This is a genomic window from Pseudomonas fluorescens (assembly GCF_902497995.1).
GTDB classification, from domain to species: domain Bacteria; phylum Pseudomonadota; class Gammaproteobacteria; order Pseudomonadales; family Pseudomonadaceae; genus Aquipseudomonas; species Aquipseudomonas fluorescens_BK.
The window spans coordinates 230,687-288,357 of sequence record NZ_CABVII010000004.1; the positions used below are offsets into that span (position 1 = coordinate 230,687).

The following is a 57,671-nucleotide window of genomic DNA, read 5'->3' on the forward strand; positions in this document are numbered from 1 at the left end:
GTTGCTGAAGTGGTAGCTCAGGGCCTGGGAAATTTCCGAGTCGAGGAAGCTGAGCAACTGACCGCGGTTATCCACCAGTTCTACCAGTACCCCCAGGCCGCTGAAGATCGAGGCGTATTCGCAACCGATCACACCGGCGCCGTAAACGATGAGTTTGCGCGGGGTGTGGCCGAGGCTGAGGATGGTGTCGCTATCGTAGATGCGCGGGTGGTGGAAATCGATGTCCGCCGGGCGATAAGGACGCGAGCCCGTGGCGATGATGATGTGCTTGGCCACCAGTTTCTCGACCACGCCGTTGCCGCAGACCACTTCGACGGTTTGCTCGTCGGCGAAGCTGCCGGTGCCGAAGAACACGTCGACGCGGTTACGGGCGTAGTAGCCGGTGCGCGAAGCGACTTGTTTGGAAATGACTTTCTCGGCGCTTTTCAGCACGTCCGGAAACGAGAACCAGCGCGGCTCACCAATGGCCCGGAACATCGGGTTGGTGTTGAACTGCATGATCTGCCGGACCGAGTGACGCAGTGCCTTGGACGGGATGGTACCCAGGTGGGTGCAGTTGCCGCCGACCTGGCGACGGCTATCGACCATCGCCACCTTGCGCCCTGCCTTGGCGGCGTTCATTGCCGCGCCTTCTCCCGCCGGGCCGGAACCCAGTACCACCACGTCGTAGTTGTAGACAGCCATGCGTACTCCTCAGAACAGGCCGCGGCGCCCTCGGCACCTGCGGCTAAATCACGCCGATCTGCGGCGTGAACGAACAATTTGGGGCCAGTGCAGAACCCGGACACAGTCTATAGAAGCGTCAACGCCGCGCACATTAACCCTTGGTCGCGTCGTAGGCTACTTTTGCCTGCACTACAACGCCAGTTTTCAATGCGTGAATCGCCGTGATCACTCGGCCTTTGCACCGCTCAGGCGCTCAAAAGCCTGATTGGTGCGTATGACAAAACCCCTATCGGCACGAATCACAAAGCAGGCAGCGATAGCGTGTTTTTCCGCGTAGTCCCAGCCTCGCTCCGGGCCGAGAATCAGCAACAGGGTGGATAAGCCGTCGGCCATTAGCGCTGAAGGATCAATCACCGTGACGGACGCCAGCCGGTGTGAGACCGGTGCACCGGTGCGGGCGTCGAAGGTGTGGGAATAGCGTTTGCCGTCCTGCTCGAAATAATGTCGGTAATCACCGGAAGTGGACACGCCGTAGCCGTCGACCGCCAGGATTCGTTGCGCGACCTGCCGATCATCCCGCGGCTCCTCGAGGGCGATGCGCCAGGGTGAGCCATCGAGTTTCCTGCCGGACGCCTTGAGTTCGCCGGTGGCCTCGGCGAGGTAATTGTGGATACCCATGGCGTCGAGCCTGGCGGCGATGGTATCGACCGCGTAACCGGCGGCGATGCTGTTGAAGTCGACTTCGACCGCGGCGTCCTTGCACAGCTGATCGTTGTCGATGCGCAAATGCTGGTAACCGACCCGCTGCCGAACTTCGGCCAGCGCCTGGACCGAGGGGACTTTTTCCGCACGGGCCTGCGGACCGAACCCCCAGAGATTGAGCAGCGGCTCTACCGTCAGGTCGAAGGCGCCTTCACTCTGCTCGGACAGCTGCTCACCGACGCGGATCAATTCGAGGACCGGCGCGGGCATTTTCTGGCAGCGGTTGGCGGGCAGATCATTGAAGCGCTCGATGGCGGAGTCGCTGCGGTAGGTCGACATCTGTCGATCGACTTGCGCGAGGATCTTTTCCACCTCGACCCGGACGTCTGCCGGAGCCGCAAGCCCCTTCTGGCGCAGGTATTGGATTGAATAGGTGCTGCCCATGGTCGGGCCACCGAAGCTTTCCATGGAATCGCCGTTGCCGCAGCCGGACAACGCGCCAGTCAGCACCAGCATTGCAATCAGCCGCCCATTCAACAACACCTGCATCTCCTGAAAATTCCTGACACACCGCCAAGACCAACCATTATGCGACAGAACTTTAGGAGCTGGCCTGCCAGCGAAAGCGGTGTGTCAGGCAACATCACTATCAACTGACAGTCCCCCTTCGCTGGCAAGCCAGCTCCCACAGGGTTCGGCGGTGCCTGCACTATAGTGTGAACACCACCAATCCCAGTGGGAGCGGGCTTGCCCGCGAAGAGGCCGGACCAGACAACCCACCTGCCCCTGCCCAACCCCACAAACAAAAACGCCCCGACCAAAGTCGGGGCGTTTTCAGGTGCAGCTATTGCTTAGTTTGGAAATGCTGGCGGGTTCACACCGGCCATGTCTTCCATCACACGCACCACCTGGCAGCTGTAGCCGAACTCGTTGTCGTACCAAACGTACAGCACAACGCGGTTGTCCTGAACGATGGTCGCTTCAGCGTCCACCACGCCTGCGTGGCGCGAGCCAACGAAGTCGGTGGACACCACTTCCTGCGAATTGACGTAGTCGATTTGCTTGTGCAGATCGGAGTGCAGCGCCATGTAGCGCAGGTACTCGTTCATCTCTTCACGGGTGGCGGCTTTCTCAAGGTTCAGGTTGAGAATGGCCATCGACACGTTTGGCGTCGGAACGCGGATCGCGTTACCGGTCAGCTTGCCGGCCAGCTCAGGCAGGGCCTTGGCAGCGGCGGTGGCGGCACCGGTCTCGGTGATCACCATGTTCAGCGCGGCGCTACGGCCACGACGATCGCCTTTGTGGAAGTTGTCGATCAGGTTCTGGTCGTTGGTGTACGAGTGAACCGTTTCCACGTGACCGTTGATGATGCCGAACTTGTCATTCACAGCCTTCAGCACCGGCACGATGGCGTTGGTGGTGCAGGAAGCGGCGGACACGATCTTGTCGTCAGCAGTGATTTCACCGTGGTTGATGCCGTGAACGATATTCTTCAGCTTGCCTTTGCCAGGCGCAGTCAGAACGACGCGGTCGATACCCGGGCAAGCCAGGTGCTGGCCCAGGCCGTCGGCGTCACGCCATACACCGGTGTTGTCCACCAGCAGCGCGTCTTTGATGCCGTACTGGGTGTAGTCCACTTCAGTCGGGTTCTTCGCGTAGATAACCTGGATCAGGTTGCCGTTGGCGGTGATGGTGTTGTTGGCTTCATCAATGGTGATGGTGCCATCGAACGGACCATGCACCGAGTCACGGCGCAGCAGGCTGGCACGCTTGACCAGATCGTTCTCGGCGCCCTTGCGGACGACGATGGCGCGCAGGCGCAGGCCGTCGCCACCACCGGTTTTCTCGATCAGGATACGCGCCAGCAGACGGCCGATACGACCGAAGCCGTACAGGACAACGTCGGTACCGGTACGGCCGGAACCGTTTTGCTTGCCGACCACATCGGCCAGCTCGTCACGGACGAACGCTTCGGCGCTGCGGCCATTGCCTTCGGCCTTGAACTTGACGGCAAGCTTGCCCAGGTCGACCGAAGCGGCGCCCAGCTTGAGCTCGCTCATCGCCTTGAGCAGCGGGAATGTTTCGTGGACGGACAATTCGCTGTCATCGGACTGGCGATGACGGGCAAAGCGGTGAGCTTTGAGAATCGCGATGACTGAACGATTGATCAGGCTGCGGCCATAGATCGAGCTCACCACGTTGTTATTGCGGTAAAGCTGACCGATAAGCGGAATCATCGCTTCTGCGAGTGCTTCACGGTCGATCCATTCACCAAGACACTGGTCGGGCTTCTGAGTCACGGGAACCTTCCACATGTAGGGGCAGAAAAAAGGGGCTACATTATGCCGCCGAGTGGCTCCCGTAGCAATGCGCGCCTGTCGCGCAACCAGTAACAACTTTTCCTGCAAAAAAATCCAGCCGCGCTGGAACCCAGTGAAACCGGGGGCTGCAGCCGAGTCAATTTTTTGGAGACAGCGCTGCCTTGTCCGTAACCATCCGTAACACTGGTTAGGTTTGCCACTACATAATCCGCCATTTCCACTGAAAAACCGACCGATTTTGTCATTACCACTACATTTGTCCCGCCCGAGAGTAATAGACACAGTCTGCGACTGACAGGCGGCACCCGGGACCGTTACAATTACCGACTTTGTCGCAACGCTTGGAGCTCAACCTTCCGTGCCCGTTCTGCGTCTACCGCTTCTCCCTGCCGCGGCAGGTAAACAGCACTGGGGCAACCTGCCCGGTGCCGCCCTCAGCCTGGCCATCGCCGAGGCTGCCAGCGCTGCCAAGCGCTTTACCCTGCTGGTGACCGCCGACAGCCAAAGTGCCGAACGGCTGGAACAGGAGCTGGGTTTCTTCGCCCCGGATTTGCCCGTGCTGCATTTCCCGGACTGGGAAACGTTGCCCTACGATCTGTTTTCGCCGCACCAGGACATCATTTCCCAGCGCATCGCCGCCCTGTACCGGCTGCCGGAGCTGAGTCATGGCGTGTTGGTGGTGCCGATCACCACGGCCCTGCATCGCCTGGCGCCGACCAGGTTCCTGCTCGGCAGCAGCCTGGTGCTGGACATCGGCCAGAAACTCGACGTCGAGCAGATGCGCACCCGGCTCGAGGCCAGCGGCTATCGCTACGTCGATACGGTGTACGAGCACGGCGAATTCACCGTGCGCGGTTCGCTGATCGACCTGTTCCCGATGGGCAGCAAACTGCCTTATCGCATCGACCTGTTCGACGACGAAATCGAGACCCTGCGCACCTTCGACCCGGAAAACCAGCGCTCCATCGACAAGGTGGACACGGTTCGCCTGCTGCCGGCGCGAGAGTTTCCGCTGCAAAAGGATGCGGTCACGCGCTTCAAGGCGCGGTTCCGTGAGCGCTTCGATGTCGACTTCCGGCGCTGCCCGATCTTTCAGGACCTGAGCAGCGGGATCACCCCGGCCGGTATCGAGTACTACCTGCCGCTGTTCTTCGACGAAACCTCGACGCTGTTCGATTACCTGCCCCAGGACACGCAAGTGTTTTCCCTGCCGGGCATCGAACAGGCGGCGGAGAATTTCTGGAACGACGTGCGCAATCGTTATGAAGAGCGCCGCGTCGATCCGGCGCGTCCTTTATTGCCCCCCGCCGAGCTGTTCCTGCCGGTGGAAGATTGCTTTGCGCGCCTGAAGGCCTGGCCCCGCGTGGTCGCCAGCCAACAGGACGTGGAAACCGGCGTCGGCCGCGAACGCTTCCCCGCTCGCGAACTGCCGAACCTGGCCATCGAAGCCAAGGCCAGCCAACCGCTGGCGGCGCTGGCCGGGTTCCTCGACGAGTTCCCCGGTCGGGTGCTGTTTACCGCCGAGTCCGCGGGCCGTCGCGAAGTGCTGCTGGAATTGCTTGAACGCTTGAAGCTGCGACCGAAAACCGTCGACAGCTGGCCGGACTTTGTCGCGAGCAAGGAGCGCCTGGCGGTCACCATTGCCCCGCTCGACGAAGGCCTGGTGCTCGACGACCCGGCCCTGGCCCTGGTCGCCGAAAGCCCGTTGTTCGGCCAGCGCGTGATGCAGCGCCGGCGTCGCGAGAAACGCAGCGATGCCACCAACGATGCGGTGATCAAGAACCTCACCGAGCTGCGCGAAGGCGCGCCGGTGGTGCACATCGACCACGGTGTCGGGCGTTATCTGGGCCTGACCATTCTCGAGATCGACAGCCAGGCCGCGGAATTCCTGACCCTCGAATACGCCGAAAACGCCAAGCTGTACGTGCCGGTGGCCAACCTGCACCTGATCGCCCGCTACACCGGCAGCGACGATGCCCTGGCCCCGCTGCACCGCCTCGGTTCCGAGACCTGGCAGAAAGCCAAGCGCAAGGCCGCCGAACAGGTGCGCGACGTGGCCGCCGAATTGCTCGACATCTATGCTCGCCGCGCCGCTCGCGAAGGGTATGCCTTCGCCGACCCGAAGGCCGACTACGCGACCTTCAGCGCCGGTTTCCCGTTCGAAGAAACCCCGGACCAGCAAACCACCATCGAAGCGGTGCGCGAAGACATGCTGGCGCCCAAACCGATGGATCGCCTGGTCTGCGGCGACGTCGGTTTCGGCAAGACCGAAGTGGCGATGCGCGCGGCGTTCATCGCGGTGCACGGTGGTCGTCAGGTGGCGATTCTGGTGCCGACCACCCTGCTCGCCCAGCAACACTACAACAGCTTCCGCGATCGCTTCGCCGACTGGCCGGTGACCGTGGAAGTGATGAGCCGCTTCAAGTCGACCAAGGAAGTCAATGCCGCGGTCGCGGACCTGGCCGAAGGCAAGATCGACATCGTCATCGGCACGCACAAGCTGCTGCAGGACGACGTGAAGATCAAAAACCTCGGGCTGGTGATCATCGACGAAGAGCACCGCTTCGGTGTCCGCCAGAAGGAACAGCTCAAGGCCCTGCGCAGCGAAGTCGACATCCTCACCCTGACCGCCACGCCGATTCCGCGCACGCTGAACATGGCGGTGTCGGGCATGCGCGACCTGTCGATCATCGCCACGCCGCCGGCCCGTCGCCTGTCGGTACGGACCTTCGTCATGGAGCAGAACAAGAGCACGGTCAAGGAGGCCCTGCTCCGTGAGCTGTTGCGTGGCGGTCAGGTCTATTACCTGCACAACGACGTCAAGACCATCGAGAAGTGCGCCGCCGACCTCGCCGAACTGGTCCCGGAAGCGCGGATCGGCATCGGCCATGGGCAGATGCGCGAACGCGATCTCGAACAGGTGATGAGCGACTTCTACCACAAGCGCTTCAACGTGCTGATCGCCTCGACCATCATCGAGACCGGCATCGACGTGCCGAGCGCCAACACCATCATCATCGAGCGGGCCGACAAATTCGGCCTGGCACAGCTGCACCAACTGCGCGGCCGGGTCGGTCGCAGTCACCACCAGGCGTATGCTTACCTGCTGACCCCGCCGCGCCAGCAAATCACCCCCGACGCGGAAAAGCGCCTGGAAGCGATCGCCAATACCCAGGACCTCGGCGCGGGCTTCGTGCTCGCCACCAACGACCTGGAAATCCGTGGCGCCGGCGAATTGCTCGGCGACGGTCAGAGCGGGCAGATCCAGGCCGTCGGTTTCACCTTGTACATGGAAATGCTCGAGCGCGCGGTGAAGTCGATCCGCAAGGGCGAACAACCCAACCTCGATCAGCCGCTCGGCGGCGGTCCGGAAGTCAATCTGCGGGTACCGGCGTTGATTCCCGAAGACTATCTGCCGGACGTGCATGCGCGACTGATCCTGTACAAACGCATTGCCTCGGCCACCGATGAGGAAGGCCTCAAGGACCTGCAAGTGGAGATGATCGACCGTTTCGGCCTGTTGCCGGAGCCGACCAAGAACCTGATGCGCATCACCGCGCTGAAGTTGCAGGCCGAGTTGCTGGGCATCAAGAAAGTCGACGGCGGCCCGCAAGGCGGCCGGATCGAGTTCGCCACGCAAACGCCGGTCGACCCGCTGACGCTGATCAAACTGATCCAGAGCCAGCCCAAACGTTACAAATTCGAAGGCGCGACGATGTTTAAATTCCAGGTGCCGATGGAGCGCCCGGAAGAGCGCTTTAATACTGTAGAGGCGCTGTTCGAGCGCCTCATTCCGAAAACTGCTTGAAGGACGCCGCATGCGCCTGTTTCGCTCACTGACCTTGTTGATGACGGTTTTGATATCGCTGCTCGTCTCTACGGCATTTGCCGATGATCTGTATCAGGTCGAAATGATTCTGGTGCGGCAAAACGCGGTGCCTGCCATTGTCAGCAAAGCCGCGCCGGAAGACTGGGCCGCCGGCGCCCAAGGCATCAACCCCGACAGCTTTCGCACGCCGAGCCTCAATCCCGAAGTGGAAAAGCTCACCGCCAGCAACGAATACTCGGTGTTGCTGCACAAGGCGTGGCAGCAGAACCTTGGTGAAGAAGCCACCAAAGTCGCGATCAGCGACGGGCCGGAACAGTTCGGCCAGTTCCCGATCGAGGGCACGCTGAGCCTGAAACTGGGGCGCTTTACCGACGTCGACGCGGATTTCTGGGTCAACCAGATCGACGCCAACGGCATGGTCACTGCCAGCGAACGCCTGAAGCAGGAAAGCCACACCAAGAACGGCCAACTGAACTTCCTCGACAACGGCCACCTCGGCCTGCTGATCAAGATCACCTCGCTGACCGCCCCTGCGCCTCGGCCAGTCCCCGATGAAATTCCGGACTGATTGAAGTCCTTATGCCCCCGACAGCCCTGAGCAAACCCCTGGCACCTTCCTGGGTCAGCCGATTCAAGGAACAGAGCCTGGAGCGTGGCCGCCGCTACGCACTGGAAAATCGCGTCAGGATAGTCGAGGCCGGCGACGCCACCATCATCGCCGCTTGCGAAGGCTCTGGCGCTAACGTTTACCGTCAGACCATTCGCCTGCGTGAGTCGGCCAAAGGCACGTTGCTGATGATCGACGCCCATTGCTCGTGCCCGGTCCACAGCAACTGCAAACATTGCGCGGCGGTGCTGCTGCAAGTGCAGGAAACCCTCGCCTACCCGGCCGCCGCCAAAGACGCCGAGCTGCTGGAAAAACTCCAGGCGGTGCTGGAAAACCGCAGCCCGAAAGCGCCGCAAGTGCTGGTGGACAACGTGCAACCGGTGCCGCGCCTGTGGCTGGCGAGCGTCGAGTTCAGCGCCTTCGAACCGCGCAACGGCAAGATGCAGCGCTACATCCAGCATCGCGCCGCGCTGTCGTTCAGCTACCTGGATGAATACGTCAGCGGGCAGAAGAACGCCGACGTGCTGATTCGCCAGGAAACCCAGACACTGCGGATAAAACGTCACCCCCAGATCGAACAGTCCTACAGGGAACAGTTGCGAATCCTCGGCTTCAAGGTGGCCACCCGGCAAAGCAAGGCCTTGCCGGAAAGCGCCGGCGAGCTGTTCGAGATGGTCAACGACAGCGCCTGGCTGACCTTCACCCTCAATGAGCTGCCGAAGCTGCGCACCCAGGGCTGGGAGTTGCAGATCGACGAGGACTTCGGTTTCGACCTGACCGCGGTGGACGACTGGTACGCCACGGTCGAACAGGCCCCTGAACGCGACTGGTTCGACCTGGAACTGGGGATCATCGTCAACGGTGAGCGGCTGAGCCTGTTGCCGATCCTGTTGAACCTGATGCGTTCCCACACCGAGATCCTCAACCCGGAGCGCCTGGCACGACGCCGCGACGACGAGCTGATCCTGGTCAACATCCCCCATCGCCCCAATTCCGAGCATGGGCCCTTGCAAGTCGCCCTGCCCTTCGGCCGCTTGAAACCGGTGCTGGCGACCCTCGGCGAGTTCTATCTGCAAGAGCCCGGCGAGACCACCCTGCGCCTGAGCAAGGCCGACGCCACGCGCCTGAATCCCCTGGAAGACCTGCCACTGCTGTGGGAAGGTGGCGAACAGATCCGCACCTTTGCCCAGCGCCTGCGGGACATCAAGGATCACACCGCAACCGCTCCCGAAGACTTGAACGCCACCTTGCGTCCGTACCAGCTGGAAGGCCTGAGCTGGATGCAGTCGTTGCGCCAGCTGGAAGTCGGCGGGATTCTCGCGGACGACATGGGGCTGGGCAAGACCCTGCAGACCCTGGCGCACATTCTCAGCGAGAAGAACGCCGGGCGCCTGGATCGGCCCTGCATGGTGGTGATGCCCACCAGCCTGATCCCCAACTGGCTCGATGAAGCGGCGCACTTCACGCCGCAACTCAAGGTGCTGGCGCTGTACGGCGCCAGTCGCAAAAAGCATTTCGACCAGCTGGCCGATTACGACCTGATCCTCACCACCTATGCGCTGCTGCCCAAGGACGTCGAGCGGCTGGCGGCGCAGCCGTTGCACGTACTGGTGCTGGATGAGGCGCAGTACATCAAGAACCCCAACAGCAAGGCCGCCCAGGCCGCGCGCGAGCTCAATGCACGTCAGCGCCTGTGCCTGAGTGGCACGCCACTGGAAAACCACCTGGGCGAGCTGTGGTCACTGTTTCACTTCCTGTTGCCCGGCTGGCTCGGCGACGTGAAAAGCTTCAACCGCGATTACCGCGTGCCGATTGAAAAGCGCGGCAGTGAAGTCAGGCTGCAACACCTCAACGGGCGGATCAAACCCTTCCTGTTGCGCAGGACCAAGGAACAGGTGGCCACCGAGTTGCCGCCGAAAACCGAGATCATCCATTGGGTCGAACTCAACGAAGCCCAGCGCGACGTGTACGAAACCATGCGCCTGGCGATGGACAAAAAAGTCCGCGACGAGATCACCCGCAAGGGTGTGGCCCGCAGCCAGATCATCATCCTCGAGGCACTGCTCAAGCTGCGCCAGGTGTGCTGCGATTTGCGCCTGGTCAACGAAGCGACGCTGCCCGCTCGCGGCAGCACCTCGGGCAAGCTCGACAGCCTGATGGAAATGCTCGAGGAGTTGTTCGAGGAAGGACGGCGGGTGTTGCTGTTTTCGCAGTTCACTTCAATGCTGGCGCTGATCGAGGACGAGCTGACCAAACGCGGAGTCGCCTATGCCCTGCTGACCGGCCAGACCCGCGATCGGCGCACGCCGGTGAAGGACTTCCAGAGCGGCAAGCGTCAGATCTTTCTGATCAGCCTGAAGGCCGGTGGCGTTGGCTTGAACCTGACCGAAGCGGACACCGTGATCCACTACGATCCGTGGTGGAACCCGGCGACCGAAAACCAGGCGACTGACCGTGCGTATCGCATTGGTCAAGAGAAACCGGTATTCGTCTACAAGCTGATTGCCCGGGGCACGGTGGAAGAGAAGATCCAGCACCTGCAGAAAGAAAAATCCGACCTCGCGGCCGGCGTGCTGGATGGGCGCACGGCCGGGGACTGGAAGTTGCAGAGCGATGATATCGAAGCGTTGTTTGCGCCGTTGCCGGAGAAGCTGGAGAAGCGCTGAAATTTGTTGCGCCTGGTAGATCGCTTTCGCGAGCAAGCCCGCTCCCACAGGTTCTGTGCTGATCACAAATGTTGTGACCGACTCAAACCCTGTGGGAGAGTTGATCACAAATGTTGTGACCGACTCAAACCCTGTGGGAGCGGGCTTGCTCGCGAAGGGGTCAACCCGATCTAGAGCCAGTCTCAGCCCTTGAGTACCCGCGCCAACGTCGACGTCACCGTCCCCATCCCGTCCCGCAATGCCTGCTCGATCTCGGCCATGCTGATCACCGCCGTCGACTTGCCTGCCGCCGGGTTCACCACCAGCGCCAGGCAGGCGTAATCCAGCTCCAGCTCACGGGCCAATGCCGCTTCCGGCATCCCGGTCATGCCGACGATGTCGCAACCGTCGCGCTCCAGCCTCTCGATCTCGGCGGCGGTTTCCAGCCGTGGCCCCTGGGTGCAGGCGTACACACCCTGACTGGCAAAGCCAACGTTCTCGGCCACCAATGCCGCGATTAGCCGCTGACGCAGGGCTTCGCTGTAGGGAGAGCTGAAATCGATGTGGGTGACCTGTTCGAGATTATCGGCGAAATAGGTGTGCTCGCGACCGCTGGTGTAATCGATCAACTGATGCGGTACGCACAAAAACCCGGTGTCCATCATGGGGTGAATGCCGCCCACGGCAGTGACCGCGAGAATCGCCTCGGCACCGGCCTGCTTAAGCGCCCAGAGGTTAGCGCGGTAGTTCACCCGATGCGGCGGGATCCGGTGCGGATGACCGTGGCGCGCGAGAAACAGCACGTCCTTGCCGGCGTACTCACCGACCTGCACCTCGGCCGACGGCGCACCGTAAGGCGTATCCACCGCCAGTGACTGACGAATGTCCAGGCCTTCGAGCCGGGTCAGGCCGGTGCCACCGATGATCGCGTAAACCGTCATGGGCAAAGTCCTCAATCAATCAGTTGAGCTTCTCTGAGCGCGCCGACAGCGGCCAGCCAGCGCGGGTCCTGGCGATATTCGATGTTGGCGAAGGCCTGGCCGCGCATCCGCGCAATGCGTTGCGACGGTTTGACTTTCAGGCGCTGGGCGGCGCTCAGCGCGAGCTCGGCGGCGGCGCGGTCGTTGCACACCAGGCCCATGTCGCAACCGGCCGTCAGCGCCGCTTCGATACGACTGGCGGCATCGCCAACCACATGGGCACCCGCCATCGACAGGTCGTCACTGAAGATCACACCGTCGAACTGCAACTCGCCACGCAGTATGTCCTGCAACCAGCGACGGGAGAAACCGGCAGGCTGGGCATCGACCTGCGGGTAAATGACGTGGGCCGGCATGACGGCGGCCAGTTGCTTGCTCAAGCGGGCGAACGGCACCAGGTCGTTGGCGCGAATATCATCGAGGCTGCGCTCATCGTTGGGGATGGCCACGTGGGAGTCGGCCTCGGCCCAGCCGTGGCCGGGGAAGTGTTTGCCGGTGGCCGCCATGCCAGCGCTGTTCATGCCACGGATGAAGGCACCGGCCAGCAAGGCCGCGCGCTCCGGGTCACCTTCGAACGAACGCGTGCCGACCACGGCGCTGCGCTGGTGATCCAGGTCCAGCACCGGGGCGAAGCTCAGGTCGAGGCCGACCGCCAGCACTTCGGTGGCCATGATCCAGCCGCACTGCTCGGCCAGGTACTCGGCATTCGGGTTGTCGGCAATGGCACGCATGGCCGGCAGTCGCACGAAGCCCTGGCGCAAACGTTGCACCCGACCGCCTTCCTGGTCCACTGCCAGCAGCAGATCAGGCCGAATGGCGCGGATCGCGGCACTCAATTCACGCACCTGGCGCGGGTGTTCGATGTTGCGCGCAAAAATGATCAGGCCACCCACTTCGGGTTGACGCAACAATTGGCGATCTTCGGCCGTCAGCCAGGTACCGGCGACGTCCACCATCAACGAGCCTTGCAGGCCAGCAGTCATAGGGATTCCTTGATAACGATAAACCCGGCTCGCACGCATTGGTCACCCCGGGTGATAGCCCGGTTGGCGAAAACAATGGGGTGCAGGTTCGAAACGAGAGTCGGCATGGGCGCCCAGCTTAGCGGATGTCCGCTGCCGCGCCCACCCGTGTGCGGTCAAACCTTGGCGGCAAAGGGTGTCGATTTGCTACGCGGACGCAGCTGCGCGGTCGCCATGGCCGTGTCGGTCACGCCGGTTTCGGCACGCATGCCGGCCGCCAGAAACGGCACCATCAGCCGCATGACCTGCTCGATGGAGGTGTTGACGCCGAAGTCGGTCTCGGCAATCGCGCGCAAGGCCTTGATCCCCGACATGCTGAACGCCGCGGCACCGAGCATGAAGTGCACCCGCCAGAACAGTTCGATCGGTGGAATCCGCGGCGCGGCCTCGTTGACCAGCGTCATGTAGCGGCGAAACACCTTGCCGTACATGTCTTCCAGGTAACGCCGCAAATGGCCCTGGCTCTGACTGAAGGCCAGACCCAGCAAGCGCATGAAGATAGACAGATCGTTGCCGCTGCGTGGCTGCACCACCAGGGCCTGCTCGACGAGGATTTCCAGCAGCTCTTCAAGGGTCGGCTTGTTATCCGGCTTGGCCTGGCGCCGCTCCAGCTCTTTGTCGAGGCTGATGCAGAACGGCCCGAGAAAGCGCGAGAAGACCGCCTGGATCAGCGCCTTCTTCGAGCCGAAGTGATAATTCACCGCCGCCAGGTTGACCCCGGCCTTGCTGGTGATCAGACGCAACGAGGTTTCGGCGAAACCTTTCTCCGCGAACAATTGCTCGGCAGCATCGAGAATGCGTTCAACGGTTTCCGACTGGGCCATGGCTACTCCGCCTGACAAACACTTGTTTGAAACATACGTTTCAGTCCCAGCCTTGTCAAGTCTGGCGGTTCGTTTCGGGAATGGTCGGTCAGCTATTTAACCATACATCGGTGAAGCTTTAATCAGCCGGTTGATCGACCGCCTGGCGGCCAGCAAAAAAAGGGGCATTGCCAAGGTCGTTCCACTGTATATAATCCCAGTCACTGTATAAAAAGACAGAGCGATCAATATGCTAAAGCTGACGCCACGCCAAGCAGAGATTCTGGCCTTCATCAAACGCTGCCTAGATGACAACGGCTACCCGCCGACCCGCGCGGAAATCGCTCAGGAACTGGGTTTCAAGTCGCCCAACGCGGCCGAAGAACACCTCAAGGCACTGGCCCGCAAGGGCGCTATCGAGATGACCCCGGGGGCCTCCCGCGGCATCCGCATCCCCGGTTTCGAAGCCAAGGCCGACGAATCCACCCTGCCGATCATTGGCCGTGTGGCGGCCGGCGCGCCCATCCTCGCCCAGCAGCACATCGAGGAATCCTGCAACATCAACCCGACCTTCTTCCATCCGCGCGCCGACTATCTGCTGCGGGTCCATGGCATGAGCATGAAGGACGTGGGTATTTTCGACGGCGACCTGCTGGCCGTCCACACCACCCGTGAAGCCCGCAACGGCCAGATCGTGGTCGCGCGGATCGGCGACGAAGTGACCGTCAAGCGCTTCAAGCGCGACGGCAGCAAAGTCTGGCTACTGGCCGAAAACCCTGAATTCGCCCCAATCGAAGTGAACCTGAAAGATCAGGACCTGGTGATCGAAGGCTTGAGTGTCGGCGTGATTCGCCGCTAAAGGAGGCTTTATGCAGTTCCCACATACACCACAGCAAGCCCAGTTGCCGTTGTTCGAGGCGTTCTTGATGCAGCCGTTGGCGCCGATCCTGAAAGAGGTCGAGTCGCCTTGGAATGCCGAACCGGACGTCTTCAGCGAGCTGTCACTGCGTGGTGCGACCGGGAACTGCCTGAACCTTCTGGCACCGATCCTCAGGGAATTGAGCGAGGACCAGGACGCTCGCTGGCTGACCCTGATCGCCCCGCCCGCCAGCCTGACCCAGGCCTGGTTGCGCGATGCCGGCCTGAATCGCGAACGCATCCTGCTGCTGCACCCCCGTGGCACCCAGAGCGTTCATCGACTGACCTGCGAAGCCCTGCGCCTGGGCCGTAGCCATACGGTGGTCAGCTGGCTCAACCCGCTGAGCACAGCCTCACGGCAACAGTTGATCAGCGCCGCCCGGACCGGGGATGCGCAGAGCCTGAATATTCGACTGGGTTAGCTGATAAACGGGGTACGCGCGCAGAAGCGCGGGGCTTCTCCAGGGATAGAGAAGCCGATCTGCAGAGGTATCCGCAATAAAACGACGGACGGGATCAATGAAGAATCCGCGACCCCTGATCCGGTTCAAATTCACCTTCAACCAGGCGTCCGGCCATCTGAACGCCGACGCTCAACATCGCCTTGGCGACTTCCACGTGCTGGCCTTGCAGGAACGCCTTGGCATCCTCAGAGAAATCCAAAGTAACCAGGGAACCCTCGTCCTCGGCCCTGCGCAGTTCGATACGGCCGTCTGGTAACTCGACAATTTCTAAAAAGGACGTTGGCATAAAGATGAGTTCTCCAAGAAAGGCGGGGATTATATAGGCATCTTCCCGGCTTCGCTCGGGATCTTCACCAGATGTCATCACTCAGAGAAATTTCCCACAACACGCTTCCCTGAGCGAAACACTGGTCAGATACTCAGTGTTTCAGCACTCGTTCAACCCTTCGCGAAACCGGATCGCCAGGCCCTTGAGGTTCTGACGCCAGCGCTCCAGCTCTTCCCGACTCAATTCCTGAGGCGCCTGTTCTTCATCCAGGTTAACAGCCAGGATCAGCGGCTGGGTTACATCGCCTTTAGGTTTGTGCGGGGCCCGTGGCGGCTGAAACAGCGCCGCATGGGCGGCCAGCAGCCGGGCCAGCCAGGTTTCCGGGTTCTGCGCCAGTTCGACCATCTCGGCCATTTCAGGGATGGCGATGGCTTCCAGCACTTCCCGGGTCAGCAGCATCTCCGCCCGGGGCGCATTGGCCTGGGGCAAGCGATAGAAGCCGGCGATTTCATGACATAACCCCAGCAACGCGCCATACAGGTGAAACAACGCCGATTCGCGCCCGGCCTGAATCAGCGCCAGCGAGTTCATCGCCCGCCCCTCTTCGGCGCTGGCAAGCGCTTCCAGTGACAGGCCGGCGAAATAAATCTTCTGGTTGGTACGGGTATAGAGTTCGTGGGCCATGACGGCAGCCTCCACAACGAAATAATTGCTTCACGCAGGTCAGACAGTGTCGTGGATCACCTGCGCCTCCCGCAAGCACAAAACAAAAAGCCGCATGAACACCCGAAGGTGGTCATGCGGCCTCGAGTGCCGAGAGCGCTCGCTCCGCTCGCTGTAGGAGCCAGGCTTGCCGGCGAAGAACGATAACGCGGTATTACAGTTACACCGCGGCGCCTGGTTCGCTGTAGGAGCCAGGCTTGCCGGCGAAGAACGATGACGCGGTATTACAGTTACACCGCGGCGCCTGGTTCGCTGTAGGAGCCAGGCTTGCCGGCGAAGAACGATGACGCGGTATTACAGTTACACCGCGGCGCCTGGTTCGCCGGCAAGCCTGGCTCCTACAGGTTCAAGCCTTGGCGGCTTTTGCCGGGCGTTTGTCTTCTACCGTCCACTTGCCGCCGTCGTAGTACGCCTTCCAGCCAGTCGGCTTACCCTCGACTTCAGTCTGCACGTACTGCTCCTTGGTCTTGCGGCTGTAACGGATCACAGTTGGCAGGCCGTCCGGATCTTTCTTCGGTGCTTCGCACAGGAAGTGGTACTTCGGATCGATCTCATCCTTGTGCGGCACGATTTCCAGCACCAGCGGCGCACGGGTCTCGCGGTTTTTCGGGAACTGGCTGGCCGCCAGGAACAGCCCGGAAGCCCCGTCGCGCAGGATGTAGGTGTCGTTGACCTTTTCGCATTTCAGCTCAGGCATCTTCACCGGATCCATCTTCGGCGGCGCCGCGTCACCGCTTTTCAGCAGTTTGCGGGTGTTCTTGCAGGTCGCGTTGGTGCAGCCGAAGAACTTGCCGAAACGGCCGGTCTTGAGTTGCATCTCGCTGCCGCACTTGTCGCATTCCAGGCTCGGACCTTCATAGCCCTTGATGCGATAACTGCCCTCTTCGATTTCGTAGCCGTCGCAATCCGGGTTGTTGCCGCAGATGTGCAACTTACGCTTCTCGTCGAGCAGGTAAGCGTCCATCGCCGTGCTGCAGATCGGGCAACGATGCTTGCCACGCAGCACCAGCGACTCCGACTCACCCTCGTCGTCCGCGGCGATTTCATCGCCCGGCACCAGGTTGACGGTGGCCTTGCAGCGTTCTTTCGGCGGCAGGCTGTAGCCCGAGCAACCGAGGAACACGCCGGTCGATGCGGTACGAATCTGCATCGGACGAGCGCAGACCACGCACGGGATGTCCGTCATCACCGGCTGGTTGGCGCGCATGCCGCCTTCGGGGCTTTCGGCTACTTCGAGCTTCTTCTTGAAGTCGCCGTAGAACTCGTCGAGCACGTTTTTCCAGTCGCGTTCGCCCTGGGCCACGTCATCGAGGTTCTCTTCCATGCCGGCGGTGAAGCCGTAGTCCATGAGATTGGAGAAGCTCTCGGCCAGGCGCTCGGTGACGATGTCGCCCATCTTTTCCGAATAGAAGCGACGGTTGTGCAGCGCCACGTAGCCGCGGTCCTGGATGGTCGAAATGATCGCGGCGTAGGTCGAAGGACGACCGATGCCGCGTTTTTCCATTTCCTTGACCAGGCTCGCTTCCGAGTAACGCGCCGGCGGCTTGGTGAAGTGCTGGGTCGGATCAAGCTTGATCAGCTCCATCGCATCGCCCTGGGCCATGTCCGGCAGCACGTCGTCATCGCCTGGCTTGGCGATCTGCGGCATCACGCGGGTGTAACCGTCGAACTTGAGGATGCGGCCCTTGGCCCGCAGCTCGAAGTCGCCGGCACCGACGGTGACCGTGGTCGACAGGTATTTTGCCGGCAGCATCTGGCAGGCGAGGAACTGGCGCCAGATCAGCTCGTAGAGCCGCTCAGCGTCACGCTCCATGCCCGACAGCTTGCTTGGCTCGGTATTGGCGTCGGAGGGACGAATCGCTTCGTGAGCCTCTTGTGCGCCTTCCTTGCTGCTGTAGACGTTCGGGTTTTCCGGCAGGTACTTCTTGCCGAATTCGCCTTCAATATAAGTGCGCGCCATCGTCACGGCATCAACCGAGAGGTTGGTGGAGTCGGTACGCATATACGTGATGTAGCCGGCTTCGTACAAACGCTGGGCCATCATCATGGTTTTCTTCACGCCGAAGCCCAGGCGGTTGCTCGCGGCCTGTTGCAGGGTGGAAGTAATGAACGGTGCCGATGGCTTGCTGCTGGTCGGCTTGTCTTCGCGCTTGACGATGCTGTAGCTGGAAGCCTTGAGCTTCTCCAGCGCGGCCATGGCCTGGGCTTCGTTGAGCGGCTTGAAGGCTTCGCCTTTCTCACGGGCCACGTCGAAGCGCACGGTGGCGCCCTTGGCAGTGCCGAGGTCGGCGTGAACTTCCCAGTACTCTTCCGGGTTGAACGCGCGGATTTCACGCTCACGCTCAACGACCAGCTTCACGGCCACCGATTGCACGCGACCGGCGGACAGGCCACGGGCGACCTTGGCCCACAGCAGCGGCGACACCATGTAACCGACCACGCGGTCGAGGAAACGCCGCGCCTGCTGGGCGTTGACCCGGTCGATGTCCAGCTCGCCCGGCTTGGAGAAGGCTTCCTGGATCGCCTTCTTGGTGATTTCGTTGAACACCACGCGCTTGTAGCGGCTGTCGTCACCCCCGATGGCTTCGCGCAGGTGCCAGGCAATGGCTTCCCCCTCGCGATCCAAGTCGGTTGCGAGATAGATGGTGTCAGCATCCTTGGCGAGCCGGCGCAGCTCTTCGATGACCTTTTCCTTGCCCGGGAGGATCTCGTACTGGGCTTTCCAGCCCTGATCGGGATCGACGCCCATGCGCGAGACCAGCTGCTTGCGCGCTTTCTCTTTGGGCGTGAGTACCGGACCTTCACCCGCGGCGGCCTTGCCGCGCTTGGCGGCAGGCTCTTTGCTGGCGCTAGCCGAACCGCTGGTGGGCAGGTCTCGGATATGGCCGATACTCGACTTCACCACGTATTCGTTGCCCAAATACTTGTTGATGGTCTTGGCCTTAGCCGGGGATTCCACAATGACCAGCGATTTGCCCATGGATCAGAAAATTCCTGAATTCTAGAAGTGAAAGGCGGTTGGCGCCTGACGCGGCACCGCTATATATAGTGGCTACAAGGTGAGGTCAAGCGCAGGGTTGTGCGCGCACTCAGCTTATGGCTTGGAAAAAAGGCTCGGTTCGGCTTGCACCAAAGCAAAGCGCGGGACCTGTTCGCCGTCAACCTCGACCGACTCCAGGAACATGCTCAAGGGACGCACCCAAAAGCCGTAATCGCCATACAGGGCTCGGTAGAAGACCACTTCCTCTTCGGTTTCCGAATGCCGCGCGGTGCTGAATACGCGGTACTGCGGACCTTTGTAATGCTCGTACAGACCCGGTTGTATCGGCATGGCTTGGCCCTCGCTCAAATCTTTTCAAAATAAAAAATAAAAAAATCCGCAAAAACAAAAACCGGGGCACTTGGCCCCGGCTTCCTTCAACGAAACGCTTAAACGCGTTCGAAGACGGTGGAGATGCCTTGGCCGAGACCAATGCACATGGTAGCTACCCCGAAGGTGCCGCCATTCTGCTTCATCACGTTCAACAGGGTGCCGGAGATCCGTGCACCGGAGCAACCGAACGGATGACCCAGGGCGATCGCGCCGCCGTGCAGGTTAACCTTCTCGTTCATCTTGTCGAGCACTTTCAAATCTTTCAGCACCGGCAGGGCCTGTGCGGCGAACGCTTCGTTGAGCTCGAAGAAGTCGATATCGTTGATGCCAAGGCCTGCGCGCTTCAATGCTTTCTGGGTGGCCGGTACTGGACCATAGCCCATGATCGCCGGGTCCACACCTGCCACGGCCATCGAGCGAATCACCGCAAGGGGCTGGATCCCCAGGTCCTGGGCACGCTGCGCCGACATCACGATCATGCACGAAGCACCGTCAGTGATCTGCGACGACGTACCGGCGGTCACGGTGCCGCCCTTGGGGTTAAACGCTGGCTTCAACGCCGCCAGGCTTTCCAGGGTAGTTTCCGGACGAATGGTTTCGTCGTAGTCGAACAGTTTCAGGAAACCGTTCTCGTCGTAGCCCTGCATCGGGATGATTTCGTCCTTGAACTTGCCTTCCACCGTCGCCTTGTGGGCGAGCTGGTGGGAGCGCAGGCCGAAAGCGTCCTGTTGCTCGCGAGTAATGCCGTGCATCTTGCCGAGCATTTCCGCAGTCAGGCCCATCATGCCCGAGGCTTTCGCCGCGTACAGCGACATGTGCGGGTTCGGATCGACACCGTGCATCATGCTCACGTGGCCCATATGCTCGACGCCGCCCACCACGAACACGTCACCGTTGCCGGTCATGATCGCTTGCGCGGCAGTGTGCAAGGCGCTCATCGACGAGCCACACAGGCGGCTGACGGTCTGGCCGGCAGCGGTGTGCGGGATCTGCGTCATCAGGGACGCCATGCGGGCGATGTTCCAGCCCTGCTCCAGGGTCTGGTTCACACAGCCCCAGATCACGTCTTCGACTTCGTTCGGGTCGACCTTGACGTTGCGTTCCAGCAATTTGCTGATCAGGTGCGCCGACATGTCTTCGGCGCGGGTGTTGCGGTGCATGCCGCCCTTGGAGCGGCCCATCGGCGTACGACCGAAGTCGACAATCACGACGTCTCTAGGATTCAAGCTCATAAAATTTCACTCTCGCTCTAGTGTGGGGCGCTTAACCGAAGAACCGTTGGCCGTTCTTGGCCATTTCACGCAGTTTCGCGGTCGGGTGGTACAGCGCGCCCAAATCAGCGTACTGGTCAGCCAGGGCAACGAACTCGGCCACACCGATCGAGTCGATGTAGCGCAGCGCACCGCCACGGAATGGAGGGAAACCAATGCCGTAGACCAGACCCATGTCGGCTTCGGCAGCGGTTTCGACGATGCCGTCTTCCAGGCAGCGCACGGTCTCCAGGCACAGCGGGATCATCATCCAGTTGATGATGTCTTCGTCGCTCACTTCACGCTGCTCGAACACGATCGGCTTGAGCACTTCCAGCACCGACGGATCGGCGACTTTCTTCTGCTTGCCCTTCTTGTCGGTCTCGTAGGCGTAGAAGCCCTTGCCGTTCTTCTGGCCCAGGCGCTTGGCTTCGTAGAGCACGTCGACGGCTGAACGACGGTCGTCTTTCATGCGGTCCGGGAAACCTTCAGCCATCACATCGCGACCGTGGTGGCCGGTGTCGATGCCGACCACGTCCATCAGGTACGCCGGGCCCATCGGCCAGCCGAATTTTTCCATGACCTTGTCGATGCGGACGAAGTCCACACCGGCGCTGACCAGCTTGGCGAAACCGCCGAAGTACGGGAACAGCACGCGATTGACCAAAAAGCCCGGGCAGTCATTGACCACGATCGGGTTCTTGCCCATTTTCTTGGCGTAGGCCACGGTGGTGGCGACGGCCAGCTCGCTGGACTTCTCGCCACGGATCACTTCCACCAGGGGCATCATGTGCACCGGGTTGAAGAAGTGCATGCCGACGAAGTTTTCCGGACGCTTGAGGGCCTTGGCCAGCAAGGTGATGGAAATGGTCGAGGTGTTGGACGCGAGGATGGTGTCCTCTTTGACCTGGCCTTCCACTTCAGCCAGCACGGCTTGCTTGACCTTGGGGTTCTCGACGACGGCTTCGACGACCAGGTCGACGTGACCGAAGTCACCGTAGGACAGGGTCGGACGAATGCCGTTGAGCACTTCGGCCATTTTCGCCGCGGTCATGCGACCCTTGTCAACGCGGCTCACCAGCAGCTTGGCGGCTTCAGCCAGGCCTTGCTCGATGCCGTGCTCGTTGATGTCCTTCATCAGGATCGGCGTCCCTTTGGAAGCCGACTGATACGCGATACCGCCACCCATGATGCCGGCGCCCAATACGGCAGCCTGCTTCACGTCCCTGGCGATTTCGTCGTAGGCCTTGGCCTTTTTCTTCAGCTCCTGATCGTTCAGGAACAGACCGATCAAGCACTGCGCAGCAGAGGTCTTGGCCAGTTTGACGAAACCTGCAGCCTCGACTTCCAGCGCCTTGTCGCGACCGAAGTTCGCGGCTTTCTGGATGGTCTTGATCGCTTCGACCGGCGCCGGGTAGTTCGGGCCAGCCTGGCCTGCGACGAAACCTTTGGCGGTTTCGAACGACATCATTTGTTCAATGGCGTTGAGCTTGAGCTTTTCCAGCTTCGGCTGACGCTTGGCCTTGTAGTCGAATTCGCCGGAGATGGCGCCCTTGACCAGGGTCAGTGCGGCTTCCAGCAGTTTCTCCGGGGCGACCACGGCGTCGACGGCACCGACTTTCAGTGCGTCTTCAGCGCGGTTTTCCTTGCCGGCGGCAATCCACTCGATGGCGTTGTCGGCACCGATGATGCGCGGCAGGCGCACCGTACCACCGAAGCCCGGGTAGATGCCCAGCTTGACTTCCGGCAGGCCGATCTTGGCGGTATCGGCCATGACGCGGTAGTCCGCCGCCAGGCACATTTCCAGGCCGCCACCCAGGGCGATGCCATTGATCGCGGCGACAGTCGGGACATTCAGGTCTTCGAAATCGCTGAAGATCCTGTTGGCTTCGAGGTTGCCTGCCACAAGCTCGGCATCGGGCAGCTTGAAGTTCTCGACAAATTCGGTGATGTCGGCGCCGACGATGAACACGTCCTTGCCACTGCTGACGATCACACCCTTGATCGAAGCATCTGCCTTGATGGTGTCCACGGCCTGACGCAGTTCGTTCAGGGTTAGACGGTTGAACTTGTTGACGGACTCACCCTTGAGGTCGAATTTCAATTCGACGATGCCACTTTCAAGAGCCTTAACCGTGATGGCTTTACCTTCGTAAATCATCAACTGATCTCCACGATATGGAAGCTGAACAGTACACGTCGGACGCAGGCAAATGGCTCGGCAGGGACGGTTATCGTCAATGCTACGCCCATCCACCCGGCACACCCGCCAACGCGATAGTCGGGATTCTGTAGGAGCGATCTTTAATACAAACGCTCAATTCATACGCCCGTTTGATTTGGGTATGCCACCTTCACGGAATTTCCGACAATTGTCAATCGCCCAAAATGCGGGTTGAAGCGCGACTTTACGGTCACTTCCGTACCACGAAGACCTGCAACACGCGGATGCATATGCGGCCATTGATAGGATCAATTGTTAGAAAAGTCGCCCTAATCCGCGGCAGGCTGCGTTTAACGGGCTACGCTGGGGGAGTCGAGGAAGATTTTTCAACGCTGGGGGTGAATACCCGGCGCAAGATCAATGCAACAAAGAATTTCCGGCCTGCCTGGCCAACTTCCGCCCGATGATGATGTCGGGCTTTTTATTGCCTGCTCGCCAGGCGAACGGAGTGGCTTTTCGCACGACCCCCTGTAGGAGCGAGGCTTGCCCGCGAAGGCGGCCTTGAGCCTTGCACCACCTATGAAGACGCCTTCGCCGGCAAGCCTGGCTCCTACGGCGAAGGCGGCCTTGAGCCTTGCACCGCCTATGAAGACGCCTTCGCCGGCAAGCCTGGCTCCTACGGCGAAGGCAGCCTCAAGCCGTGCACCGCCCATGATGACGCCTTCGCCGGCAAGCCTGGCTCCTACGGCGAAGGCGGCCTTGAGCCTTGCACCACCTATGAAGACGCCTTCGCCGGCAAGCCTGGCTCCTACGGCGAAGGCAGCCTCAAGCCGTGCACCGCCCATGAAGACGCCTTCGCCGGCAAGCCTGGCTCCTACGGCGAAGGCAGCCTCAAGCCGTGCACCGCCCATGATGACGCCTTCGCCGGCAAGCCTGGCTCCTACGGCGAAGGCAGCCTCAAGCCTTGCATCGCCCATGAAGACGCCTTCGCCGGCAAGCCTGGCTCCTACGGCGAAGGCAGCCTCAAGCCGTGCACCGCCCATGATGACGCCTTCGCCGGCAAGCCTGGCTCCTACGGGGGGGGGGGGGCGGGGTTCAGGCGAGGGCTTTGAGGGTGGCGTCGATTTGTTGCAAGACGCTGGATTCGCCCTTCTCGCCCCAGTACAAGGTGATCATCTGCTTGTCCGCCTCGACCTTGTAGACATTGGCCGGCAATTTTTCGAAATGATTGAGCAGAGCAGGATCCTCACAGACCTCCTGCCACTGATTCACCCACAGCCCCGGGGATTTTTGCCAGTAGCTCCAGCAGGCTGGCTGATTGCCGCGCCGCGGCCTATGGTACTGGGCGCACGGGCTCGGCGGCTCCGGACTGAGCCAGTGTGGCCACTCCTGAGGCGCCAGTTGCATGGCCAAACCGATGCGTCGCGCCTCCATCCGCAGGGCCATGCGCCCGCTCTGCCCATGGGACGGCCGCAACCATGCCAGCGGGCTCAGGACCACTAACAGGATTGACACCACTATCCAGACCGTCATATCTGTACTCCCGTTTTCAAATGCATCGTTTTCAAATGCACCGTTTTCAAATGCATCGTTTCCAAATGCACCGTTTTTAAATGCATCGTTGTTGCATTGTTTCTGAATGCACCGATTTTAAATGAGCGCGCCAGGTCACTTTGAAACCAATGTGCTTGAAACCAGCCATACTTACCCTTAATGCAACCCTCAGGAGGAGCACCTCATGCCCTACAACCACATCCTGGTCGCTGTAGACCTGACCGAAGAGTGCGACCCTGTCATCCACCGCGCTCGCGAGCTATCGTTGAGCAACGGCGCCAAGCTGTCCCTGGTGCACATCGTCGAGCCGATGGCCATGGCCTTTGGTGGTGACGTGCCGATGGACCTGTCCCAACTGCAACAACAGCAGTTCGATCAGGCCCGGGAGCGTCTGGACCGACTTATCATCAAGTATCCGGAGCTCTCCAAGGAATACAGCCACCTGACCTACGGCCAGCCCCGCCAGGAGATTCACCACCTGGCCAAGGAGCAAGGGTGCGACATGATCGTGGTCGGCAGTCACGGCCGGCATGGCCTGGCACTGCTGCTGGGTTCCACCGCCAATGACGTGCTGCACGGCGCGCCGTGCGATGTGCTTGCGGTGCGCCTGCAAAACAAAAGCTGACAACCCATTTCCACTGTGGGAGCGGGCTTGCTCGCGAAAGCGGTGTGTCAGGCGACATCAATGTTGAATGACACACCGCTTTCGCGAGCAAGCCCGCTCCCACATTGGATCTGCGACGGCTTGTGGATCGTGTTGCATACGAAAAGCCCGGCGCTCATCACTGAAACGCCGGGCTTTTTTATCGCGGGATCAATCAGGCATCCAGCTCGGCCCAGCGCTCGACCATGACGTCGAGCTCAGCATTCAACTGCTCCAGCTGCGCAATCACCGCAGCGCTCTCGGCCGCCGGACGCTGATAAAACCCGGCATCCGCCATCTGCGCTTCAACGGCAGCGATCTGCTGTTCCATGGCTTCGATCTGCCCCGGCAAGGCTTCCAGCTCACGCTGCACCTTGTAGCTGAGCTTTTTCTTGGCCACCGGCGCTTCTACCGCAGCCACCGGCGCCGGTTCAGCCGTGACCACCGCAGAGGTCAGGTCGGCCTTGCCGGATTTGCTCTCGGTCACGCCCAGCAGGCGCGGCGAGCCGCCCTGGCGCAGCCAGTCCTGGTAACCACCGACGTATTCGCGAACCTTGCCTTCACCTTCGAAGACCAGGGTGCTGGTGACCACGTTGTCGAGGAATGCCCGGTCGTGACTGACCATCAGCACGGTGCCGTTGAAGGTCAGCAAGACCTCTTCCAGCAGTTCCAGGGTTTCAACGTCGAGGTCGTTGGTCGGTTCGTCGAGCACCAGCAGGTTCGCCGGCTTGCTGAACAGTTTCGCCAGCAACAACCGCGCACGTTCACCGCCGGACAGCGCCTTGACCGGCGTGCGGGCACGCTGCGGGCTGAACAGGAAGTCGCCGAGGTAGCTCAGCACGTGGCGGCTCTGGCCATCGATATCGATGAAGTCGCGACCTTCGGCCACGTTGTCGATCACGGTCTTTTCCAGGTCCAGCTGATGGCGCAACTGGTCGAAGTAGGCCACGTCGATGCGCGTCCCCTCCTCCACGGTGCCGCTGGTAGGCTGCAGGCCGCTGAGCATCAGTTTCAGCAGGGTGGTCTTGCCGGTACCGTTGGCGCCGAGCAGACCGATACGGTCGCCGCGCGTCAGGACCATCGAGAAGTCCTTGATCAGGAACGGGCCGCCCGGGTGAGCGAAGCTCACGTTCTCGAGGACCATCACCTGCTTGCCGGACTTGTCGGCGGTGTCCAGCTGAATGTTGGCCTTGCCGGTGCGCTCACGACGCTCGCTGCGCTCCACGCGCAGGGCTTTCAGGGCGCGCACGCGGCCTTCGTTACGGGTGCGACGCGCCTTGATGCCCTGGCGGATCCAGACTTCTTCCTGGGCCAGTTTCTTGTCGAACAGCGCGTTGGCGGTTTCTTCAGCGGCCAGCGAGGCCTCTTTGTGCACCAGGAAGCTGGCGTAGTCGCCGTTCCAGTCGATCAGGCCGCCGCGATCCAGTTCGAGGATGCGGGTGGCCAGGTTCTGCAGGAAGGAACGGTCGTGCGTGATGAACAGCACGGCGCCCTGGAAATCCTTCAGCGCTTCTTCGAGCCAGGCAATGGCACCGATGTCCAGGTGGTTGGTCGGCTCGTCGAGCAGCAGCAGGTCCGGCTCGGACACCAGGGCCTGGGCCAGCAGCACGCGACGACGCCAGCCGCCGGACAATTCGGCGAGGGTCTTGTCGGCCGGCAACTGCAGACGGCTCAAGGTGCTGTCGACCAGTTGCTGCAAACGCCAGCCGTCACGGGCTTCGAGGTCGTGCTGGACGTGCATCAGTTTGTCCAGGTCGGCGTCGGTGACGATGTTCTGGCTCAGGTGGTGATACTGCGCGAGCAGCTCGCCGACACCGTCCAGGCCTTCGGCCACCACGTCGAACACGGTCCGCTCGTCGGCTACCGGCAATTCTTGCGGCAATTCGCCGATCTTGAGGCCGGGCGCGCGCCAAACGGAGCCGTCGTCAGGCTTCTGGTCGCCCTTGACGAGCTTCATCATGCTGGACTTGCCAGTGCCGTTGCGGCCGATGATGCACACCCGCTCACCACGGGCGATCTGCCAGGACACCTTGTCCAACAACGGCATAGCGCCGAAAGCAAGGGACACATCGCTGAATTTGAGCAGGGTCATGAGCTTCTCCAAAAACCGGGCGCGCATTCTACCTGACTTGAGGCTGCAGAAGGCCGGCAATTTCACCTGGGCGACACTCTGCAGGACAAATGTTGCGAGTTGATGCCGCGAGACCGGCAAAGCTTTCGCCCGTTGCTGGCAAACAGCTAAGCTACAGGCAATTCAGCGCGGGCAATGCTTGCGCTTGTCATGATTTCTCTGCCCGGACGTCTCATGCGCAGTCGCCTTTTTAGTCTTTTGTCCTGTTTTCTTCTTGCTGCCACCGTCGTCCACACCGCCCAGGCCGTGGATTTGTCCACCCAGCGCCAGTATTACGATGAAGCCAAGCGCGCCCTGGCCAAGGGCGACACCGGTCCGTATTTCAGCTACCGCCAGGCCCTGAGCGATTATCCGCTGGAACCTTACCTGGCCTATGACGAGCTGACCGCGCGCCTGAAATTCGCGAGCAATGCCGAAATCGAGAAATTCCTCGCCGAACACGGTGACCTGCCCCAGGCCAACTGGATGAAATTGCGCTGGTTGCGCTGGTTGTCCGAACGCGGCGACTGGGCGACCTTCGTCAAGTATTACGACCCGAAGATGAACTTCACCGAGCTGGACTGCCTGAACGCGCAGTACCAGATCACCCATAACCAGAAAGCAGAAGGTTACGCCAACGCGCAAAAACTCTGGCTGACCGGCAAATCCCAACCCGCCGCCTGCGACACGCTGTTCGGCATCTGGGCCGCCGAAGGCCAACTGACCGAACAACGACGCTGGGAGCGCACCAAGCTCGCGGCCCAGGCGCGCAACTACCCGCTGGCCAACAGCCTGGTCAACGGTCTGACCACCCTCGCCCCGCGCGGCCGCCTGTTGGTGGAAGTGGCGCAGAAACCCGAGCTGCTCAACGACCCGGCACGGTTCATTCCGGCCGATGAGCCGATGTCCGACGTGGTCAGCCTGGGCCTGCGCCGCCTGGCGCGGCAGGACCCTGACCGGGCGATGCAGATGCTCGATGGTTACGCCAGCAGCATGCACTTCTCCCGCGACGAAAAAGTGGCGATCGCCCGGGAAATCGGCCTGTCCCTGGCCAAACGGTTCGACCCTCGCGCGCTGGACATGATGACCAAGTACGACCCGGAACTGCGCGACAACACCGTGTCGGAATGGCGCATGCGCCTGCTGTTGCGCCTGGGCCGCTGGGACGATGCCTACCAGTTGAGCCGCCGCCTGCCGCAAGACCTGGCGACGACCAACCGCTGGCGCTACTGGCAGGCGCGCAGCCTGGAACTGGCGCAGCCCCAGAGCCCGGAAGCACAGACGCTCTACAAGGGCCTGGCCCGCGAGCGTGATTTTTACGGGTTCCTGGCCGCCGATCGCTCGCAGTCGCCCTACTCGCTGAACAACAAACCGCTGGTGCTCAGCCAGGCACTGATCAACAAGGTGCGCAACACCCCGGGCATCCGTCGGGCACTCGAGTTCCACGCCCGCGGGCAAATCGTCGACGGTCGTCGCGAGTGGTACCACGTCAGCCGCCACTTCAGCCGCGATGAAATGGTCGCCCAGGCGAAACTGGCCTATGACCTGAAATGGTATTTCCCGGCGATCCGCACCATCAGCCAGGCGCAGTACTGGGACGATTTGAACATCCGCTTCCCGATGGCCCACCGCGAAACCCTGGTGCGTGAAGCCAAGGTCCGTGGGCTGCACTCGAGCTGGGTGTTCGCCATCACCCGCCAGGAAAGCGCCTTCATGGACGACGCCCGCTCCAGCGTCGGCGCCAGCGGCCTGATGCAGTTGATGCCCGGCACCGCCAAGGAAACCGCGCGCAAGTTCAGCATTCCGCTGGCCTCGCCGCAGCAGGTGTTCGACCCGGACAAGAACATCCAGCTCGGCGCCGCCTACCTGAGCCAGGTCCACGCCCAGTTCAACGGCAACCGCGTCCTCGCCTCCGCCGCCTACAACGCCGGCCCCGGCCGCGTGCGCCAGTGGCTGCGCGGCGCGGATCACCTGAGCTTCGACGTGTGGGTGGAAAGCATCCCGTTCGACGAAACCCGCCAGTACGTGCAGAACGTGTTGTCGTATTCGGTGATCTACGGCCAGAAGCTCAACTCGCCACAGCCGCTGGTGGATTGGCATGAGCGGTATTTTGACGATCAATGATGTCGGCGCCCCTACGGCCTGAAGTTGCAGGTTGCCCTGCAACATAGAATCTCCCACAGAAATCGCTGCCACACACGAATATTGTGCCCGGCGCAAAACCCTGTAGGAGCGAGGCTTGCCCGCGAAGAGGCTGTGTCAGTCGACATCGATGTTGACTGTCCCGCCCTCTTCGCGGGCAAGCCCGCTCCCACAGAATCGCGGCCATGCACACATATCGCCCGACGCAAAACCCTGGAGCTGCCGTAGACTGCGATCTTTTGATCTTGCTTTGAGCCGTAAACAAAACGTCCGCTTCGATTGAAGCGGGCATTTTTCAAGATCAAAAGATCGTCCGAACGCGGCCCGACCTGCGGCAGCTCCTAAGCCGATCCGGATCGTGCCGCAGCCTGTTTGCCTAGTTCCGTGAGGCGGTATCGTTGGGCCGGGCTGTTAGGCGAATCAGGGTTTGTCATTTCGATCAAATCTGAAGCCAATGCCGGCTTGAGGTAGTTAACCCGGAAGGTCGCCCTGTGTGCCAATCCGACCTCTTCCATCAACTCGCTGACCTTCATCGGCCCCCTTCCAAGGAGCGACCAAAGCAGCCTCGCTACTTGGTCGGTTACTTGGTCGGTTACTGGTTCGCTCTGGGCCGCCTCCCTAAGGGCGAGACTCAATGCCTGCAGCATAAACTCGACAAAAGGCGTCGATTCCGCCAACTGATCGGCCGCCGACAATGCCCCGTAATAAGCGTCCTGCTGCTCTCGAATCACCGCCTCGACCGGCAAATAAGCCAACACCGGACGCCACTGACTGAGGATCAAGGTCTGCCAAAGACGCCCCATGCGTCCATTGCCGTCGGCGAACGGATGGATGAATTCGAACTCGTAATGGAAGACGCAACTGATGATCAGCGGGTGCCAATCAGAAGCGCCAAGCCAGGCCAACAGATCATCTATCAAATGCGCAACGCGACTGGGAGGCGGCGCCATATGAACCAGTTGCTCGCCCCGGTAAATACCCACACCGGCTCGGCGGAACGGCCCAAAGTCGTCGATCAAACCGTGCTTCAACAATTTATGAGCCTGCAGCAAGTCCGCTCGGCTGCTTGGCTGCCAATCCGGCATCGCCTCGTAGGCCGCAAAGGCATTGCGCACTTCCTGGATTTCCCGAGGCAACCCCAGCACTCGCTGCCCCGCGAGCACAGCAGTCACCTGCTCGATACTGAGGGTATTGTTCTCGATGGCCAAGGACGCCTGAATCGTCCGAATCCGGTTGCCGCGCCGCAGTTGAGGCGTCTGCCGACGATCATCCACAGCCGACAGCTGACCGATCTGTTCACTGATCTCGGCGATCAACGCCAGTATTCTGGTGGTCAGGGTCAACGGTGGTTGATAACGGCTCATATCCTCATCCAGGCTCGCAACTGAGGCCGCCATAATGCCCGAACGCGGCCAGATTTATTAATCTCGTTCACCGCCACCCCGTAGGAGCCAGGCTTGCCGGCGAAAGCGGTCTGTCAGCCAACACCTTCACTGAATGTGCCACCGCCTTCGCCGGCAAGCCGGCTCCTACACGGGTTCTTTGCCGGGCTCGGATTCAGCCTTCCCATCACTGAACTGCAACGCCGCCAACCGCGCATACAGCGCATTGCTCGCAATCAACTCCTGATGCGTCCCCACCGCCACCAGCTTCCCCTGATCCATCACCGCGATCCGGTCGGCGTTTTTCACGGTGGCCAGGCGGTGGGCGATGACCAGGGTGGTGCGGTTTTTCATCAGGCTGGGCAGGGCCTGCTGGATCAGGTGTTCGCTCTGGGCATCGAGGGCGCTGGTGGCTTCGTCGAGCAGCAGGATCGGGGCATCCACCAGCAGCGCCCGGGCGATGGCCAGGCGTTGGCGCTGGCCGCCGGACAGGCCGAGGCCGGCATCACCGAGGTGGGTCTGGTAACCGTTGGGCATGGCCTCGATAAAGTCATGGGCGTAGGCGATTTTTGCCGCGTCCTTGACCTGGGCCAGGGTCGCCGTCGGGTTGCCGTAGCGGATGTTCTCTTCGATGCTGCCAAAGAACAGTGCCGGGCTTTGCGAGACCAGGGCAAAGCAGCGGCGCAGGTCCAGCGGGTCGAGTCGCGTCAGGGGGATGCCGTCGAGCAGGATGCAGCCTTCGGCGGGATCGTAAAAGCGCAGCAGCAGGTCATACACCGTCGACTTGCCGGCCCCGGACGGTCCGACCAGCGCCAGGGTTTCGCCGGCATTGATCGTCAGATTCAAGCCATCGACGGCGTAGCTTTCCGGGCGCGACGGGTAGGAAAAACGCAGGTCCTGCAGCACCAGGTCGCCCTTGACCCGTTCCGGCAAGGTCACCAGGCCGGTGGTCGGCGGCTGGATGATGTTTTCCGAGCGCAGCAACTCGGCAATCCGCTCGGCGGCGCCAGCGGCGCGCTGCAATTCGCCGATCACTTCGCTCAAGGTACCGAACGCGCTGCCGACGATCAGGCTGTAAAACACAAAGGCCGCCAGTTCACCGGCGGAGATGCGCCCGGCAATCACATCCATGCCACCGACCCACAGCATCACCCCGACCGCGCCCAGCACCAGCACGATCACCAGGGTAATCAGCCAGGCGCGCTGGAAGATGCGTTTGCGGGCGGTGTCGAATGCCTGTTCCACGGTCACGGCAAAGCGCTGTTCGTCCTGCGCCTGATGGTTGTAGGCCTGCACGGTCTTGATCTGGCCCAGGGTTTCAGAGACGTAGCTGCCGATATCGGCAATCCGGTCCTGACTCAGGCGCGACAGGCTGCGCACGCGCCGGCCGAAAATCAGGATCGGCGCGATCACCAGGGGCAAGGCGATCACCACAATGCTGGTGAGCTTGGGGTTGGTGATGAACAGCAGGACGATCCCGCCGATCACCATCAACAAATTGCGCAGGAACAGCGACAGCGATGAGCCGATCACCGATTGCAGCAAGGTGGTATCGGCCGTCAGGCGCGACTGGATCTCGGAGCTGCGGTTGTCTTCGTAGAACCCCGGGTGCAGGTAAATCAGGTGGTTGAACACCTGGCGGCGGATGTCCGCGACCGCGCGCTCGCCGATCCACGACACCAGGTAAAACCGCGCGAACGTGCCGATCGCCAGGCCGAGCACCAGCAGCAGGAACAGGCCGATGGACTGATTGAGCAAGTGCGGCGACTGGGTCATGAACCCCTGGTCCACCACCAGGCGAATGCCCTGCCCCATGGACAGGGTGATGCCGGCCGTGACGACCAAGGCGAGCAAGGCGCCGAGGGCCGGCCAACGATACGGCGCGAGAAAACGACTGGCCAGGCGAAACGCACGGCGTTGACGAGCAGAGAGCATCAGGATCATCCCGGTACGCGATAGAGCCATTAATCGGGCCAGCCTACACCGCTCAATGGGGCGGCAACGGTGTAAATCACAATGAGTCGGTTTAATTATGACCGCAATGTCTAGTACCTAGACGGTATTGGTCTAAAGTTCGGGTGGCAAGACCGCAGTATTTCTGGTGGACTGATAAGGCCGCCCAGAATGATCGCAGGGAGTTGTCACAGCCCGGTCACCTGGCGGTTCTACAGTAAGCACACAACCTGATGAGGAGACAGGCCATGTCCTTGCAAAACAGCAGCGATGACAAGATTGAAGTGATCCGCACACAGCCAGACCAGTCTCTGGGTTGCTCGATTATTGATAAGGATGGGCGCGAAGTACCGATCACTGAAGGCATGATCCAGAAAGCTTGCAGCGAACTGGAACAGCGGTTGGTCAAGCCTGCCGAAAAAAAGTGATATAGCCACCGTCTTCTTGACCCGGCCCTGGAGGCCGGGTTTTTTATGGGGGCTATCCAGGAATTGTGGTGCGGCCTTCGCGGGCAAGCCTCGCTCCTACAGGATTAATGCGATGCCGAAATTGACGCATGACCTGTAGGAGCGAGGCTTGCCCGCGAAGGGACCTACTCGGTCCCTAAATAGCCACCACCCCCAACGCCGCCACGATTTTGTGCAACTCCGGCGAATCCCCCTCGATCCGCACCTGCAACCCATCAATCTCCCGCCGCAGCGGATAATGCTTGCGCAACCCATCAAACGCCGCCCGCTGCTCGCTCACGCTGCCGACCAGACTACGCCGAAAATCCGCATCATCACGGCGCGGGTCATACACCCCCCGGCACACCATCGCCAACGCCCAGGCCGGATCGCTTTGCGCGTTCAAGGTCACGTGCGACAACCAGGGCGCCGGCAGCAAATCGCTCAAGCTGACCTGCTCCGGTTGCCCGAGGAACCGGCAACACGTCTGATAGATCTGCGCCGTCCCGCGCTGCCTGCCATCCAGGCTGTAACCGGCAATGTGCGGCGTCGCCAGCACGCAGAGCTCGGCCAGCGCCACATCGACTTCGGGCTCGCCTTCCCAGACATCCAGCACCGCTTGCAGGTCTTCACGCTGCAACAGGACCTGGCGCAACGCAGCGTTATCGACCACCGGGCCACGACTGGCGTTGATCAACCAGGTGCCGGGCTTGAGTCGATTCAAGCGGTTTTTATCGAACAGATGCCAGGTCGACTGGGCACCGTGCTTCTTCAACGGCGTGTGCAGGCTGATGACGTCGCACTGTTCGATGATCTGCTCGAGGCTGACGTAATCGCCCCCTTCGGCGGCTTGCCTGGGTGGATCGCAGACCAGCACGTTCCAGCCCAGACCTTGCAGGACCTTGACCAGCCGGCCCCCCACCTCGCCGGCCCCCACCACCCCATAGGTGCGCTGGGTCAGGTCGGCGCCTTCGATCTCGGCCAGGGTCAGCAGACTGCCCAGCACGTAGTCGACCACGCCCCGGGCATTGCAACCAGGGGCGCTGGACCAGGTGATGCCGGCCTGCTGCAAGTAATCCAGGTCCAGGTGATCGGTGCCGATGGTGCAGGTACCGACAAACCGCACCTTGCTGCCGTCGAGCAGCGCGCGATTGACGTTGGTCACCGAACGCACCAGCAGCACATCGGCCTGCTCGACGGTGGCGCGGTCGATGGAACGTCCCGGCACCCGGCGGATTTCACCGAAACCTTCGAAGAAGGCATCGAGCAGCGGGATATTTTCGTCGGCAACAATCAGCATGGCAGGCTCCTTTGGCGGGTTGGCAGTGTAGGCGGAGATGACCGTGGTGGGCCAGCGGGCATTGCTCGCAGCTCCATGAAAAGACCCCACCTCCTATGTGGGAGCGGGCTTGCTCGCGAAGACGGCAGCCCAGTCAATATTGATGTCGCCTGACAAACCGCTTTCGCGAGCAAGCCCGCTCCCACATTTTTGATCGCCGCCGTGCCCGGACTTTGCGTTCGCCGCAAATCCCCTTGTGGGAGCGGGCTTGCTCCTACAGGGGGGCGTGCGATTACAAATCCCCAACACAGGACTTTTCCTGACCAATGCGTCAGGGCGTAGAATGCCCCGCCTCGCGCCTCAAACACCTCTGGACGTTCCGCCCTTGAATTCCGTAACCGACCGACCCGCCGCTCCCTCCCTCAACCGCCCCGCCCGGGTTCGCCTGGAGCTGAAAAACCTGCTCGCCCTGGCGCTGCCGATCATGGTCGCGCAGCTGGCGACCACTGCCATGGGCTTCGTCGATGCGGTGATGGCCGGCCGGGTCGGGCCGCGGGATCTGGCGGCGGTGGCGCTGGGCAACTCGATCTGGGTCCCGGTCTTCCTGTTGATGACCGGCACCCTGCTGGCCACCACACCGAAAGTCGCCCAGCGTTTCGGCGCCGGCACCCCCAGCGAGATCGGCCCGATCGTGCGCCAGGCCCTGTGGCTGGCCTTGGTGGTGGGTTTGATGGCGACCGTCATGCTACTCAGCGCCGAACCGATCCTGCACCTGATGAAGGTCGATCCCGAGCTGATCGGCCCGTGCATGCAATACCTGCACGGAATCGCCAGCGGCCTGCCCGCCGTCGCCTTCTACCATGTGCTGCGCTGCTTCAGCGATGGTCTGGGACGCACCCGCCCGGCGATGGTCCTCGGCTTGTGCGGGCTGGCGCTGAACATTCCGCTGAACTACGTGTTCATCTATGGCCACTTCGGTGTGCCGGCCATGGGCGGCGTCGGTTGCGGCTGGGCGACGGCGATCGTGATGTGGGTGATGGCCCTGGGCATGGCCGGCTGGGAACGCTGGGCGCCGGCCTATCAGTCGAGCCAGTTGTTCAGCCGTTTCGACTGGCCGCAATGGTCGGTAATCAAACGCCTGCTGGGCATCGGCTTGCCGATCGGGATTGCGGTGTTCGCGGAGTCGAGCATCTTCGCCGTGATCGCGCTGCTGATCGGCAGCCTCGGCGCGACCGTGGTCGCCGGGCACCAGATCGCCCTGAACTTCAGCTCGCTGGTGTTCATGATCCCCTACTCCCTCGGCATGGCCGTGACCGTGCGCGTCGGCCAGGCCCTCGGTCGCCAGCAGCCCCGTGAAGCGCGCTTCGCCGCCGGAGTCGGCATGGGCACGGCGCTGGCATATGCCTGCATTTCCGCGAGCATGATGCTGTTGCTGCGCGAGCACATCGCAACCATCTACACCGCGGACCCGACGGTGATCCGGGTGGCGGCGATGCTGATCGTGTACTCGGCGCTGTTCCAGTTCTCCGACGCGATCCAGGTCACCGCGGCCGGCGCGTTGCGTGGTTATCAGGACACCCGGGTGACGATGATCCTGACCCTGTTCGCCTATTGGGGCATCGGTTTGCCGGTGGGTTACGCCCTGGGCCTGACCGACTGGCTCGGCCCCCCGAGCGGCCCGAGCGGGCTGTGGCAGGGTTTGATCGTCGGCCTGAGCTGCGCGGCGCTGATGCTATCGATCCGCCTGACGCGCAGTGCACGCAGGCGGATTCGGGTAGGAGCTGCGCCCTAAATGGTGGAAAACGCTGAACCCCTGTAGGAGCCAGGCTTGCCGGCGAAGGCGTCTGTAGTGGACGGTGCAGGGTTTGAGGCCGCCTTCGCCGTAGGAGCCAGGCTTGCCGGCGAAGGCGTCGTCATGGGCGCTGCATGGCTTGAGGCCGCCTTCTCCGTAGGAGCCAGGCTTGCCGGCGAAGGCGTCTGTAGTGGACGGCGCAAGGTTTGAGGCCGCCTTCGCCGTAGGAGCCAAGCTTGCCGGCGAAGGCGTCGTCATGGGCGCTGCATGGCTTGAGGCCGCCTTCGCCGTAGGAGCCAGGCTTGCCGGCGAAGGCGTCGTCATGGGCGCTGCATGGCTTGAGGCCGCCTTCGCCGTAGGAGCCAGGCTTGCCGGCGAAGGCGTCGTCATGGGCGGTGCATGGCTTGAGGCCGCCTTCGCCGTAGGAGCCAGGCTTGCCGGCGAAGGCGTCTTCATTGACGGCGCAAGGTTTGAGGCCGCCTTCGCGGGCAAGCCTCGCTCCTACAGGCGAAGGCGTTTTCATGGGCGGTGCAGGGCTTGAGGCTGCCTTCGCCGGCAAGCCTGGCTCCTACGGGCGAAGGCGTTTTCATGGGCGGTGCAGGGCTTGAGGCTGCCTTCGCCGGCAAGCCTGGCTCCTACGGGCGAAGGCGTTTTCATGGGCGGTGCAGGGCTTGAGGCTGCCTTCGCTGCGGTGCGGCGATCCGACAAGCCAGCGCCTACAGGGGGGCGTAACGCCCATGCTGGTTTTTGCTTTTAACCGGACTTCTTGCGAATCCAGTAGAGGTAGGTGCCGGCCTCTTCATGCTGCGCCACCAGTTCATGGTCGAGAAACACGCAGAACTTGGGAATGTCGCGACGGGTCGACGGGTCGGTGGCGATCACCTTCAGCAGGCCGCCGGGCACCAGGTCACGGATGTGCTGGTGCAACATCATCACCGGCTCCGGACAGTTGAGGCCGGTGGCGTCGAGGGTGCCGTCTACCGGCGTATTGATCATTTGACTCATGATTCACTCCTGAAACTTGCCGGCATTGTCGCGCATTGCCGGGTGTTCGGTCATCTATGCGATCACACCGCCGCCCTGCCCCTGTAGGAGCGAGGCTTGCCCGCGAACCAGACGCTACGGTGTATCTGTAAATCCGCATCATCGTTCTTCGCCGGCAAGCCTGGCTCCTACAGCGAACCAGACGCTACGGTGTATCTGTAAATCCGCATCATCGTTCTTCGCCGGCAAGCCTGGCTCCTACAGCGAACCAGACGCTGCGGTGTATCTGTAAATCCGCATCATCGTTCTTCGCCGGCAAGCCTGGCTCCTACGGGGGCGCGCGCGGTGTGCATTAGCGGGACTTTGGTTTCTTTACGTCCAGCCGGCGCAAATGGCACGTCACTTCTTCCCGGTCGTGATACAGCTGCTTGCAACCGATCTCAACCCGAATCCCCCGCTCCTTGAACCCCTCGGCAATGCGCTCCAGCAACCGCTTCACCTCGGCATACCGTTGTTTCATCGGCAACTTGAGGTTAACCACCGCTTCCCGGCAATGCCCCTCGCCAATCCACTCCTCCAGCATCGCCGCATTACGCGCCGGTTTCTCAACGATGTCGCACACCATCCAGTCCACCGGCTGCCGGGGCTTGAACGTAAACCCGTCCGCCATCAAATGCTGCACCAACCCGGTCTCCATCAGGCTTTCCGCCATCGGCCCATTGTCGATCGCAGTCACCAGCATCCCACGATTGACCAGCTGCCAGGTCCAGCCACCCGGTGCCGCACCCAGATCAACCCCAGTCATGTCACTGTGCAAACGCTCATCCCACTGATCCCGCGGAATGAAGTGGTGCCACGCCTCTTCCAGCTTCAAGGTCGACCGGCTCGGCGCCTCGCGCGGAAACTTCAGGCGCGGAATGCCCATCGGCCACATCGCCGAGTTGTTCGACTCCGCCAGGCCCATAAACACTTCCCGCCCGCTTTTAAACGTCAGCAGCAGCCGCGGTTTAGAAGGATCCTCCACCAACTTCCCTGCCGCCATCAGCGCCTTGCGCAGGTGCCCCTCGAACTTCTTGCAGAAGTTCGACAGCTCCTTGCCATCGTTGGTATCGACCATCTCCAGCCACAAGCTGCCACACAGCGGAAAATCCGCCATATGCGCAAGGATCACGCTGATCCGGTCAGTTTCCGGCAAATCAATAAAAATCCCCCGGGCCCACTGCCGCGGGAAAATCAGATCAGCAAAGCGCTGGCCCCGCATCAGGCGCTCGGCGCCGTCTTCCTCGGTGCAGATGAATTCGGCGCAGGCGCTGGCGGTCTTGGCCTTGGCATAACCGGCCACGTTCAGCCGCGCGGCGTGTTCGGAAATCTCGGAACAGACTTCGCCTTCGAAGCCCGGCCGGCAGTGCATAAAGAGGGTGTTCATTAAATCTCCTGGGCAATCGGCAATGAATCGCTGCGCAACTTGCCCTGTAGCAAAGCCTGTCACGAAAACCGGCGCATGATAGCCGAGTTCGGAACCTTGGACTTGTCCATAGAGTCCAGTAATTAGCCAGCTACTCAAAACAGGGCTAGGTTTAATGCTCTGTCCGTTCCCTCAGTCCGTAGCCGTGCGGACTCAAAGGAGTGATCGTAATGCCGTCCCTCGATAGCCTGAACACCCTTAAAACCCTGCAAGTCGACGACAAGACCTACCACTATTTCAGTCTGCCCGAGGCTGCCAAAAGCCTCGGCGACCTCGACCAACTGCCCATGTCGCTGAAAGTCCTGCTGGAAAACCTGCTGCGCTGGGAAGACGACAAAACCGTGACCGGCGCCGACCTCAAGGCGATCGCCGCCTGGCTCAAGGAGCGAAGCAGCGATCGGGAAATCCAGTACCGCCCGGCGCGGGTGTTGATGCAAGACTTCACCGGCGTACCCGCCGTGGTCGACCTGGCCGCCATGCGCGCCGCCATGGCCAAGGCCGGTGGCGACCCGCAGCGAATCAATCCATTGTCGCCGGTGGACCTGGTGATCGACCACTCGGTGATGGTCGACGCATTCGGCAGCCCAAGCGCCTTTGGCCAGAACGTCGACATCGAAATGCAGCGCAACGGTGAACGCTATGCCTTCCTGCGCTGGGGCCAGAGCGCCTTCGACAACTTCAGCGTGGTGCCACCGGGCACCGGCATCTGCCACCAGGTCAACCTGGAATACCTCGGTCGCACCGTCTGGACCAAGGACGAAGACGGCCGCACCTACGCCTTCCCCGACACCCTGGTTGGCACCGATTCCCACACCACCATGATCAACGGCCTCGGCGTACTCGGCTGGGGCGTCGGCGGGATCGAAGCGGAAGCGGCGATGCTCGGCCAACCGGTGTCGATGCTGATCCCGGAAGTGATCGGCTTCAAACTCACCGGCAAGCTCAAGGAAGGCATCACCGCCACCGACCTGGTGCTGACCGTCACCCAGATGCTGCGCAAAAAAGGCGTGGTCGGCAAATTCGTCGAATTCTACGGCGACGGCCTCGCCGACCTGCCGCTGGCCGACCGCGCGACCATCGCCAACATGGCCCCGGAATACGGCGCCACCTGCGGCTTCTTCCCGGTGGACGACATCACCCTGGACTACCTGCGCCTGTCCGGCCGGCCCCTGGCCACCGTCAAACTGGTCGAGGCCTACTGCAAGGCCCAAGGCCTGTGGCGGCTGCCCGGCAAAGCGCCGAGCTTCACCGACAGCCTGGCCCTGGACATGGGCAGCGTCGAAGCCAGCCTCGCCGGGCCGAAACGCCCACAAGACCGCGTCTCCCTGCCCAACGTCCCGCAAGCCTTCAGTGACTTCACCGACCTGCAATTCAAACCCACCAGCAAGGAAGAAGGCCGCCTGGAAAGCGAAGGCGGCGGTGGCGTCGCGGTCGGCAACGCCGATCTGGCCGGCGAAGCGGATTACAACTACGAAGGCCAGACCTATCGCCTGAAAAACGGTGCCGTGGTCATCGCCGCCATCACCTCCTGCACCAACACCTCCAACCCGAGCGTGATGATGGCCGCCGGCCTGGTGGCAAAAAAAGCCGTGGAAAAAGGCCTCAAACGCAAACCCTGGGTCAAGAGCTCACTGGCGCCCGGCTCCAAAGTGGTCACCGACTACTACAAGGCGGCCGGCCTGACCCAGTACCTCGACGAACTCGGCTTCGCCCTGGTCGGTTATGGCTGCACCACCTGCATCGGCAACTCCGGACCGTTATCAGAGCCGATCGAAAAAGCCATCCAGCAAGCCGACCTCACCGTCGCCTCGGTGCTCTCGGGCAACCGCAACTTCGAAGGCCGCGTGCACCCCCTGGTGAAAACCAACTGGCTGGCCTCCCCGCCCCTGGTCGTCGCCTATGCCCTGGCCGGCACGGTGCGGATGGACATCAGCAGCGAACCCCTGGGCACCGACCAGGACGGCAACCTGGTCTACCTGCGCGACATCTGGCCCAGCAGCCAGGAAATCGCCGACGCCGTGAACCAGGTCAACACCGCCATGTTCCATAAGGAATACGCCGAAGTCTTCGCCGGCGACGCACAATGGCAAGCGATCGAAGTGCCCCAGGCCGCGACCTACGTCTGGCAGGACGACTCGACCTACATCCAGCACCCGCCCTTCTTCGACGACATCGGCGGCCCGCCCCCCGTGGTCAAGGACATCACCGGCGCCCGAGTCCTCGCCCTGCTCGGCGACTCGGTCACCACCGACCACATCTCCCCGGCCGGCAACATCAAGGTCGACAGCCCCGCCGGCCACTACCTGCGCGACAAAGGCGTGGAACCGCGCGACTTCAACTCCTACGGCTCCCGCCGCGGCAACCACCAAGTGATGATGCGCGGCACCTTCGCCAACATCCGCATTCGCAACGAAATGCTCGGCGGCGAAGAAGGCGGCAACACCCTCTACATGCCGACCGGGGAAAAAATCCCGATCTACGACGCCGCCATGCGCTACCAGGCCGACGGCACCCCGCTGGTGGTCATCGCCGGCCAGGAATACGGCACCGGCTCCAGCCGCGACTGGGCCGCCAAAGGCACCAACCTGCTCGGGGTCAAAGCCGTCATCGCCGAAAGCTTCGAACGCATCCACCGCTCCAACCTCGTCGGCATGGGCGTACTGCCCCTGCAATTCAAACTCGACCAGAACCGCAAAAGCCTCAACCTCACCGGCAAGGAAACCCTCGACATCCTCGGCCTCACCGACGTCGAACTGACCCCCCGCATGAACCTGACCCTGGCCATCACCCGCCCCGACGGCCGCCGCGAAAAAATCGAAGTCTTGTGCCGAATCGACACCCTGAATGAAGTCGAATACTTCAAATCCGGCGGCATCCTGCACTACGTACTACGCCAGCTAATAGCCTCCTGAACCCACCAAACCGGGGTTGGTGCCCAACACCAACCCCACATCCACCCCCAATCAAACTGTGGGAGCGGGCTTGCTCGCGAAAGCGGTGTATCAGCCAACAAAGATATCGCCTGACACCCCCCCTTCGCGAGCAAGTCGGATCGCCGCACCGCCGCTCCCACAGTGGTTTCCCATGTATTCACATAATCTGCGTTTCACCCGATACCTTTGTAGGAGCTTGGGTGACAGGTGCTGCGCAGAAACCCGGCATGGATACCGGGTTAGCCGCATCCAGCACCCCTTCCCTCATCCAACCTCCCTGTCGACGCCTCCCGAACCGGGTCTACTCTCAGCAAACTCACCACTTACCACATCGATTTGAACTTGATGATCCGCCATATTCTTCAACACTTCCCGAATCACCCCATTCGCATCAAAGTACACCGACCGATAATGTTCACTGTGACAACACAACCGTACCATCAGCACCAGCGACTCCGAGGACACATCTTTCACCCGAATATCAACCGCAGGCGCCGACAACACATTAGCCACTCTCCCCAACCGCTGCTGGAGCAGCCCTACCACCACCCGCTCATCCGTTGCAAAGGGCAGCGCCAAGGACAACTCCACCCGACGAAAGTCATTACTGGAAAAGTTCTGAATTGTGTCGGAAAAGATCTTGTTATTACCCACCAGCGTCAAAACGTTATCCGCCGTATTAACCGTAGTCACAAACAGGCCAATCTCCGTCACCGTCCCCACCACGCCGCCCGCCCCAATCTCATCGCCCACCTTGAACGGCCGCAACACAATGATGAACCCGCCAGCAGCCAAATTCGCCAACAACCCCGACCAGGCCATGCCAATGGCCAACCCAACCGCCGCCAGAATCGCGGCAAAGCTGGTCGTCTCAATCCCGCAATACCCAAGAATGGCAATCACCAGAATAATATTCAGCGTAACAGTGATAAAAAACCCGACATAACGCAAAACCGTCGGATCAATCCGTTGCCGCGTCATCGAGCGCTGCACGAACCTGACAATAAAACTAATCATCCAACGGCCCACTATCCAAAACAGCACCGCAAAAACAACCTTAAGGCCAAAAGCAGATCCGTACTGGATGAGCACGCCCACTAATTCATTGGCTTTATCGACGCTGTCGCTGGCAACGCTATTAAGTTCGTCCATGACGGATTACCCCTCGCTAGGAGAAGAGAGTTAGACACCTTCTCCTGCAGGCTCCGCACATTAACACTCGTTGTCTACTGTCAAGTTTGACAGGTTCGAGCCATTAACTCTGCAACTTCACAAGTTAGACCAACTGAGCCCTATCAGCTCTGATAGTAGGCAGTACCGTCCGTCACCTTGGCGATCAACCTGTCATTGTTGACAGGTTTTTTTGTGAGTGTTTTCCCCTAGCTTGAAGTTGCGACACAACAGTGCAGCCCCTTGCTCCGATCATTACCGACATGGAGATCGTCAGTCATGAACCCTGCCTCAAACATCCTCGATCAACATGCCCGGATTGCTATCGACATAGCGCAGATGGCCACAAGCATCGCGGTCCAGCCCCCCTACTTCGCTTTCAGCTCGCTTTATACGCTGCCTGACGAATGGGACATCTATGGCGAATTCACCCCTGAGCAACCGCGAGGGAATGAGCTAGGGCCGTTGGCAACTGCCGAGGCAGGGCGTCATCTAGCCATTCTGGGGTCATGCGCGGCGGCCCGGACACAGGCTGCAGGCACGCGCGTGTACTACCTGGCGTCACAAGCTCAATGGGACCTGCGTTACCGCCCCATCGGGCTTGGCCAGACACAGTCGATGACCGCCAGGGCGAAAATCGTTGAGCAGTCTCGCAAAACCGTCGTCGCAAAAACTCAACTGTTAGTGGGCGGGCAGCCATTCGCAGAATTGTCCGTGTCTTACCACGTGCTAGCAGAAAAGACATTTGACAAACTCTTCGCCAGTCATCGATCGCCAACGCCTTCACCCTCCGGCCAGTCTCCCTATGCCGAAGCGCTCCCCCTGTCGGTGCTTGCCCTCAGCGATCAGGAGATCACCGCCTGCAGTGTTGATTTCAGTGCCGCACGGTGCGAAGGACATTTTCCGCAATACCCCATGTGGCCGGTCGCTGTTGTCATGTACGGGATGAGTCAGGCCATGTCTCGGCTACTGGATCACAAAATGCGGCGAGCCGTTTCCTACAGGCTTTTGCATGTGACGTTAGACGCAGCCGAGCTGGTGCCGGCCGCCAAGCAATTGCAGTTCAATGCTCGCCTGACTTCCATGGATGACAATGGCAAGTACTGTGATCTGGTGTGCAGCGCTGCCTATGCAGGAAGGGTGATTGCCAATGTTTGCGCCGAAGTGGCCATTGAGTGAAAAGCTGAATGCTCGACAAGGGGAAATGCAGGCTGGCGGATGCGCAGGTCCAGGAAAGGATTGGCGCTAGCTCGCGCCGCGCAGCCGCGTCGGGTCACGAGGGAGTGATTTTTGTGTTCAGGCATAACAGGTTGCAAAGGTGCATGTATCACCCACAACCCCTTGTGGGAGCGAGACCGGCTTGCCGGCGAAAGCGGTGTGTCAGCCTACACATCTCGTCGCAGCACACATCGAACGTGTGGCAAGGGAACTTGCTCCCTCGCCACAGGTGGTAATGGCTACTCGGATGGATCTATCCGATCCAGCGCGCGATTCACCGCCAGCTCGCCCAGCATGATGACTTGCGCAATACCCAGCAGTGCATTGCGGCTTGTCCCGTCCAGATGATCCGCCAGGTCCATGGCCATGACATTGGCCGACGCCAGGGATTCGCAAGCATGGTCCAGCAGGGTTTCGACGTCGATTTGCGGGTTGACGATGAACATGCTGTCGAGTTGCCTCGGGGTGGCTTTGATAACGGCGGCGTGGGCGGCAGGGTTGGCGTAGAAATCGAGGGCGCGTTTGACAACCTCGTCGTATTTTTCTGAATTGGAGGGCTCTGAATCGGCGGGCTCGTGCAGCGATGTCGGATCGGTGTCCGGCGGGTTGGGCGTTACTTTGAACATGGATGAAACTCCAGATAATAAAAATGGAGCCATCACCCTCGCTACCAAACGTGGGTGGCGGCCATACGAAGGTTGGTAGACCGGTTACCTGGCAACCCGGCGCGCTCGAGAACGCCCTACGCATGGCCACCATAAAACCGAGGCCTGAAAAGGCCTGCAAACGGTGGCGCTATGCGCCGGGTAACCGGGCTACCAAACCCGATCGCTGTTTTTCAGCGACCGGCAAACGATAGAGCCCAGGCCCAAGACGCACAAGCCGGCGGATTCTGGCGTAACCGTAGGCAATGGCGCAAGGCGTTGTAGCCTGCGCGAAGTAACCTACAGCTCTTTTAAACAAGCGCCGCCCGAGGATGTTTAATACGCTGATTACGCGACAAAAACATGAACTGTAGAAAAGCCAACTTGCCCGCGCACTGCCCCCACAAAGTTTATATGCTGACCACAATCTAACATCCAACCCCAATACCTGTGGGAGCGAGCTTGCTCGCGATAGCGTCCTACCAGCCAACATCAATCCCGAACGTACCGCCCCAATGGCGACGCCGCCTGCTCTACTTCATCCACCAAAAAACACCCACCTCGAAAACTCCCCCAACAACATACCCCTCCACCTCCATTGCCCACCCACCCCCACATCTGCCTAAATGCCCATCTAAAACCAAGCCCCACCCAAGGAAGACCCATGCTCCGACTGCCCTGGCCCTACCTGACGCTACTCACCGCCGGCTACGTCCTCGCACTCACCCACGGCCACCTCTCCCTCCAGGCAGCCCTCCCCATCACCCTGCTCCTGCTAGCCGGCCTCGCCATCCAGCCACAAAACCACCCCTACGCCCGCTACCTGGGCCACACCCTGTTCATCTGCCTAGCCCTGGCCCTCGCCCTGCACTACCTGCCAGGCTTCCACAACGCCCAAGTCATCCCCCCACAACGCTTCAGCGAAAACGCCATCCCCTTCTCGATGTACCTGAACCTCGACAAGCCACTGATCGGCTTCTGGCTAATCCTCGCCTGCCCCTGGATCATCGCCCAACGCTCACTCACCCAAACCCTCAAAACCAGCACCATAACCCTGAGCCTGACCGCCCTGGCCACCTTCGCCAGCGCCTGCCTGCTCGGCATCATCGAATGGTCCCCGAAATGGCCCGACGTCGCCCGACTCTGGCTCCTGAATAATCTGCTTCTGGTGACCCTGGTCGAAGAAGCCCTGTTCCGCGGCTATATACAAGGCGGCCTCAGCCAACGACTCAAACACCTGCCCTACGGCGAACACCTCGCCCTGCTAATCGCCGCGCTACTGTTCGGCTTGGCCCACTGGGGCGCCGGTTGGCAATGGGTCTTCCTCGCGACCCTGGCCGGCATCGGCTACGGCCTGGCCTACCGCTACGCCGGATTGGCCGCCGCAGTCGCCACGCACTTCGGCCTGAATCTGTTGTACTTCGGCCTGTTCACCTACCCGATGCTGGCAGGATAGTCCTGCCGGTAAAGGCAAACGCCCAGGGAGAAGGCCTATCTATTACCGTGTGAGGAATCAGCTGGAAGTAGTATGTCGATCGGTGGCTGCACTTGGCCAAGGTGACGGGTAATTATCAGAAGATGCTGAAGCAATGGCTGGCGGTACCCGATACTAAATAACGGCTCCATTTTCTATTGGTTCGAACAGCAAGAAGGGGAGCGTCCTAAGGAGCGCCTTGGATGCGAACGAGCCAATCTTTCAAAAAAGCAACGTCCTACACGATTTCAGGAATTGTCCGTACACTTGTGCATTGCGGTGTCTTTGTCACGAGACCTATAGTCGAGCCAACGCCCATATGGCGTGTCGGGTTTGGCGACTCGATGGCAATGAACTGAAGCCTTCGACCATTTCCGGGGCTTCGGAAGCACTTGGCTACCTGTTTTATGGTGGCTGTGCGCGGGAGACCTCAGGGTCTGCCGGTTTCTCCATTGCCCGGTTCGCCAACCCGCGTACGGCTACCACCCCTTTGTTTGGCGACAATAAGTGGTAGCGCTCTTGAATTAATGGAGCTTCACTCATGAAAGAATACATAGCCTTAACCAGCAACGCCGACGATCTCCCCTCCTTGTACGTCAACTCCTCGCAACCGCTGCACTCATTGCTCAGCACGGCTCGGTACAGAATACAGGCCGTAACGCAGATTCTTGAGAACCTCGCGATGCGCGGCGACATCACCACCGACTCCGTGATTCTCAGCGACTTTGCGCTGCTCTGCTGCGTGCCATTACGCGACGGCTGCGACGTGCTGGAAGTCATCGCGCGACGCATGGACGCCGAACCATCCTGAAGCCACCGAGGGCGCCTTTCGAGGCGCCCATCAAACGTTCCTGCATGCGGATGCAGGATCAGCGCCTGAGAAACGAAACAAACTGACCAGGGCAAAACCCGGGTACACCGAATCCAATCGCAAGGGACAGCGTCACAACCATTAGCCAGACCGAAATGTACGGCCAAGCCAACTTCGCTTCAATCGTCGCAACCAGTTGGGGAATCGCTTTTCGAACTCACGTTGTCGCTGTGCAGACATCAATTTAATATCGAACTCTTTACCTGATGTCTGCCCACTAGTTATAGCGATGTCTTCATAGACTTGGGTAAGTTGCTCCAGCGTCCGTTTCAGCAGCAACTCGTTGATGACCCACACTCAAGTAAGCTCCGACAGCATGATAATTCCCTATACAGATCATGCGGACGCCGCCTCAACGCTTACTGACATCCGCCAACGGCAGACTGATGCGTTGTTCTCGTTGCAGGAATTGCATCAGAAGCACAACTCGCTCCTCCCCCTCCATCGCCAGGAAAATCGCTTCCAGCTCAACAAAAGGTCCTTCATTGATGCGAACCCGCTCCCCACAGGTAAAGCGAATTTCTACCGGGGCAACGCCATCATGTTGATGAAGCTGAGCAATCAACTCATCCTGCACCGGTAGCGGCTTCCCACCAAAGCTGACCACACGCGACACACCGCGGGTAGAGCGTAGAGGAGCCCAACTGTCATCCGCGCCGAGCTGAATGAACAGATAACCAGGAAACAGCGATTCGCAAACAACGCTACGCCGCCCTCGTAAAACACGTTCGCGTCGATGGGTGGGTCGATAACTGGTGTACCCCTGGTTAACCAGATTGATCTCTGCACGCTCGTCTTGACTGGGCTTGCATTGGACCAGGTACCAAGCCCTCGAAGAACGGTACTCCGACATGTCCATTTCCGCGGCCACTCCGTTAAATCCCTGCGCTCTCAATCCTTCTACCCTCTATCTGTTCCAGTAACTCGTTGGTTTTCACCTGCATCAGCAACGGTCGCGCAGTGTCGTGACGCTGCCCTCCCTCGCGGGCACGCAACCAGGTCATCAGTCGCTATGGCTAGACCCGGTACCTTTCGAAAGCGCCCCATGGCCCAACGAACCGGCTGTGCACCCGATGGCAAGAACGGCATGCCGTACGTCTCAGCATCCCGCCGACACTGTCACTCACCACTCATAGACTTCGAATGGCTCATCTCGGTTTCGTCCAGACGAAAAAAAAGCCGGACACGGCTTCGATCGGAGCTTTGAAAACCCATTTTTAACAGATTCGAGCCCTTGCGCATCCTAAACGGGTATTACCCTTGAATCGAACTCGTCCCGTCCCAATATCTACCACAGTCTCCACCTGTCAGCACCAAAGCATTCGAAAAACGTTATATTCCGTCAGAAACGAATCACTAATGTTATTTTTTGTCCGCACGAATCACTGGATAATATTTTAAAGACATGAGAGTGAATTTTCCGCCGATTTAAAGGTTGATATCGCGGTGAATTCGCAGTTAAAATTTTTCCCCATCGAATTTCACATGCCATCACACAGGCTGGATTACGTTTGACCAGGGACTCTGTACAGAAAGGTCATTCCAGCCCGATCATGTCATGAAAAAGAAACAACTCGCCCATTACCCTTGGAAACTGTTGTTCGTCGATAAACGACATCAGGCCAGATAGTGGCCAAGTGTTTCTTCCGGACGAGCATTGACGGCATAAAGGAAGTTGTCTTGTTTAAGAATATTCTGGTCGTCTGCATTGGCAACATCTGCAGAAGCCCCACCGCCGAAAATCTATTGCGCAAAGCCCTGGAACCGACCGACATCGTCGTCCGCTCCGCGGGCCTGCACGCGCTCAAGAATAGCCCCATCGAAGCGACTGCCCTGAGTGTCCTTGAAGAACACGGTCACGTCCCGCACGACCATCGTGCCACGCAACTGACCTCGGCAGACATCAACGAGTCCGATCTGATCCTCGTGATGGAACACCAGCACATCAGCGCGATCCTCAAAATGGCACCTGCCGCCCGCGGAAAAATCTTCCTGCTGGGCAAGTGGCAGGACGAGCGTGAAATCAAAGATCCATACCGTCAAGGCAAACCTGCTTTTCTGCATGCTTATGCATTGATTGATGCAGCCGTACACGCATGGGCCAAGCGTCTCGCACGCTGAGCCACTCCCAGCTACCCGCAAAGACAAAAGAACCGACTTATGCAGCAAGCAACCGTGTTAACGCCACAAGATAACGACGATGATGAAATAGACCTAATGGGGCTACTCGGCACGCTGATCGACCATAAATGGTTGATTGCCGGGATTACCGTTGTCTTCATGGCCGCCGGGGCTGCTTATGCAGTGTTGGCCACCCCTGTGTACCAGGCGACAGCCTTGATCCAGGTTGAAGCCAAGAAAAATGACATGCTGGGTTTTTCCGATGTGACCAGCATGCTGGGAAAGGAATCACCATCAGTCACAGAAATCGAACTGATCAAGTCGCGCGTTAATATCGGCGCTGCTGTCGATAATTTGAAGCTGTACCTTGAAGTCGAGCCAAATCGCTTTCCCCTGATTGGCAACTTCATTGCCCGTCGATTTAAAGCAGACACTGAAAACCCAGTCGCCAGCCCATGGCTTGGTATGAACAGTTTCGCTTGGGGAGGCGAAACTCTGAAAATCTCCGAACTCGAGCTACCACAAGAACTGCTGGGCGTAGAGCTGACCTTGGTCACCGGTGAAACGGGCAGCTTCACCCTGCTCGACGAAGACGACAACCTTTTAGTCAAAGGCCAAGTGGGCCAGGCCTATGACCTGAACGGTATCAAACTGCTGGTTGATGAGGTGCAAGCGAACCCGGGTACTACATTCAGCATTGTCCGTGTCCGACGCCTGACCAGTATCTTGAACTATCAGAAGGCGTTGGATGTAGCAGAGCGCGGTAAAGAATCCGGCATGATCGGGCTATCGCTGGAAAGTACTGTGCCCGCCAAAGCCATACAAATTCTTAATGAAATCGCCAGGCTCTACGTACAGCAAAACGTTGAACGAACCTCCGCCGAAGCTGCGCAGAGCCTAGAATTTCTCAGGGATCAACTGCCCCAAGTTCGTAAAGACTTGGAAAAAGCTGAAAATGCCCTTAATCAGTTTCAGATTCGTAGCAAATCCATTGATATCAGCCTGGAAGCCAAGGCGATTCTCGACCAGATCGTGGCCCTCGATACCAATATTTCAGTGCTCAAACTGCAGCAAGCTGAAATGGATCGTAAATTCACCCGTCAGCATCCGGCATATCGGGCCCTACTGAGTCAGTTAGGCGAATTGACCAGCAAACAGAATGGCTTGGCCAAAAAAGTTGAGGGGCTGCCGACAACGCAGCAGGAGCTGTTAAGCCTCACGCGCGACTTGAAAGTAAGCACCGAAATTTATACCCAGCTTCTGAACAAATCCCAGGAACTGGACGTCATGCGCGCTGGAACCGTTGGTAACGTGCGATTGATCGACACAGCGGACGTAGACCTAAGATATCCGGTTAAGCCCAGGAAAACCCTGATCGTACTTATCGCCACATTGCTGGGAGGTTTTCTCGCTGTGGGGTTGGTGCTGTTTCGCAAAGCCCTTAATCGCGGCGTGCAAAATCCGGATGAAATCGAAAAACTCGGTTTACCGGTATACGCCGCGATTCCATTCAGCGCCCTGCAGAAAGTTGAAGAAGACAAAATCACGCGTGGTCGTGGCCGTGCAAACAAAGTAGCGCCGTTACTGGCAGCCAGTCATCCCACTGATCTATCCATAGAAGGGATGCGTAGCCTGCGTACCAGCCTGCATTTTGCCATGCTTGAAGCTGATAACAACCGCCTGATGATTTCTGGCCCAAGCCCCAAGGTCGGTAAAACATTCGTATCTGCTAACCTTGCCGCGGTTGTCGCACAAACCGGACAACGCGTGCTACTGGTCGATGTAGATATGCGCAAGGGTTATCTGCATAAAATGTTGGGTGTTACCGTTGAAAACGGGTTGTCCGACCTTCTGGCCAAACGCTGCGACCTCACCACCGCAATTAACAAAACATCTATCGAAAACCTCGATATTGTCGGACGCGGCCAGATACCACCCAATCCTTCAGAGTTGCTGATGCACAGCAATTTCAGTGCATTCCTCGAACAAGTCAGCGCCCTATACGATCTGGTTATTCTCGATACGCCACCGCTCCTCGCCGTAACCGATGCTGCCATTGTTGGTCGTCAGTCTGGCACCAGCTTGATCGTAATCCGCTTTGAGCTGAACCCGGCCCGTGAAATTGAATTAACAATGCGTCGCTTCGCTCAAAATGGCATTGACTTGAAGGGCGCCATTTTCAATGGCATTGAAAAACGTGCTTCCGCTAAATACGGCTACGGCGCTTATGGCTATTACAACTACGAATATAAGTCGGATAGCGTTTAATTACATAGTTTTTAATTATAATCGAGCGCCCCGAGGCTTAAGATCCGCTCATTTACTGCATATGTAATATAAGATTCAAACATATCAATAAATCAGGCCGCTTTCAGGGACTAGCATGTAATCCTGGGGCGGTAGCATGCCTGATCTCCGTTTAGTTTGTTGGTTTGGCTCACGCACTCGCAAGCCAGCTCACTTCTCGCTAATGTCATTCGCGAAGCAGCGAACCCGTCACACTTGAGGTACCCACAGTTATAAATTTATACCTGACGATTGCGGGAACTGAGTGCAACACGGTTATTGAATTGAAGCCGGGGCATCAGGTCAAATAGTCATGGCGTCTTGCATCAGTTGACTCATCACTTAGACTAGTCATTTGCTGAAAACCTGGCCATCACCTTCGACATCGCCAGCATCCAGACGCTGATCTTGCGCCCCGTCCACATCGACCATGTCGGTCGCCTGCCCTCTTTACTGGGCTCATGGAAGATGCCTTCCAACTCGGCCTCAGCAACGACAACGGCGAGTGGAGTACCTCAAGCTGATCGAGCAATGCATCATCGCCCTACTGGACAAACCTGATTGATATCCCAACAATCAAAACCGCACAAGATCATTACGCCTATCAATAGCCGACCCGACACCACCGACGGCATCAGCCTGACATTTTCAGACTAGCGCATAAGCCTGTGCGTCGAACACCGAGCCGCTGTTGAGGTTGAATATTGAGGCGCGGGGCAGCATTTTAGTTGCAGAGCAACTGAAAACGATAGATAGGCTGATCTAACAGCTGACCCTTTAAAAATCCATTGATAAGTACAGTAGCGCCGAAGGGTCGAAGTTGCCCTTCCTGTGGCTAAGCAGCGCGTTAAAAAACCCCAAGATCGAATCGATCATCCGGCCGTTCAAAGCCGGCAACCTTCTGAGCGGACAGATGAAAGTTAATAACTTCGAGCGAATTTTGAAGAACGCCGGATTACTGTATTTCCGCATGCTGCTCACAATGGCAGTCACGCTGTACACTTCCCGAGTAGTACTTGCCACGCTGGGGGTAGAAGACTTCGGTATCTACCACTTGGTAGGCGGCTTTATCACCGTTCTCGGATTTCTACATGGTGCAATGTCCTCTGCAACACAACGATTTTTGTCATTCGAAATCGGCAAACCCGGCGCAGCAGGTATTTCCAATATATTCAGCATGAGCATGAATATTCACCTGTTGATTGCCGCAGGCATTTTAGTGGTGAGTGAAACCGCAGGCCTCTGGTTTGTCACTACCCAATTGACAATTCCTGCAGAGCGGATGGCCGCAGCCCAGTGGGTTTTTCATCTATCCCTTTTCGCATTCCTGGTAACGGTCATTAGCGTCCCCTATAACGCACTCATTATTGCCCATGAACGGATGAGCGTATTTGCATGGGTCAGTATTATCGACGTGTCACTTAAATTGTTCATCGTGTTCATGCTGGCTTGGTTTGGATCAGATCATCTGATCATTTATGCAGCACTGACACTCGCGGTAGTCGTGCTGGTAACCGCTATATACAAGCTGTACTGCGGCAAAACGTATCCGGATTCAAAGTTCCGACTTTACTGGGACAGCGTACTGTTTAAAACTATGCTTTCTTACACTGGCTGGAATATGTGGGGTAATGCCGCTGGTGTTCTTGGTAACCAAGGCGTCAATGTCATCCTCAACATATTTTTCGGCCCAGCCGTCAATGCTGCAAGAGCAATTACCCTCCAGGTCAGCGGCGCACTGAACAGCTTTGTGCAAAACCTACAGGTGGCAGTGAATCCGCAAATCATAAAATCCTATGCTTCCGTCGATTTCGACTACATGCACAAGTTGGTATACTACGGCGCCAAGTACAATTTTTTCCTGTTGTTGTTTCTTGCCTTACCGGCAGCCATTGAAGTTGATGCCATTTTAAACTTGTGGTTAACCAATGTACCTGAACATACCGGGAAATTTGTCCAACTCGCTCTCGTCGGCATTCTTATCGACAGTATTTCAGCGCCACTCATGACCGCCGCTCAGGCGACAGGAAAAATAAAGTTATATCAAACCGTAGTTGGCGGAATATTGTTACTTAACTTGCCAATATCTTATATGTTACTTCGCGCAGGATTTGCGCCGAGCATTGCATTCGTGGTAAGCATCGCCCTCTCCATCGCAAGCCTTATGGCTAGGCTCGTCATACTCAAAACGCTGATAAGGCTATCCATCAGACGGTTTACATCGCTCGTACTAATGCGTGCCGTCGGCGTAGGCCTCGCTTCGATAGTAATGGCACTATTCATTAAATATATGCTTCAGGCCAGCGAAATACTTATAATTGCCTGCTCATTTATATCTACAATGTGCTGCATTTACCTTATTGGCATCAATACAGAAGAGCGAAGTCAAGTGGCGAAGCTTGTACGGCGCTTGCACAACCCATACACAAAAAAGAAATTAGATTGAGCGCATTGTTTTGACCACATCCACCACCCCCTCTACACAACGTAATTAAGCGATATTTTACGCACAAGGTGTTTATGATTTTTTTAAAAAAAACTATAGTATTCGCTATTTCAAAAACGCATTTAGGCGAAGCAGCATCCAAAATATGTGACTTCTTCCATCACCTGCATTATTCATTCAGCGAACGAAATCCAAACATAGATAAAGACCGCTTAAAATTCTATCTATTCAAGCATCACCACATTATAGAAAAAGGGCTAGCACTCCCAAAACCTAATTTTTTTTTCGGGCAGCCGAAGATACTTGACCTAATGGAAAAGTCAGAGCTCTACGCGAGTAAATATGGACATGATGAAATTCTAGATTCAATCAAAAAAACGCTAGTCGAATATATAACCTTCCACGAAACTAATAACGCAAAGCTACCTCAAAAATTCGAGCTCAAGCTACGTGACTTCAGTGCCAATTTTAACAACGCGGTTGTTGGTGGCCTGAGACAAGTGGTAAAGGCAGAGATGGAAAATTTAAATCTAGAAGCCTTTAGCCATTTCGTTCGCTGTCGGTATAGCGTTAGGGATTTCTCGTCCGATCCCGTGAGTGATGATCTAGTGTTCAGCGCCATTGAAGCAGCAGTTTATGCGCCATCAGTATGTAACAGGCAGAGCTGGCTCGCTCACTATTATTCGGACAAAAAAACAATTCAGAATATCCTCCGGTATCAAAATGGAAACGCCGGATTCACTGAGTCAATAGATAAATTATTGATAATTACAGGTGACACAAGAGCATTCACACAAAATGAAAGCAATCAACTTTTCATAGATGGTGGTTTGTTTTCCATGAACCTAATTCTAGCGTTGCATTCAGCGGGATTAGGTAGCTGCGCATTGAATACCAGCTATTCCTATCTAAAGGAATACCGAGCCAAGAAAGCAGCACAAATACCAAGCAACGAACGTTTAATAATGATGCTTGCCGTTGGCCATATGAAATCAACTTTAAAAGTTGCTGCGTCACCACGAAAAGCCATACGTGAATTTGTTATATCTCACTGACTTCTAAATCAACCCAGCCCATTATAAAAATGCGACCCATGGGCAGTATATGGCGCACGGGCCTGTTCAAGGCGAACGATTGTGACTTTTGTAATGACGTGACAACTGACTTTGCCGATACCTCATTGGGTGATGCCTAAATAAAGCCCTTCGATCAAGGCGGACGAAGTACCAGCTTAGTCATCTTCCGGAGCAAGTTCGTGAATCAGTTAATAAATTATTGCACCAGGCAAGGGCAACTACACGCTGAGGTCCTGTCCTCCGACATGTTCCTCGAGTCACAAAGGAGTAGTAAGAATCATAGAGGTGATGGATTGAAAAGACGCCTTTGGGAACGCAAAGGAAACAATCTTCCTACACCTGAAAAAAGATACACCAATACCCAGCTATTTTTTGACTTACTACTAATTGAAAAATTCGTTGCTTATTGCCTAACCACACATTTATTTACACAAAAAAATCGATAACAGCAATAAACATCAATATATGATTAACGCCTACAACTTAAATATCTCACTCATCAAGGATTGGAATATTCGCACTTAACTGATATCATGATAACGAATATACCATTACACATAATCAGAAAGCCATACGAATCTACTTATACCGGGCTATTACCAAAATGAAAAATGTAGGCATATTAACTCAGCCGCTTTCAAGCAATTATGGTGGCATACTTCAATGTTATGCTCTTTACTCTTTTCTAAAGATTAACGGCTACCAGCCTTTTATATTGCGCAAGAATATTGATTTTGGCCTCTTCAAAAAAATAACCTATAAGCTTCTTTCGATAACACCCTGTCAAAACATTAAAAACATAAGAAGCAACTCTCTTAAAACAAAAGCGCTTGCACCTTTTATAGAAAAGCATCTTGCTCTTAAGAGCGCAATTATACATACAACTGCCGATCTAAAAACTATTTCTAGAAAAGCGAATTTAAACGCTGTTATTGTGGGAAGCGATCAAGTTTGGCGCTACAAGTACATAAAAGACAGGCACTACAAATGCTTTTTTTTAGACTTTATCGATAATAGCATGATAAAAAAAATCGCCTACTCCGCCTCATTTGGCATTGATGGCTGGGAAGCTCCTGAGAAGGTGGTTGATGTCGTCCCTTTGCTCGCTCAGTTCAATGCCGTGTCAGTTAGAGAAGATTCCGGGATCAAAATCTGCGAAGAAATTTTCCATAGGCACGATGTACGACATACTTTAGACCCTACTTTACTTGTTGATCCAAACATATATAAAGCTCTTATCGATGAAAGCGAAAAAATTTACAATTCGAAAATCAGCACTTATATACTAGATGACTGCCCTGATAAAAAAGATATTATCGCTTCGCTTGCCAAATCGATTAGCCCTAAAACCAAAATAACCCATTTACTTGCACTCCAAGAAAAAAAACAAATTTACACAATCCAAGACTGGTTAAAATGCATTAGCGGAAGTGAATATGTAATCACAGACTCATTCCACGGCATGGTATTTTCTATTATTTTCAAAAAACAGTTTATTGCGATCGTTAATAATGACCGTGGCGCTTGTCGTTTTTTATCTTTAGCTAAACAGCTCGGCCTAGAGAGCAGGCTCGTATACAAAAATGAACTGCACGCTTTTGATAAACTTACGAAAAAAATTGATTACTTTGAAGTCAATGAGAAAATATCTTTACTTAGATCACATTCAAAAAACTACCTTACTCAAGCTTTAGAAGGTTAAGCACGCATTGAAAATGCTTTGTCAACGTCCTCTTCAACAGTTAGCGTAGTTGCTGTAAATGCGCGCATACTTACTTCATAGGTAAAAATTCCACGGCGATTGCAGAAGAGTACGCGAAGGCCGCGCAGAAGTGCTGTCGTGCGGCGCGGCCAAAAATCCGGCATAGTAATCATTCACATCTCGCGTCGGAGTAGCTCCATGATCGTCTGATGTCGGCACTGGTAGGGTGATTTGATCAAAGATGAAGCGAACGCCCCGTCGGTTTGCACGCTGGTTGGAGGCACTAGCGACTATGTGATGCTGATCAAGATGAACGATACATCAATGGCGTCGGTGATGCAGGATTGCGGCGTTCAATCGCATGCCGTTGGCCGTGCGCAAAAAGGACCTGTCACGAGGGCAGATCAATGACCAGGCATGCCGAGATCACCCATATGATGGGGTGGCACAGTCGCTGGCAAAGCAACGGTAATGCAACATGACGCACCCGCTTTAAGTCAATAACTGTTGCGCTCAGCTCCTGCAACCGCCCTTTAATTTCAGTCATGCAAAATCAAAAAAATGAACAGCACCACAGTATTGGTTATTTATCTTTTATTTAGCTGGTCTATCTCAGCTTTGCTGCACAAAGATAAATCAATTATAGAAAAAGATAGAATCGCAAACTTCCACAAGTTGCTTTTTTTCTCCATTCCCGCATTGGCAGTTGGATTCTACTTCGTAGCTCTCAGACCATTCAACGCTGGAGGCGATACAGTCCCATATATATTGGCGTACAACCGCATCAGTTCACCACTTACTGCAACACAGTACGCAATGTACGGTAATGAGTTATTGTTTTGGCCTGTCCAGGCGATTATTAAAAATTTTGTAGAAGTTCGCGGCTGGCTTATATCAAACTATCTAATAATTGCGCTCTTAAGTTTTTTTTCTTATAAGAAGGTAACTCAGCATACAAAAATATCACCTTTTTTATTCGCATTGGTATTTATGACTTTTTTCTCTGTTTATACAGGAAATGCAATGCGGCAAGTATATGCAGTACCATTAGGCCTGATGGCATTTTATTATTGTTTTCAAAAAAATTATTTCAAGTACTTATTGCTTTTAGCAGCAGCGATATTTTTTCATTGGTCGGCAGTGATTTTTTTACTTAGCCCACTTTTTTCTAGACTTCCAAATAAGTTGAAATATTACATAGCCATACCTATTATTGCAGTTCTATCCTCCTTCCTTCTTACCAAT

Annotated in this window: 43 protein-coding genes and 1 pseudogene (2 of these 44 running past the window's edge); 20 read left to right on the forward strand and 24 right to left on the reverse strand. The window is 58.3% G+C overall.

All coding sequences use genetic code 11. From position 1 onward, the window contains the following. The 3 genes from sthA to F8N80_RS06825 form a co-directional block, all read right to left on the reverse strand. On the reverse strand, positions 1-684 hold the 5' portion of the coding sequence (sthA, locus tag F8N80_RS06810) for a Si-specific NAD(P)(+) transhydrogenase (RefSeq protein ID WP_150745323.1). The gene continues 711 nt to the left of window position 1, outside the view; only the first 684 of its 1,395 coding nucleotides appear in the window; it begins with the start codon at positions 682-684; its stop codon lies off the left edge, out of view. A 207-nt stretch (positions 685-891) separates the two neighbouring features. Continuing rightward, positions 892-1,917: an FAD:protein FMN transferase gene (locus F8N80_RS06815; protein ID WP_150783524.1), complete on the reverse strand. Its 1,026-nt coding sequence runs from the start codon at positions 1,915-1,917 to the stop codon at positions 892-894. A gap of 302 nt (positions 1,918-2,219) precedes the next feature. After that, positions 2,220-3,683 carry a glyceraldehyde-3-phosphate dehydrogenase gene (locus tag F8N80_RS06825; protein WP_150745326.1) on the reverse strand — a complete coding sequence of 488 codons (1,464 nt, stop codon included), beginning with the start codon at positions 3,681-3,683 and terminating at the stop codon, positions 2,220-2,222. A gap of 364 nt (positions 3,684-4,047) precedes the next feature. Between F8N80_RS06825 and mfd the strand changes: the two genes are divergently transcribed. Genes mfd through F8N80_RS06840 form a run of 3 tightly spaced genes read left to right on the forward strand, consistent with a single transcriptional unit; the run spans position 4,048 to position 10,791 of the window. Continuing rightward, positions 4,048-7,497 carry a transcription-repair coupling factor gene (gene mfd, locus F8N80_RS06830; protein WP_150783525.1) on the forward strand — a complete coding sequence of 1,150 codons (3,450 nt, stop codon included), beginning with the start codon at positions 4,048-4,050 and terminating at the stop codon, positions 7,495-7,497. A 10-nt stretch (positions 7,498-7,507) separates the two neighbouring features. After that, the gene (locus tag F8N80_RS06835; protein ID WP_150783526.1) at positions 7,508-8,086 is read left to right on the forward strand and encodes a CsiV family protein; all 579 of its coding nucleotides are present in this window, start codon (positions 7,508-7,510) and stop codon (positions 8,084-8,086) included. An 11-nt stretch (positions 8,087-8,097) separates the two neighbouring features. Continuing rightward, positions 8,098-10,791, forward strand: coding sequence for a DEAD/DEAH box helicase (locus tag F8N80_RS06840; RefSeq protein WP_150745328.1), 2,694 nt, complete (start codon positions 8,098-8,100; stop codon positions 10,789-10,791). A gap of 182 nt (positions 10,792-10,973) precedes the next feature. Here F8N80_RS06840 and F8N80_RS06845 read toward each other — a convergent pair whose 3' ends face one another. The 3 genes from F8N80_RS06845 to F8N80_RS06855 all read right to left on the reverse strand — a co-directional run bounded on the left by F8N80_RS06845 (position 10,974) and on the right by F8N80_RS06855 (position 13,596). Then, positions 10,974-11,711, reverse strand: a complete 738-nt coding sequence (locus tag F8N80_RS06845) for an S-methyl-5'-thioinosine phosphorylase (protein WP_150783527.1) — start codon at positions 11,709-11,711, stop codon at positions 10,974-10,976. Between the two features lie 11 nt (positions 11,712-11,722). Beyond that, entirely contained in the window at positions 11,723-12,721 is a 999-nt protein-coding gene (nagZ, locus tag F8N80_RS06850; RefSeq protein ID WP_191632873.1) for a beta-N-acetylhexosaminidase, read from the reverse strand. A gap of 167 nt (positions 12,722-12,888) precedes the next feature. Next, positions 12,889-13,596 carry a TetR/AcrR family transcriptional regulator gene (locus tag F8N80_RS06855; protein WP_150745331.1) on the reverse strand — a complete coding sequence of 236 codons (708 nt, stop codon included), beginning with the start codon at positions 13,594-13,596 and terminating at the stop codon, positions 12,889-12,891. A gap of 229 nt (positions 13,597-13,825) precedes the next feature. Here F8N80_RS06855 and lexA point away from each other — a divergent pair, with 229 nt between their 5' ends. Then, positions 13,826-14,434, forward strand: coding sequence for a transcriptional repressor LexA (gene lexA, locus F8N80_RS06860; protein WP_150783528.1), 609 nt, complete (start codon positions 13,826-13,828; stop codon positions 14,432-14,434). A 10-nt stretch (positions 14,435-14,444) separates the two neighbouring features. After that, positions 14,445-14,915, forward strand: coding sequence for an SOS-induced cell division inhibitor SulA (gene sulA, locus F8N80_RS06865; protein ID WP_150783529.1), 471 nt, complete (start codon positions 14,445-14,447; stop codon positions 14,913-14,915). Positions 14,916-15,009: 94 nt separating this feature from the next. Here the strand turns inward: sulA and F8N80_RS06870 are convergent, their stop codons facing one another. The 8 genes from F8N80_RS06870 to F8N80_RS06910 all read right to left on the reverse strand — a co-directional run bounded on the left by F8N80_RS06870 (position 15,010) and on the right by F8N80_RS06910 (position 24,268). Beyond that, positions 15,010-15,243 carry a hypothetical protein gene (locus F8N80_RS06870; protein WP_128870876.1) on the reverse strand — a complete coding sequence of 78 codons (234 nt, stop codon included), beginning with the start codon at positions 15,241-15,243 and terminating at the stop codon, positions 15,010-15,012. A 141-nt stretch (positions 15,244-15,384) separates the two neighbouring features. Beyond that, positions 15,385-15,909, reverse strand: a complete 525-nt coding sequence (locus tag F8N80_RS06875; RefSeq protein WP_150745334.1) for a DUF6586 family protein — start codon at positions 15,907-15,909, stop codon at positions 15,385-15,387. Positions 15,910-16,294: 385 nt separating this feature from the next. Next, positions 16,295-18,928 carry a type I DNA topoisomerase gene (gene topA / locus F8N80_RS06885; protein WP_150783530.1) on the reverse strand — a complete coding sequence of 878 codons (2,634 nt, stop codon included), beginning with the start codon at positions 18,926-18,928 and terminating at the stop codon, positions 16,295-16,297. 114 nt (positions 18,929-19,042) lie between these two features. Further along, positions 19,043-19,279: a DUF1653 domain-containing protein gene (locus F8N80_RS06890; RefSeq protein WP_150783531.1), complete on the reverse strand. Its 237-nt coding sequence runs from the start codon at positions 19,277-19,279 to the stop codon at positions 19,043-19,045. 98 nt (positions 19,280-19,377) lie between these two features. Beyond that, complete coding sequence (gene fadA / locus F8N80_RS06895; protein ID WP_150783532.1) at positions 19,378-20,553, reverse strand: acetyl-CoA C-acyltransferase FadA; 1,176 nt, start codon at positions 20,551-20,553, stop codon at positions 19,378-19,380. A 31-nt stretch (positions 20,554-20,584) separates the two neighbouring features. After that, a complete protein-coding gene (fadB, locus tag F8N80_RS06900) occupies positions 20,585-22,732 on the reverse strand; it encodes a fatty acid oxidation complex subunit alpha FadB (protein WP_150783533.1) in 2,148 nt (715 codons plus the stop codon). Between the two features lie 389 nt (positions 22,733-23,121). Beyond that, positions 23,122-23,778, reverse strand: coding sequence for a hypothetical protein (locus tag F8N80_RS06905; protein ID WP_150783534.1), 657 nt, complete (start codon positions 23,776-23,778; stop codon positions 23,122-23,124). Positions 23,779-23,830: 52 nt separating this feature from the next. Continuing rightward, complete coding sequence (locus F8N80_RS06910; protein WP_150745340.1) at positions 23,831-24,268, reverse strand: hypothetical protein; 438 nt, start codon at positions 24,266-24,268, stop codon at positions 23,831-23,833. 205 nt (positions 24,269-24,473) lie between these two features. Here F8N80_RS06910 and F8N80_RS06915 point away from each other — a divergent pair, with 205 nt between their 5' ends. Further along, positions 24,474-24,914, forward strand: coding sequence for a universal stress protein (locus F8N80_RS06915; RefSeq protein WP_150745341.1), 441 nt, complete (start codon positions 24,474-24,476; stop codon positions 24,912-24,914). Between the two features lie 193 nt (positions 24,915-25,107). Here the strand turns inward: F8N80_RS06915 and F8N80_RS06925 are convergent, their stop codons facing one another. After that, a complete protein-coding gene (locus F8N80_RS06925; protein ID WP_150745342.1) occupies positions 25,108-27,024 on the reverse strand; it encodes an ATP-binding cassette domain-containing protein in 1,917 nt (638 codons plus the stop codon). 213 nt (positions 27,025-27,237) lie between these two features. Between F8N80_RS06925 and F8N80_RS06930 the strand changes: the two genes are divergently transcribed. Then, a complete protein-coding gene (locus F8N80_RS06930) occupies positions 27,238-29,166 on the forward strand; it encodes a transglycosylase SLT domain-containing protein (protein ID WP_150783535.1) in 1,929 nt (642 codons plus the stop codon). 359 nt (positions 29,167-29,525) lie between these two features. Here the strand turns inward: F8N80_RS06930 and F8N80_RS06940 are convergent, their stop codons facing one another. Together F8N80_RS06940 and F8N80_RS06945 are read right to left on the reverse strand one after the other, a co-directional pair. Next, a complete protein-coding gene (locus F8N80_RS06940; protein WP_150783536.1) occupies positions 29,526-30,548 on the reverse strand; it encodes a Fic family protein in 1,023 nt (340 codons plus the stop codon). Positions 30,549-30,713: 165 nt separating this feature from the next. Continuing rightward, positions 30,714-32,510, reverse strand: a complete 1,797-nt coding sequence (locus F8N80_RS06945) for an ABC transporter transmembrane domain-containing protein (protein ID WP_191632874.1) — start codon at positions 32,508-32,510, stop codon at positions 30,714-30,716. Positions 32,511-32,767: 257 nt separating this feature from the next. On the opposite strand from F8N80_RS06945, the gene F8N80_RS06950 reads away from it, so the two are divergent. Further along, on the forward strand, positions 32,768-32,947 hold the full coding sequence (locus F8N80_RS06950; RefSeq protein WP_150745346.1) for a PA1571 family protein: 180 nt from the start codon (positions 32,768-32,770) through the stop codon (positions 32,945-32,947). Positions 32,948-33,122: 175 nt separating this feature from the next. Here the strand turns inward: F8N80_RS06950 and pdxB are convergent, their stop codons facing one another. Next, positions 33,123-34,265, reverse strand: coding sequence for a 4-phosphoerythronate dehydrogenase PdxB (gene pdxB / locus F8N80_RS06955; RefSeq protein WP_150783538.1), 1,143 nt, complete (start codon positions 34,263-34,265; stop codon positions 33,123-33,125). 364 nt (positions 34,266-34,629) lie between these two features. Here pdxB and F8N80_RS06965 point away from each other — a divergent pair, with 364 nt between their 5' ends. Continuing rightward, positions 34,630-36,036: an MATE family efflux transporter gene (locus F8N80_RS06965; RefSeq protein WP_150745348.1), complete on the forward strand. Its 1,407-nt coding sequence runs from the start codon at positions 34,630-34,632 to the stop codon at positions 36,034-36,036. Between the two features lie 121 nt (positions 36,037-36,157). Here F8N80_RS06965 and F8N80_RS06970 read toward each other — a convergent pair whose 3' ends face one another. The 3 genes from F8N80_RS06970 to rlmM all read right to left on the reverse strand — a co-directional run bounded on the left by F8N80_RS06970 (position 36,158) and on the right by rlmM (position 38,446). Further along, positions 36,158-36,559 (reverse strand): hypothetical protein, encoded by a 402-nt coding sequence (locus F8N80_RS06970; RefSeq protein ID WP_150783539.1) that lies wholly within the window; start codon positions 36,557-36,559, stop codon positions 36,158-36,160. Positions 36,560-36,789: 230 nt separating this feature from the next. Continuing rightward, positions 36,790-37,041, reverse strand: a complete 252-nt coding sequence (tusA, locus tag F8N80_RS06975; protein WP_150745350.1) for a sulfurtransferase TusA — start codon at positions 37,039-37,041, stop codon at positions 36,790-36,792. A 331-nt stretch (positions 37,042-37,372) separates the two neighbouring features. Then, on the reverse strand, positions 37,373-38,446 hold the full coding sequence (gene rlmM, locus F8N80_RS06980) for a 23S rRNA (cytidine(2498)-2'-O)-methyltransferase RlmM (protein WP_150783540.1): 1,074 nt from the start codon (positions 38,444-38,446) through the stop codon (positions 37,373-37,375). A gap of 209 nt (positions 38,447-38,655) precedes the next feature. On the opposite strand from rlmM, the gene acnA reads away from it, so the two are divergent. Next, entirely contained in the window at positions 38,656-41,397 is a 2,742-nt protein-coding gene (acnA, locus tag F8N80_RS06985) for an aconitate hydratase AcnA (protein WP_150783541.1), read from the forward strand. A 285-nt stretch (positions 41,398-41,682) separates the two neighbouring features. Here the strand turns inward: acnA and F8N80_RS06995 are convergent, their stop codons facing one another. Then, positions 41,683-42,570 carry a mechanosensitive ion channel family protein gene (locus F8N80_RS06995; protein WP_150783543.1) on the reverse strand — a complete coding sequence of 296 codons (888 nt, stop codon included), beginning with the start codon at positions 42,568-42,570 and terminating at the stop codon, positions 41,683-41,685. A gap of 297 nt (positions 42,571-42,867) precedes the next feature. Here F8N80_RS06995 and F8N80_RS07000 point away from each other — a divergent pair, with 297 nt between their 5' ends. Beyond that, on the forward strand, positions 42,868-43,767 hold the full coding sequence (locus F8N80_RS07000; RefSeq protein WP_150783544.1) for a hypothetical protein: 900 nt from the start codon (positions 42,868-42,870) through the stop codon (positions 43,765-43,767). Positions 43,768-44,045: 278 nt separating this feature from the next. Here the strand turns inward: F8N80_RS07000 and F8N80_RS07005 are convergent, their stop codons facing one another. Next, positions 44,046-44,432, reverse strand: coding sequence for a DUF6124 family protein (locus tag F8N80_RS07005; RefSeq protein WP_150783545.1), 387 nt, complete (start codon positions 44,430-44,432; stop codon positions 44,046-44,048). A gap of 682 nt (positions 44,433-45,114) precedes the next feature. Between F8N80_RS07005 and F8N80_RS07010 the strand changes: the two genes are divergently transcribed. From F8N80_RS07010 to F8N80_RS07025, 3 genes and pseudogenes are all read left to right on the forward strand, one after another. Then, positions 45,115-45,906, forward strand: coding sequence for a CPBP family intramembrane glutamic endopeptidase (locus tag F8N80_RS07010; protein ID WP_150783546.1), 792 nt, complete (start codon positions 45,115-45,117; stop codon positions 45,904-45,906). 27 nt (positions 45,907-45,933) lie between these two features. Next, a pseudogene (locus tag F8N80_RS31440) lies at positions 45,934-46,067 on the forward strand (transporter substrate-binding domain-containing protein); the annotation flags it as partial. Between the two features lie 398 nt (positions 46,068-46,465). Continuing rightward, positions 46,466-46,735, forward strand: a complete 270-nt coding sequence (locus F8N80_RS07025) for a short-chain dehydrogenase (RefSeq protein ID WP_150783548.1) — start codon at positions 46,466-46,468, stop codon at positions 46,733-46,735. Between the two features lie 412 nt (positions 46,736-47,147). Here F8N80_RS07025 and rfaH read toward each other — a convergent pair whose 3' ends face one another. Beyond that, positions 47,148-47,648, reverse strand: coding sequence for a transcription/translation regulatory transformer protein RfaH (rfaH, locus tag F8N80_RS07030; RefSeq protein WP_150783549.1), 501 nt, complete (start codon positions 47,646-47,648; stop codon positions 47,148-47,150). A gap of 827 nt (positions 47,649-48,475) precedes the next feature. Between rfaH and F8N80_RS07035 the strand changes: the two genes are divergently transcribed. From F8N80_RS07035 to F8N80_RS07065, 6 genes are all read left to right on the forward strand, one after another. Next, entirely contained in the window at positions 48,476-48,916 is a 441-nt protein-coding gene (locus F8N80_RS07035) for a low molecular weight protein-tyrosine-phosphatase (RefSeq protein WP_150783576.1), read from the forward strand. Positions 48,917-48,955: 39 nt separating this feature from the next. Then, positions 48,956-51,184 carry a polysaccharide biosynthesis tyrosine autokinase gene (locus tag F8N80_RS07040; protein ID WP_150783550.1) on the forward strand — a complete coding sequence of 743 codons (2,229 nt, stop codon included), beginning with the start codon at positions 48,956-48,958 and terminating at the stop codon, positions 51,182-51,184. A gap of 838 nt (positions 51,185-52,022) precedes the next feature. Next, the gene (locus F8N80_RS07050; protein ID WP_224790649.1) at positions 52,023-53,648 is read left to right on the forward strand and encodes a hypothetical protein; all 1,626 of its coding nucleotides are present in this window, start codon (positions 52,023-52,025) and stop codon (positions 53,646-53,648) included. A gap of 74 nt (positions 53,649-53,722) precedes the next feature. After that, positions 53,723-54,703, forward strand: coding sequence for a nitroreductase family protein (locus tag F8N80_RS07055; RefSeq protein WP_150783551.1), 981 nt, complete (start codon positions 53,723-53,725; stop codon positions 54,701-54,703). A 625-nt stretch (positions 54,704-55,328) separates the two neighbouring features. Then, positions 55,329-56,426: a polysaccharide pyruvyl transferase family protein gene (locus tag F8N80_RS07060; RefSeq protein ID WP_150783552.1), complete on the forward strand. Its 1,098-nt coding sequence runs from the start codon at positions 55,329-55,331 to the stop codon at positions 56,424-56,426. Positions 56,427-56,987: 561 nt separating this feature from the next. Next, positions 56,988-57,671, forward strand: partial view of an EpsG family protein gene (locus F8N80_RS07065; protein ID WP_150783553.1) — the 5' portion only. Its footprint extends 426 nt past the window's final position; the window shows 684 of its 1,110 coding nt (coding positions 1-684); its start codon is at positions 56,988-56,990; its stop codon lies beyond the right edge, outside the window.

Excerpts from the sequence above, each read along its gene's own strand:
- F8N80_RS06875 (WP_150745334.1), bottom strand. The coding sequence starts at position 15,909 with ATGGCCCACGAACTCTATACCCGTACCAACCAGAAGATTTATTTCGCC.
- lexA (WP_150783528.1), top strand. The coding sequence starts at position 13,826 with ATGCTAAAGCTGACGCCACGCCAAGCAGAGATTCTGGCCTTCATCAAA.
- F8N80_RS06945 (WP_191632874.1), bottom strand. The coding sequence starts at position 32,510 with ATGATCCTGATGCTCTCTGCTCGTCAACGCCGTGCGTTTCGCCTGGCC.
- tusA (WP_150745350.1), bottom strand. The coding sequence starts at position 37,041 with ATGAGTCAAATGATCAATACGCCGGTAGACGGCACCCTCGACGCCACC.
- F8N80_RS06905 (WP_150783534.1), bottom strand. The coding sequence starts at position 23,778 with ATGGGCGGTGCACGGCTTGAGGCTGCCTTCGCCGTAGGAGCCAGGCTT.
- F8N80_RS07055 (WP_150783551.1), top strand. The coding sequence starts at position 53,723 with ATGATTTTTTTAAAAAAAACTATAGTATTCGCTATTTCAAAAACGCAT.
- F8N80_RS06835 (WP_150783526.1), top strand. The coding sequence starts at position 7,508 with ATGCGCCTGTTTCGCTCACTGACCTTGTTGATGACGGTTTTGATATCG.
- F8N80_RS06890 (WP_150783531.1), bottom strand. The coding sequence starts at position 19,279 with ATGCCGATACAACCGGGTCTGTACGAGCATTACAAAGGTCCGCAGTAC.
- rfaH (WP_150783549.1), bottom strand. The coding sequence starts at position 47,648 with ATGTCGGAGTACCGTTCTTCGAGGGCTTGGTACCTGGTCCAATGCAAG.
- pdxB (WP_150783538.1), bottom strand. The coding sequence starts at position 34,265 with ATGCTGATTGTTGCCGACGAAAATATCCCGCTGCTCGATGCCTTCTTC.
- F8N80_RS07060 (WP_150783552.1), top strand. The coding sequence starts at position 55,329 with ATGAAAAATGTAGGCATATTAACTCAGCCGCTTTCAAGCAATTATGGT.
- F8N80_RS06910 (WP_150745340.1), bottom strand. The coding sequence starts at position 24,268 with ATGACGGTCTGGATAGTGGTGTCAATCCTGTTAGTGGTCCTGAGCCCG.
- F8N80_RS07040 (WP_150783550.1), top strand. The coding sequence starts at position 48,956 with ATGCAGCAAGCAACCGTGTTAACGCCACAAGATAACGACGATGATGAA.
- fadB (WP_150783533.1), bottom strand. The coding sequence starts at position 22,732 with ATGATTTACGAAGGTAAAGCCATCACGGTTAAGGCTCTTGAAAGTGGC.
- F8N80_RS07000 (WP_150783544.1), top strand. The coding sequence starts at position 42,868 with ATGAACCCTGCCTCAAACATCCTCGATCAACATGCCCGGATTGCTATC.
- F8N80_RS06870 (WP_128870876.1), bottom strand. The coding sequence starts at position 15,243 with ATGCCAACGTCCTTTTTAGAAATTGTCGAGTTACCAGACGGCCGTATC.
- F8N80_RS06845 (WP_150783527.1), bottom strand. The coding sequence starts at position 11,711 with ATGACGGTTTACGCGATCATCGGTGGCACCGGCCTGACCCGGCTCGAA.
- fadA (WP_150783532.1), bottom strand. The coding sequence starts at position 20,553 with ATGAGCTTGAATCCTAGAGACGTCGTGATTGTCGACTTCGGTCGTACG.
- F8N80_RS07005 (WP_150783545.1), bottom strand. The coding sequence starts at position 44,432 with ATGTTCAAAGTAACGCCCAACCCGCCGGACACCGATCCGACATCGCTG.
- F8N80_RS06915 (WP_150745341.1), top strand. The coding sequence starts at position 24,474 with ATGCCCTACAACCACATCCTGGTCGCTGTAGACCTGACCGAAGAGTGC.
- F8N80_RS06950 (WP_150745346.1), top strand. The coding sequence starts at position 32,768 with ATGTCCTTGCAAAACAGCAGCGATGACAAGATTGAAGTGATCCGCACA.
- F8N80_RS07025 (WP_150783548.1), top strand. The coding sequence starts at position 46,466 with ATGAAAGAATACATAGCCTTAACCAGCAACGCCGACGATCTCCCCTCC.
- F8N80_RS06840 (WP_150745328.1), top strand. The coding sequence starts at position 8,098 with ATGCCCCCGACAGCCCTGAGCAAACCCCTGGCACCTTCCTGGGTCAGC.
- F8N80_RS06825 (WP_150745326.1), bottom strand. The coding sequence starts at position 3,683 with ATGTGGAAGGTTCCCGTGACTCAGAAGCCCGACCAGTGTCTTGGTGAA.
- F8N80_RS06995 (WP_150783543.1), bottom strand. The coding sequence starts at position 42,570 with ATGGACGAACTTAATAGCGTTGCCAGCGACAGCGTCGATAAAGCCAAT.
- F8N80_RS06930 (WP_150783535.1), top strand. The coding sequence starts at position 27,238 with ATGCGCAGTCGCCTTTTTAGTCTTTTGTCCTGTTTTCTTCTTGCTGCC.
- F8N80_RS06940 (WP_150783536.1), bottom strand. The coding sequence starts at position 30,548 with ATGAGCCGTTATCAACCACCGTTGACCCTGACCACCAGAATACTGGCG.
- acnA (WP_150783541.1), top strand. The coding sequence starts at position 38,656 with ATGCCGTCCCTCGATAGCCTGAACACCCTTAAAACCCTGCAAGTCGAC.
- F8N80_RS06815 (WP_150783524.1), bottom strand. The coding sequence starts at position 1,917 with ATGCAGGTGTTGTTGAATGGGCGGCTGATTGCAATGCTGGTGCTGACT.
- F8N80_RS06970 (WP_150783539.1), bottom strand. The coding sequence starts at position 36,559 with ATGAAAACGCCTTCGCCTGTAGGAGCGAGGCTTGCCCGCGAAGGCGGC.
- rlmM (WP_150783540.1), bottom strand. The coding sequence starts at position 38,446 with ATGAACACCCTCTTTATGCACTGCCGGCCGGGCTTCGAAGGCGAAGTC.
- F8N80_RS06925 (WP_150745342.1), bottom strand. The coding sequence starts at position 27,024 with ATGACCCTGCTCAAATTCAGCGATGTGTCCCTTGCTTTCGGCGCTATG.
- sulA (WP_150783529.1), top strand. The coding sequence starts at position 14,445 with ATGCAGTTCCCACATACACCACAGCAAGCCCAGTTGCCGTTGTTCGAG.
- F8N80_RS06855 (WP_150745331.1), bottom strand. The coding sequence starts at position 13,596 with ATGGCCCAGTCGGAAACCGTTGAACGCATTCTCGATGCTGCCGAGCAA.
- F8N80_RS07010 (WP_150783546.1), top strand. The coding sequence starts at position 45,115 with ATGCTCCGACTGCCCTGGCCCTACCTGACGCTACTCACCGCCGGCTAC.
- topA (WP_150783530.1), bottom strand. The coding sequence starts at position 18,928 with ATGGGCAAATCGCTGGTCATTGTGGAATCCCCGGCTAAGGCCAAGACC.